Origin of the sequence: Ruminococcus sp. SR1/5, from assembly GCF_000209835.1 — a bacterium.
GTDB lineage: Bacteria > Bacillota > Clostridia > Lachnospirales > Lachnospiraceae > Blautia_A > Blautia_A fusiformis.
In genome coordinates this window covers 1,030,902-1,088,572 of record NC_021014.1, presented here as the reverse complement: position 1 = coordinate 1,088,572, position 57,671 = coordinate 1,030,902, and the positions used below count along the sequence as shown (strand labels likewise).

50 protein-coding genes and 6 pseudogenes (1 of these 56 only partly in view) are annotated in these 57,671 nt (G+C 45.6%); 50 read left to right on the top strand and 6 right to left on the bottom strand.

Going from position 1 to position 57,671, the window contains the following annotated elements; all coding sequences use genetic code 11:
• Together CK1_RS05550 and pgeF are read left to right on the top strand one after the other, a co-directional pair.
• A protein-coding gene (locus CK1_RS05550) for a YraN family protein (protein ID WP_044960433.1) crosses the window boundary here: on the top strand, window positions 1-261 show its 3' portion. It extends 99 nt beyond the left edge of the window; only the last 261 of its 360 coding nucleotides appear in the window; its start codon lies beyond the left edge, outside the window; the stop codon is at window positions 259-261.
• A 51-nt stretch (window positions 262-312) separates the two neighbouring features.
• Window positions 313-1,125 carry a peptidoglycan editing factor PgeF gene (pgeF, locus tag CK1_RS05545; RefSeq protein WP_015525312.1) on the top strand — a complete coding sequence of 271 codons (813 nt, stop codon included), beginning with the start codon at window positions 313-315 and terminating at the stop codon, window positions 1,123-1,125.
• Here the strand turns inward: pgeF and CK1_RS05540 are convergent.
• The gene (locus CK1_RS05540) at window positions 1,112-2,284 is read right to left on the bottom strand and encodes a ribose-phosphate pyrophosphokinase (protein ID WP_015525311.1); all 1,173 of its coding nucleotides are present in this window, start codon (window positions 2,282-2,284) and stop codon (window positions 1,112-1,114) included. The two genes, pgeF and CK1_RS05540, sit on opposite strands and share 14 nt — an antisense overlap.
• Before the next feature lie 144 nt (window positions 2,285-2,428).
• On the opposite strand from CK1_RS05540, the gene CK1_RS05535 reads away from it, so the two are divergent.
• The 4 genes and pseudogenes from CK1_RS05535 to CK1_RS05520 form a co-directional block, all read left to right on the top strand.
• Window positions 2,429-3,814, top strand: coding sequence for a DUF512 domain-containing protein (locus tag CK1_RS05535; protein WP_173739424.1), 1,386 nt, complete (start codon window positions 2,429-2,431; stop codon window positions 3,812-3,814).
• Window positions 3,777-5,102 (top strand): ribosome biogenesis GTPase Der, encoded by a 1,326-nt coding sequence (gene der / locus CK1_RS05530; protein WP_015525309.1) that lies wholly within the window; start codon window positions 3,777-3,779, stop codon window positions 5,100-5,102. Before CK1_RS05535 ends, der begins: the two co-directional genes overlap by 38 nt.
• Window positions 5,103-5,106: 4 nt before the next feature.
• Window positions 5,107-5,754: a glycerol-3-phosphate 1-O-acyltransferase PlsY gene (plsY, locus tag CK1_RS05525; protein WP_015525308.1), complete on the top strand. Its 648-nt coding sequence runs from the start codon at window positions 5,107-5,109 to the stop codon at window positions 5,752-5,754.
• Between the two features lie 12 nt (window positions 5,755-5,766).
• A pseudogene (locus CK1_RS05520) lies at window positions 5,767-6,659 on the top strand (NAD(P)H-dependent glycerol-3-phosphate dehydrogenase); the annotation flags it as partial.
• Between the two features lie 277 nt (window positions 6,660-6,936).
• Here CK1_RS05520 and CK1_RS05515 read toward each other — a convergent pair.
• Window positions 6,937-7,764, bottom strand: a complete 828-nt coding sequence (locus tag CK1_RS05515) for an aldo/keto reductase (protein ID WP_022426672.1) — start codon at window positions 7,762-7,764, stop codon at window positions 6,937-6,939.
• Window positions 7,765-8,110: 346 nt separating this feature from the next.
• Between CK1_RS05515 and CK1_RS05510 the strand changes: the two genes are divergently transcribed.
• The 18 genes and pseudogenes from CK1_RS05510 to CK1_RS05435 all read left to right on the top strand — a co-directional run bounded on the left by CK1_RS05510 (window position 8,111) and on the right by CK1_RS05435 (window position 25,899).
• A complete protein-coding gene (locus tag CK1_RS05510) occupies window positions 8,111-8,503 on the top strand; it encodes a DUF8180 domain-containing protein (RefSeq protein ID WP_015525305.1) in 393 nt (130 codons plus the stop codon).
• A gap of 64 nt (window positions 8,504-8,567) precedes the next feature.
• Window positions 8,568-8,750 (top strand): CooT family nickel-binding protein, encoded by a 183-nt coding sequence (locus tag CK1_RS05505; protein WP_015525304.1) that lies wholly within the window; start codon window positions 8,568-8,570, stop codon window positions 8,748-8,750.
• Between the two features lie 34 nt (window positions 8,751-8,784).
• The gene (locus CK1_RS05500) at window positions 8,785-9,717 is read left to right on the top strand and encodes a methylenetetrahydrofolate reductase (protein WP_015525303.1); all 933 of its coding nucleotides are present in this window, start codon (window positions 8,785-8,787) and stop codon (window positions 9,715-9,717) included.
• Between the two features lie 112 nt (window positions 9,718-9,829).
• A complete protein-coding gene (locus tag CK1_RS18780) occupies window positions 9,830-9,940 on the top strand; it encodes a nucleotide-binding protein (RefSeq protein ID WP_502685092.1) in 111 nt (36 codons plus the stop codon).
• A complete protein-coding gene (locus CK1_RS05495) occupies window positions 9,907-10,599 on the top strand; it encodes an ATP-binding protein (RefSeq protein WP_353611218.1) in 693 nt (230 codons plus the stop codon). Before CK1_RS18780 ends, CK1_RS05495 begins: the two co-directional genes overlap by 34 nt.
• Before the next feature lie 116 nt (window positions 10,600-10,715).
• Window positions 10,716-12,607 (top strand): annotated as a pseudogene (gene cooS / locus CK1_RS05490) (anaerobic carbon-monoxide dehydrogenase catalytic subunit).
• A 44-nt stretch (window positions 12,608-12,651) separates the two neighbouring features.
• A complete protein-coding gene (locus CK1_RS05485; protein WP_015525298.1) occupies window positions 12,652-13,425 on the top strand; it encodes an ATP-binding protein in 774 nt (257 codons plus the stop codon).
• A gap of 17 nt (window positions 13,426-13,442) precedes the next feature.
• Entirely contained in the window at window positions 13,443-15,572 is a 2,130-nt protein-coding gene (acsB, locus tag CK1_RS05480) for an acetyl-CoA decarbonylase/synthase complex subunit alpha/beta (protein ID WP_021650184.1), read from the top strand.
• A gap of 172 nt (window positions 15,573-15,744) precedes the next feature.
• Window positions 15,745-16,686 (top strand): acetyl-CoA decarbonylase/synthase complex subunit delta, encoded by a 942-nt coding sequence (gene acsD / locus CK1_RS05475; RefSeq protein WP_015525297.1) that lies wholly within the window; start codon window positions 15,745-15,747, stop codon window positions 16,684-16,686.
• Window positions 16,687-16,707: 21 nt separating this feature from the next.
• Window positions 16,708-18,054, top strand: coding sequence for an acetyl-CoA decarbonylase/synthase complex subunit gamma (acsC, locus tag CK1_RS05470; RefSeq protein WP_015525296.1), 1,347 nt, complete (start codon window positions 16,708-16,710; stop codon window positions 18,052-18,054).
• A gap of 110 nt (window positions 18,055-18,164) precedes the next feature.
• Window positions 18,165-18,950: a carbon monoxide dehydrogenase/acetyl-CoA synthase methytransferase subunit gene (acsE, locus tag CK1_RS05465; protein WP_015525295.1), complete on the top strand. Its 786-nt coding sequence runs from the start codon at window positions 18,165-18,167 to the stop codon at window positions 18,948-18,950.
• Between the two features lie 148 nt (window positions 18,951-19,098).
• Entirely contained in the window at window positions 19,099-21,039 is a 1,941-nt protein-coding gene (acsV, locus tag CK1_RS05460) for a corrinoid activation/regeneration protein AcsV (RefSeq protein ID WP_015525294.1), read from the top strand.
• 27 nt (window positions 21,040-21,066) lie between these two features.
• Window positions 21,067-21,729 (top strand): DUF3786 domain-containing protein, encoded by a 663-nt coding sequence (locus CK1_RS05455; protein ID WP_015525293.1) that lies wholly within the window; start codon window positions 21,067-21,069, stop codon window positions 21,727-21,729.
• A 98-nt stretch (window positions 21,730-21,827) separates the two neighbouring features.
• Window positions 21,828-23,513, top strand: coding sequence for a formate--tetrahydrofolate ligase (locus tag CK1_RS05450; protein ID WP_015525292.1), 1,686 nt, complete (start codon window positions 21,828-21,830; stop codon window positions 23,511-23,513).
• A gap of 98 nt (window positions 23,514-23,611) precedes the next feature.
• On the top strand, window positions 23,612-23,866 hold the full coding sequence (locus tag CK1_RS18775) for a cyclodeaminase/cyclohydrolase family protein (RefSeq protein ID WP_015525291.1): 255 nt from the start codon (window positions 23,612-23,614) through the stop codon (window positions 23,864-23,866).
• A complete protein-coding gene (locus CK1_RS18770; RefSeq protein WP_015525290.1) occupies window positions 23,850-24,236 on the top strand; it encodes a cyclodeaminase/cyclohydrolase family protein in 387 nt (128 codons plus the stop codon). Before CK1_RS18775 ends, CK1_RS18770 begins: the two co-directional genes overlap by 17 nt.
• 19 nt (window positions 24,237-24,255) lie before the next feature.
• Window positions 24,256-25,107, top strand: a complete 852-nt coding sequence (locus CK1_RS05440) for a bifunctional 5,10-methylenetetrahydrofolate dehydrogenase/5,10-methenyltetrahydrofolate cyclohydrolase (protein WP_015525289.1) — start codon at window positions 24,256-24,258, stop codon at window positions 25,105-25,107.
• Window positions 25,108-25,242: 135 nt separating this feature from the next.
• Window positions 25,243-25,899 (top strand): glucosaminidase domain-containing protein, encoded by a 657-nt coding sequence (locus CK1_RS05435; protein ID WP_330364143.1) that lies wholly within the window; start codon window positions 25,243-25,245, stop codon window positions 25,897-25,899.
• Window positions 25,900-26,336: 437 nt separating this feature from the next.
• Here CK1_RS05435 and CK1_RS05430 read toward each other — a convergent pair.
• Window positions 26,337-27,844, bottom strand: a pseudogene (locus CK1_RS05430) (4Fe-4S dicluster domain-containing protein).
• Between the two features lie 400 nt (window positions 27,845-28,244).
• Between CK1_RS05430 and CK1_RS05425 the strand changes: the two are divergent.
• From CK1_RS05425 to spoIVA, 4 genes are all read left to right on the top strand, one after another.
• Complete coding sequence (locus CK1_RS05425) at window positions 28,245-28,724, top strand: complex I 24 kDa subunit family protein (protein WP_015525285.1); 480 nt, start codon at window positions 28,245-28,247, stop codon at window positions 28,722-28,724.
• Window positions 28,721-30,592: an NADH-quinone oxidoreductase subunit NuoF gene (locus tag CK1_RS05420; RefSeq protein WP_015525284.1), complete on the top strand. Its 1,872-nt coding sequence runs from the start codon at window positions 28,721-28,723 to the stop codon at window positions 30,590-30,592. The genes CK1_RS05425 and CK1_RS05420 overlap by 4 nt, the downstream gene beginning before the upstream one ends.
• 15 nt (window positions 30,593-30,607) lie before the next feature.
• Window positions 30,608-32,305, top strand: a complete 1,698-nt coding sequence (locus CK1_RS05415; protein ID WP_015525283.1) for a [FeFe] hydrogenase, group A — start codon at window positions 30,608-30,610, stop codon at window positions 32,303-32,305.
• Between the two features lie 145 nt (window positions 32,306-32,450).
• On the top strand, window positions 32,451-33,920 hold the full coding sequence (gene spoIVA / locus CK1_RS05410) for a stage IV sporulation protein A (protein WP_015525282.1): 1,470 nt from the start codon (window positions 32,451-32,453) through the stop codon (window positions 33,918-33,920).
• A 36-nt stretch (window positions 33,921-33,956) separates the two neighbouring features.
• Here the strand turns inward: spoIVA and CK1_RS05405 are convergent, their stop codons facing one another.
• Window positions 33,957-34,118: a hypothetical protein gene (locus tag CK1_RS05405; RefSeq protein WP_015525281.1), complete on the bottom strand. Its 162-nt coding sequence runs from the start codon at window positions 34,116-34,118 to the stop codon at window positions 33,957-33,959.
• 140 nt (window positions 34,119-34,258) lie between these two features.
• Between CK1_RS05405 and CK1_RS05400 the strand changes: the two genes are divergently transcribed.
• From CK1_RS05400 to CK1_RS05350, 11 genes are all read left to right on the top strand, one after another.
• Window positions 34,259-34,483, top strand: coding sequence for a hypothetical protein (locus CK1_RS05400; RefSeq protein WP_015525280.1), 225 nt, complete (start codon window positions 34,259-34,261; stop codon window positions 34,481-34,483).
• 244 nt (window positions 34,484-34,727) lie between these two features.
• Window positions 34,728-35,087, top strand: a complete 360-nt coding sequence (locus CK1_RS05395; protein ID WP_015525278.1) for a transglutaminase-like domain-containing protein — start codon at window positions 34,728-34,730, stop codon at window positions 35,085-35,087.
• A 16-nt stretch (window positions 35,088-35,103) separates the two neighbouring features.
• On the top strand, window positions 35,104-35,292 hold the full coding sequence (locus CK1_RS05390; protein ID WP_015525277.1) for a hypothetical protein: 189 nt from the start codon (window positions 35,104-35,106) through the stop codon (window positions 35,290-35,292).
• A gap of 49 nt (window positions 35,293-35,341) precedes the next feature.
• On the top strand, window positions 35,342-35,752 hold the full coding sequence (locus CK1_RS05385) for a hypothetical protein (protein WP_015525276.1): 411 nt from the start codon (window positions 35,342-35,344) through the stop codon (window positions 35,750-35,752).
• 143 nt (window positions 35,753-35,895) lie between these two features.
• A complete protein-coding gene (locus tag CK1_RS05380) occupies window positions 35,896-37,188 on the top strand; it encodes an MBOAT family O-acyltransferase (RefSeq protein WP_330583975.1) in 1,293 nt (430 codons plus the stop codon).
• Window positions 37,189-37,203: 15 nt separating this feature from the next.
• On the top strand, window positions 37,204-37,689 hold the full coding sequence (locus tag CK1_RS05375; protein WP_015525274.1) for an alginate O-acetyltransferase AlgX-related protein: 486 nt from the start codon (window positions 37,204-37,206) through the stop codon (window positions 37,687-37,689).
• Window positions 37,668-38,600: an alginate O-acetyltransferase AlgX-related protein gene (locus tag CK1_RS05370; protein WP_015525273.1), complete on the top strand. Its 933-nt coding sequence runs from the start codon at window positions 37,668-37,670 to the stop codon at window positions 38,598-38,600. The genes CK1_RS05375 and CK1_RS05370 overlap by 22 nt, the downstream gene beginning before the upstream one ends.
• A gap of 35 nt (window positions 38,601-38,635) precedes the next feature.
• The gene (locus CK1_RS05365) at window positions 38,636-39,604 is read left to right on the top strand and encodes an SH3 domain-containing protein (protein ID WP_306288782.1); all 969 of its coding nucleotides are present in this window, start codon (window positions 38,636-38,638) and stop codon (window positions 39,602-39,604) included.
• 77 nt (window positions 39,605-39,681) lie between these two features.
• Window positions 39,682-40,593 (top strand): transglutaminase-like domain-containing protein, encoded by a 912-nt coding sequence (locus CK1_RS05360; RefSeq protein ID WP_306288781.1) that lies wholly within the window; start codon window positions 39,682-39,684, stop codon window positions 40,591-40,593.
• Window positions 40,594-40,739: 146 nt separating this feature from the next.
• Entirely contained in the window at window positions 40,740-41,564 is an 825-nt protein-coding gene (locus tag CK1_RS05355) for a S8 family peptidase (protein WP_015525272.1), read from the top strand.
• 163 nt (window positions 41,565-41,727) lie between these two features.
• On the top strand, window positions 41,728-42,939 hold the full coding sequence (locus CK1_RS05350; protein WP_015525271.1) for an NADP-dependent isocitrate dehydrogenase: 1,212 nt from the start codon (window positions 41,728-41,730) through the stop codon (window positions 42,937-42,939).
• Between the two features lie 120 nt (window positions 42,940-43,059).
• Here the strand turns inward: CK1_RS05350 and CK1_RS05345 are convergent, their stop codons facing one another.
• Window positions 43,060-43,857 carry a sirohydrochlorin cobaltochelatase gene (locus CK1_RS05345; RefSeq protein WP_015525269.1) on the bottom strand — a complete coding sequence of 266 codons (798 nt, stop codon included), beginning with the start codon at window positions 43,855-43,857 and terminating at the stop codon, window positions 43,060-43,062.
• Window positions 43,858-44,058: 201 nt separating this feature from the next.
• Here CK1_RS05345 and hemA point away from each other — a divergent pair, with 201 nt between their 5' ends.
• The 7 genes and pseudogenes from hemA to CK1_RS05310 all read left to right on the top strand — a co-directional run bounded on the left by hemA (window position 44,059) and on the right by CK1_RS05310 (window position 51,687).
• A complete protein-coding gene (hemA, locus tag CK1_RS05340; RefSeq protein ID WP_015525268.1) occupies window positions 44,059-45,288 on the top strand; it encodes a glutamyl-tRNA reductase in 1,230 nt (409 codons plus the stop codon).
• Window positions 45,278-45,769, top strand: coding sequence for a precorrin-2 dehydrogenase/sirohydrochlorin ferrochelatase family protein (locus CK1_RS05335; RefSeq protein WP_015525267.1), 492 nt, complete (start codon window positions 45,278-45,280; stop codon window positions 45,767-45,769). Before hemA ends, CK1_RS05335 begins: the two co-directional genes overlap by 11 nt.
• Window positions 45,756-46,648: pseudogene (gene hemC, locus CK1_RS05330) on the top strand (hydroxymethylbilane synthase). The gene CK1_RS05335 and the pseudogene hemC overlap by 14 nt, the downstream one beginning before the upstream one ends.
• Entirely contained in the window at window positions 46,645-48,150 is a 1,506-nt protein-coding gene (cobA, locus tag CK1_RS05325) for a uroporphyrinogen-III C-methyltransferase (protein WP_015525264.1), read from the top strand. The pseudogene hemC and the gene cobA overlap by 4 nt, the downstream one beginning before the upstream one ends.
• Before the next feature lie 2 nt (window positions 48,151-48,152).
• Window positions 48,153-49,136 (top strand): porphobilinogen synthase, encoded by a 984-nt coding sequence (gene hemB, locus CK1_RS05320; protein ID WP_022426908.1) that lies wholly within the window; start codon window positions 48,153-48,155, stop codon window positions 49,134-49,136.
• Window positions 49,136-50,416, top strand: a complete 1,281-nt coding sequence (gene hemL, locus CK1_RS05315; RefSeq protein WP_015525262.1) for a glutamate-1-semialdehyde 2,1-aminomutase — start codon at window positions 49,136-49,138, stop codon at window positions 50,414-50,416. Before hemB ends, hemL begins: the two co-directional genes overlap by 1 nt.
• A gap of 188 nt (window positions 50,417-50,604) precedes the next feature.
• The gene (locus CK1_RS05310; protein WP_015525261.1) at window positions 50,605-51,687 is read left to right on the top strand and encodes a lactonase family protein; all 1,083 of its coding nucleotides are present in this window, start codon (window positions 50,605-50,607) and stop codon (window positions 51,685-51,687) included.
• Window positions 51,688-51,815: 128 nt separating this feature from the next.
• Here the strand turns inward: CK1_RS05310 and aroC are convergent, their stop codons facing one another.
• Window positions 51,816-52,880, bottom strand: a complete 1,065-nt coding sequence (gene aroC / locus CK1_RS05305) for a chorismate synthase (protein WP_306288780.1) — start codon at window positions 52,878-52,880, stop codon at window positions 51,816-51,818.
• A gap of 255 nt (window positions 52,881-53,135) precedes the next feature.
• On the opposite strand from aroC, the pseudogene CK1_RS05300 reads away from it, so the two are divergent.
• The 4 genes and pseudogenes from CK1_RS05300 to CK1_RS05285 form a co-directional block, all read left to right on the top strand.
• Window positions 53,136-54,076: pseudogene (locus CK1_RS05300) on the top strand (magnesium transporter CorA family protein).
• 30 nt (window positions 54,077-54,106) lie between these two features.
• Entirely contained in the window at window positions 54,107-54,997 is an 891-nt protein-coding gene (locus tag CK1_RS05295) for a cation-translocating P-type ATPase (RefSeq protein WP_015525259.1), read from the top strand.
• Between the two features lie 26 nt (window positions 54,998-55,023).
• Window positions 55,024-56,460: pseudogene (pyk, locus tag CK1_RS05290) on the top strand (pyruvate kinase); the annotation flags it as partial.
• A gap of 52 nt (window positions 56,461-56,512) precedes the next feature.
• Window positions 56,513-57,671 (top strand): diaminopimelate decarboxylase (locus CK1_RS05285; RefSeq protein WP_306288779.1); only part of this gene is annotated, 1,159 nt, incomplete at its 3' end.

Below are 57,671 nucleotides of genomic sequence, written 5' to 3'. Positions count from 1 at the left end.
TGCCGAAGTGGTGAGATCGATCTTGTTGCGCAGGATGGAAGATATCTGGTGTTTATTGAAGTGAAATACAGAAAGAACGGAAAGAGTGGAAGTCCTTTTTCAGCGGTAGGGAGAGAAAAACAGAGGATTATTAGCAAAGTGGCAATGTTTTATCTGATTGCACATGGATACCGGGAGCTGCCTCCCTGCCGTTTTGACGTAGTAGGAATTGATGGAGAGAACATCCACTGGATAAAAAATGCTTTTGATTTTTGCAGTTGAAAGGACTGGTCACATAAGATGAAAATAAAATGGTATAAAGATAAACAGCTAATGAATGTAAATCAGAAGAACAATGTTACCTGGCTTACATATCCTGCTTTTGAGAAATTTTCCGGGATCGTACATGGCTTCAGTACCCGCCTGGGAGGAGTAAGCCAGGGGATTTATGAATCTATGAACTTAAGCTTCACAAGAGGGGATGAAGAGTCTGCGGTGCGGGAAAATTACCGCAGACTTTCTGCTGCTATGGGATTTTCCATGGAAGATATCGTAACCTCTGATCAGACACACACCACCAATGTACGTGTGGTCACGGAAGAAGACAGAGGAAATGGGATCACAAAACCAAGACCTTATACAGATGTGGATGGAATGATCACCAATGTGCCGGGACTGGTGCTGGCAACGTTTTATGCGGACTGTGTACCACTTTTCTTTATAGATCCGGTACATAGAGCTGTGGGATTATCTCATTCCGGCTGGAGAGGTACTGTAGGAAAGATCGGAAAAGTGACGGTGGAGAAGATGACTGAGGAATTTCAGACAAATCCTTCAGAGCTTTATGCAGCCATTGGTCCTTCTATCTGTCAGGATTGCTATGAAGTCAGTGAAGATGTGATCGATCAGTTTAGAGAGGCGTTTGAAGAAAAATACTGGGATGTGCTTTTTTACAGAAAACCAGATGGGAAATACCAGCTGAATCTGTGGGAGGCGAACCGAAGGATCTTTCTGGATGCAGGCATAAAAGAAGAGCGGATCTCAATGCCGGGCATCTGCACCTGCTGTAATCCGCTCTTTCTTTACTCACACAGGGCTTCTCACGGGAAACGTGGAAACCTGGGAGCATTTATTACTGTTCGTTGACTTTTTTCATGAGATCCATGATCTTTTCGTTGCTGGAACGAACCTTCTCGACAGATACATCATGATTGATGATATCGATGATACTTGCAAGATATTTGCTCATATTTGCTTCGATATAGTATGGACGGTCAAGAAGCTCAGGAATACGATAGTTAAGGTTGGTTGTGATGACTCTGTCCAGCCAGCCTTTTTCGTAATATTCATCAAATTTGGCTACGCCATCTGTAAACAGACCGTAGGTTGTGCAGACGAATACACGTCCGGCTTTACGCTCTTTGAGCTGACGGGCAACATCCAGCATACTTTCTCCGGAAGAGATCATATCGTCGATGATGACAACGTCTTTGCCCTCTACAGAATCTCCGAGGAATTCGTGAGCAACGATCGGGTTCTTTCCGTTGACAACGGTGGAGTAATCACGGCGTTTGTAGAACATACCCATATCGACTCCAAGGATATTGGAGAAGTATACAGCACGGGACATGGCACCTTCATCCGGGCTGATGATCATGAGATGATCATTGTCAAGCTTGAAATCAGGGACATTTTTGACCAGTGCTTTCAGGAACTGGTATGTGGGGAAAAAGTTATCAAAGCCCTTCAGCGGAATAGAGTTCTGTACACGTGGGTCATGAGCATCAAAAGTAATGATGTTGGAAACACCCATGGCACTTAACTCGCGAAGTGCAAGTGCACAGTCAAGAGATTCTCTCTTGGTGCGTCTGTGCTGACGTCCCTCGTAAAGGAATGGCATGATAACGTTGATGCGGTGTGCTTTACCGGTGGCTGCGGAGATGATTCTCTTCAGATCCTGGTAATGGTCATCCGGAGACATGTGGTTCTCATGACCGCATACGCTGTAAGTAAGGCTGTAATTGGTCACATCTACCATGATATAAAGGTCTGTTCCGCGGACAGATTCCTTGATGTAACCCTTACCCTCACCGGTTCCGAAACGTGGGCATTCGCAATCTACAAGGAAAGATTTTTCTGCATATCCCTGTGGGATGATGGTGGATTTCTTGGCGGCTACAAGTTCTTTACGGAATTTAACCAGCTTTTTGTCAACCTCCTCGGCCAGTTCGCGGCATCCGGCAAGTGCGGCGATTCGGATCGGGGCAACAGGCATAGACTTTTCCAGCAATTCTATGTTTGGCATAATATTCCTCCTAAGTGTATGTCATTAAAAATTCTCAGTCTATTTATAACATCAGACCCACGTGTCAGTCAAGGTGTTTTCTCAAAGTGTTGATTTTTAAGAGCAAAGTTGTTATTATATACGGGATAGAAAAGGGAGATAATGATGAAATTAAGAAAGCATATGATTTCCAGGGTGCTGCCCGACAGTATTGCCGAGGAGCTGGGGCTGGAGCCGGGAGACAGACTTGTGTCTGTAAACGGACAGCCTGTGGAAGATGTCTTCGATTACCGGTATCTCATGAATGAAGAGCTCGTGGTGCTTCTAGTAGAGAAGCCTGATGGCGAAGAGTGGGAGCTGGAGGTAGAGAAGGAATATGAGGAAGACCTTGGAATAGAATTTGAGAACGGAGGACTGATGGATGACTATCGCTCCTGTTCAAATAAGTGTATGTTCTGTTTTATTGACCAGATGCCTCCAGGTATGCGTGAGACGCTGTATTTTAAGGATGATGATTCCAGGCTTTCCTTTCTTCAGGGAAATTATGTTACGCTTACCAATATGAGCGAGAAGGATATTGAGCGTGTGATCCGCTATCATCTGGAACCGATCAACATTTCGTTCCAGGCAATGAATCCGGAACTCCGGTGTAAAATGCTGCATAACCGTTTTGCAGGAAAGGCTCTGGATAAGGTGGATATGCTGTACAATGCAGGAATCACCATGAATGGACAGATCGTACTGTGTAAGGGTGTCAATGACGGAGACGAGCTGGAATACAGCCTCGAAAAGCTTTCCGCTTATGCGCCGGTCCTTCAGAGTGTTTCTGTTGTACCGGTAGGACTTACCAAATACAGAGAAGGTCTCTATCCTCTGGAACCTTTTAATAAGGAAGATGCTGAAAAAGTCCTGGGGCAGATCGAACGCTGGCAGAAGATCATGATGGAGAAATATGGGATCCATTTTATCCATGCTTCAGACGAATGGTATATTCTGGCAGACAGGGAGCTTCCCTGTGAGGATGAATATGATGGATATCTGCAGCTTGAGAATGGCGTGGGAATGCTCAGACTTCTGGAAACGGAAGTAAAAGAAACGCTGGAGGGGCTTTCCGGTGACGACCGTAAGGTGACAGGCAGGATCGCCACAGGAAAACTGGCAGCGCCTTTTATCGCACGCTATATTAAAGAGATCCAGAAGAAATATCCCAATGTGCAGATTCCGGTCACAACCATCGAGAATCGTTTTTTCGGTGAAAAGATCACGGTGTCCGGTTTGATCACAGGGCAGGATTTGAAAGAGCAGCTTTCCGGTCTTGACCTTGGAGAGAAGCTTCTGATCCCATGCAGCATGCTGAAAGGTGATGAGGAGATTTTTCTGGATGACATGACGCTGGAAGAGCTTTCGGAAGCACTGAACACAGAAATTGTAATCGTAGACACAGGAGGACGTGATCTGGTGGAAGCCGTGATCTACCCTCCGGAACATAAACAAACAAGAAGGAGACAGATTTATGAGCAAACCAGTAGTAGCGATAGTGGGAAGGCCTAATGTAGGCAAATCCACTCTGTTTAACGCTCTGGCAGGTGACAATATTTCCATAGTAAAGGATACACCAGGAGTAACTCGTGACAGGATTTATGCAGATGTCACATGGCTTGACAGGACATTTACTCTGATCGATACAGGCGGAATCGAGCCGGACAGCAGCGATATCATTCTCTCCAGAATGAGAGAACAGGCACAGATCGCCATTGATACGGCAGACGTGATCATTTTTATCACAGATGTTCGCCAGGGTCTTGTGGATTCCGATGCCAAGGTGGCAGATATGCTCCGCCGCAGCGGCAAGCCGGTACGTCTTGTAGTTAACAAGGTAGACAGCCACCAGAAATATATGATGGACGTATATGAGTTTTACAATCTTGGAATCGGAGAACCGATCCCGATTTCCGCAGCTAACAGACAAGGCCTTGGAGATATGCTGGATGAGGTGATCAAAGAGTTCCCGGATAAGAGTGAAGAGGAAGATCAGGATGATATTCCGAAGATCGCCATTGTAGGAAAGCCGAACGTGGGAAAATCTTCTCTGATCAACAAGCTTCTTGGAGAGGAGCGTGTGATCGTATCCAATATTGCAGGAACCACACGTGATGCTATTGACACAAAGGTTACCTGGAACAAAAAAGATTATATTTTTATCGATACTGCAGGACTTCGACGCAAGGGTAAGGTAAAAGAAGAGATCGAGCGCTATAGTGTTATCCGTACTGTGACAGCTGTAGAGCGTGCAGATGTGGTTGTAGTTGTGATCGATGCCTCCGAGGGCGTTACCGAGCAGGATGCTAAGATCGCGGGAATCGCTCATGACAGAGGAAAGGGTATCATCGTAGCGGTAAATAAATGGGATGCCATTGAGAAAAATGACAAGACTATCTACAAGCATACGGAAAAGATCCGTCAGATCCTTTCCTTTATGCCGTATGCACAGATCATCTTTATCTCTGCAAAAACAGGTCAGAGACTTCCAAAGCTTTTCGAAAATATCGATACAGTTATCGAAAATCAGACACTTCGTATCCAGACAGGTGTTCTTAATGAGATCCTTTCTGAGGCAGTCGCTCTTCAGCAGCCGCCGTCTGACAGAGGAAGAAGACTGAAGATCTTCTATATGACACAGGTTGCGGTAAAACCGCCGACATTTGTTATCTTTGTCAATGACAAGGAACTGATGCATTTTTCCTATGTAAGATATCTGGAGAACAAGATCAGGGATGCTTTTGGATTTTCCGGAACTTCCCTGAAATTTATCATCCGCGAGCGCGGGGAAAAGGAATAAAAGTATGGAACGTATTATTTGTCTTGTTATCGGTTATGTATGCGGGCTTTTTCAGACAGGCTATATTATTGGAAAAGTCCACAAGACAGATATCAGAGATCATGGCAGCGGGAATGCGGGTACTACGAATGCCTTCCGGACCTTTGGAAAGAAAGCGGGAGCGATCACCCTGCTGGGAGACTGCCTGAAGTGTGTACTGGCTATTGTGATCGTGAGAATGGTTTATGGAAATTCCATGAATGGTATCCTTCCGCTTCTTACCCTTTATGCAGCATTGGGATGTATCCTCGGCCACAATTTTCCGATTTCTATGGAATTTCGCGGTGGAAAGGGAATTGCTGCTTCTGTAGGCATGATCATTGCTTTTGACTGGCGGATATTTATTGTATGTGCAGTTGTCTTTTTTGCACTGTTCTTTACAACTCATTATGTATCGCTTTGCTCTCTCAGTGCATATGCGGTGGCTTTTATCCTGGTCCTAGTTTTTGGACATATGGGAAAATATGGGATGGATCAGGCGCATACTGTTGAGCTTTATATCGTGATGGCAGTTCTTACAGCAATGGCGTTCTACAGACACAGGGCAAACATTGTAAGACTGTTTCATGGAACAGAGAATAAGGTGTTTTTAAGCAGTAAGAATAAAAAATAAGAGGTAAGATTTATGGCAAAAATCAGCGTACTGGGTTCGGGGAGCTGGGGATTAGCCCTGGCACTCCTGTTGCATAATAATGGCCATGAAGTCCTTCTTTGGTCAGCAAGACCGGAGAATGCCCGGAAACTCCGGGAAAAAAGAGAAAATCCTGACAGGCTTCCGGGGGTACGGCTTCCGGATGAAATCGATGTCCTGACAGATCTGGAGCGTGCGCTTAAGGATGTGGATGTAACAGTTCTGGCAGTAGCTTCCCCGTATATCCGGAGTACTGCACACAAGATGGCATCGTTTGTGTGCAGGGACCAGAAGATCGTCAATGTTGCTAAAGGTATTGAGGAAAAGACACTGAAAACACTCAGCGAGGTGATCGAAGAAGAAATCCCGCAGGGTAATGTAGCTGTACTTTCCGGTCCAAGCCATGCGGAAGAAGTAGGACGCGGACTTCCTACAACCTGTGTGATCAGCGCACATACACAGGAAACTGCGGAATACCTTCAGAGTATTTTTATGAGCCCTGTGTTCCGCGTGTATACAACACCGGATATCCTTGGGGTGGAACTTGGCGGAGCACTGAAAAATGTGATCGCACTGGCAGCAGGTACTGCCGACGGCCTTGGATATGGAGATAATACCAAGGCGGCACTGATCACCAGGGGAATCACGGAAATAGGAAGACTTGGTAAAAAATGGGGGCGCAGATGGAAACCTTTTACGGCCTGTCCGGGATCGGCGACCTGATCGTGACTTGTGCAAGTAAGCATAGCCGTAATCGAAAGGCCGGATATCTGATCGGCCAGGGATATACGATGGAAGAAGCTATGAAAGAAGTGCAGATGGTTGTGGAAGGTGTTTATTCTGCAAGAGCTGCAAGAGAGCTTGCGGAGAAATATGAGGTGGAGATGCCTATCATAACGGAAGTGAACCGCGTACTGTTTGAAGGAAAATCAGCAGCGGAAGCAGTAATGGACCTGATGCTGCGTGATAAAAAAGTGGAAACGCCCATGCTCCCGTGGGGAAATGCGTGAGCGGATCAGTTAAATATTTCCGGGTTTCAGATATGTGAAATGCTAAGCTGGGAATAACAGGATCGCCGTATCAACTGAAAAGAAAAATAAAAAGATATCTGTCAGAAGATCACTTATGCTCTGACAGATATCTTTTTTGCATTATTATGGGAAATTAAAACTGAATATCACGGAGATCTTCTGGAACATGAGAAGTATGCAGATCTTCGTTCAGTGTATCGATGATCGCCATATCTTCATCCTCGATGTTGAAGTCAAAGATATTTCCATTGCTGCGGATTCGTTCCGGGTTGATGGATTTCGGAATGACAGAAATTCCCTTCTGTATTGCCCAGCGAAGCCCGATCTGTGCAGGAGTCCTGGCATATTTGGTCCCCAGAACACACATTACATCATTATCAAAATATGCACCTCTTGCCAGAGGAGCATAAGCCTGTACCTGAATACCGAAAGCCTTGCAGTATTCGATCAGTTCAGCAGGGTAACACAAAGGATGGCACTCGATCTGGTTTACAGCAGGAATAACCCCGGATATCTTACGAAGCTCTTCCAGATGCCGGATATCAAAATTACTGACGCCGATACTTAAAGCACGTCCAGATTCCAGAATGGATTCCAGCTCTTTCCAGGTGCTCAAATAGCAGCCGGGAACCGGCCAGTGTATCAGATAGAGATCTACATAACTGACTTTCAGACGGTCGAGACTACGGGAAAAAGCTCCCTGGACATCGCCGAGACGCTGCGCATTGTTCCAGATTTTGCTGGTGATGAAAAGATCCTTTCTGGGAACTCCGCATTTGGCAATGGCACGTCCAACGCTTTCTTCATTTTTATAAACAGAAGCGGTATCGATCATGCGGTAGCCGGCGGAAATAGCAGAAGTGACTGCTGCTTCGGCCTGTACGTCATCGGGCAACTTGTATACGCCAAGCCCCAGAAGAGGCATTTCTCTGTCGTTGTTCAGAAAAACAGTTTCTTTCAAAATAATTCCTCCTTGTATGTTCTGCTTTCCATGCTTTTGCTATTATAGCACAAAAATATGAAAGAATCACATCAATTATATTACAAAAGTGATAAAGCTTAGAGTTGGACAGACGCGCAGACTGGGTAATAAGTTGTGGTTTGAAGAGACTAACTTCGTTAAAAATGAAACAATCGAGTTAATTTACTGTCAAAGTTTTTGGAAAAATAGGAAAAACAGCATATAATTTTGGCTATATTTTATAATTATTTTCTTGATAATAACAGTGAAAAGATGTATAATAAATTTAATTGATAAATTCTTGTCATGAGAGTGTCCGCCCGGCGGATACAGGAAAGGGGTATTTATGCATTTAATCAAAGATGAGAATGGCAATCTTGTTCAGCATGGACATGCAGACAGCCATGAACATACACATGAGCACACCCATGAGGACGGTGTGACTCACAGCCATACACACAGCCATGCGGAAGGAGATAACCATTGTCATACACACGGTGATGGACACTGCGGTTCCTGCGAGAGCGGTGACTGCAAGAATGAGACTGTAGCACTTCTTACCTACATGCTGCAGCATAATGAGCATCATGCCGCAGAACTTGATCAGATGGCTGACAATCTTAAGAAGCTTAACATGGATGCAGCTGCGAAGACGATCAAAGAGGCAGTTGCAGATTTTCAGAAAGGCAATATGAGACTTGGACTTGCCCTTACACTTGTTAAGGAAGAGTTGAAATAAAAACCGACAGAATAGTTTTGACAGCATAGTGGTTAAATGATGCCACTTATTTGGAGGAATGATTATGTGTCTTGCAACAGTATATAAGGAAGAAGATAATTCTGTGATCTTTAAGAATGTAAGCCGGATCGATGTGGACGGAAATAAATTGATCCTTCGAGATATCATGGGAGATGAGCGCGTGGTAGAAGGCAGTATCCTTATGGTGGATCTTGCAAACAGCATCGTGAAACTGCAGTGTAACTGATATGATTAAAACGTAAGATGTGGAGGGACGATCGATGAAATTATCTGAAGCAATGAGAGAAAAAATGTTGCTTTCCTTTGAACTTTTTCCGCCAAAGACAGAAAAAGGCATGGCAAATCTGCCGGGAACCATTGAACATCTCATGAAGTATAGACCGGAGTATATTTCCTGTACATACGGTGCCGGCGGCGGAAATGTCGGAGCCAACAGGGAAGTATGCCAGATGATCAGGAATGCAGGAACTATTCCTGTAACACACTTCACAGTGATCAAGAACACAAAAGAAGGAATCAGACAGCAGTTGGAACGGTATCTGGCAGATGGCGTTGACCATATGCTGGCGCTTCGCGGAGATATTCCGCTTGGTGAGACAACGACCTGCGGAGACTTCAATTATGCGACAGACCTTGTTAAATTTGTCCGTAATGAATTTGGCGATAAGTTTGAGATCGCAGTAGCCGGTTCACCGGAAGGCCATATCGCATGCAGAAGCTTGGAGGCTGATATTGCTGTTTTGAGACAGAAACAGGACAATGGTGCTGATTATATCATGACTCAGCTCTGCTGGGATATGGAACAGTTTAAATACTGGTTGGACGCTATCCGCGAGGCTGGGGTGACAATGCCTGTAGATGTTGGCGTGATGCCGATCTTGGACCAGGCAGCTACCATTAATATGGCTCTTTCACGTAACGGCTGTGTAATGGACAGTGAGCTTTGCAGGCTGATCTCCAGGAACTGGCTGTTCCCGAATCCGTTTAACGCTAAAGATGCTGATGGTAAACCATTTGACATGTTCTATGAGGACAAGGTTAAACGATTCAAAGAAGAAGGAATCGAATACACCATCAGACAGATCGATGAGTATCGCGCTCTTGGTGTTGACGGTATCCATCTTTATGCATTAAACAAATGGAAAGACGTATCCGAGATCATTGACAGATCCGGACTTCGTACACTTATCTAATCATCAACGAAATAAATAAGAATTCCGGCACGATGCGGAGGTGCCAGAACAGTATCAGGCACCTCCCTTATGCGCCGGCATAACAGATATAAAATCAGGAGGTGCCCGTTTTATGGCACATGTTATTGCAGTCGCCGGAAAAGGCGGCGTTGGAAAAACTACATTATGCGGAATGCTGATCCAGTATCTCTGCGAAAAGAAAAAGGACCTGTACTGGCGGTAGATGCAGATGCCAATTCAAATCTGAACGAGGTTCTTGGCGTAGAAGTAGATACAACTCTTGGCGATGTACGTGAGGAGATCGCACATGCTGAGATGACAGAGAAAAGCCCGATCCCCAAAGGAATGTCCAAGGCAGATTATGCAGAGGTACGTTTCGAGGATGCTCTTGCTGAGGAAGATGATTACGATCTTCTTGTAATGGGAAGAACCCAGGGAAAAGGATGCTATTGCTTTGTAAACGGTCTGCTTCAGGCACAGCTTGCCAAATACCAGAAGAATTATCCATATATTGTTGTGGACAATGAAGCAGGGATGGAACATATCAGCAGAGGAATCCTTCCGAGCATGGAGACAGCAATCCTTGTAAGTGACTGTTCCAGAAGAGGTGTACAGGCAGTTGGCAGGATCGCAGAACTTATTAAGGAATGCGATATGAAGCCTTCCAGAGTGGGTCTTATTATCAACCGCGCGCCAAAAGCAGAACTGAATCCAGGAATCCTTGAGGAGATCCGGAATCAGGGTCTCGATCTGATCGGTGTGGTACCACAGGATGAGGCAGTTTATGAATATGACTGCGATGGTAAACCAACCGTTACTCTTCCTGAGGATAATCCGATGAGAAAAGCAGCTTTTGAAATTTTTGATAAATTAGGTTTATAATGGAATATAAACCTTTTTTTATAAAAGAGAATAACCCATGGGTGGGGATGGGTTCCTGCCCTGGGCTTATTATAAAAAGAAAATAAAAATAGATGTGCTATTAAAGGAGGTCTATAATGAGTGAATTCAAATTAACTACAGTGGAGGAATTTGAAGCCGCTACAGCCCGTCTTCTCGAGACAGGTGCAAAGGTAGGAGCAGATGCATGGCAGATCCGTGCAAAGAACCAGACTCCGCACTGTAAATTCGGTGAGCAGGGTATCTGCTGCCGTATCTGTGCAATGGGACCGTGTCGTATTACACCGAAGGCTCCGAGAGGAATCTGTGGATGTGATGCTCATGGTATCGTAGGAAGAAACTTCCTTAAATTTACAGCCGGTGGTGCAGCTACTCACTCCGATCATGGTCGTGAGATCTGCCATACACTGTACTGTGCAAAAGAGGGCGGAAATTATCAGGTAAAAGATCCTGAGAAACTGCTTCGCATCGCCAAAGAGTGGGGCGTGGAAACAGAAGGCAAGGATATCTATGATCTGGCTCATGAGATGGCTGAGATCGGTCTTATGGAATATGGTAAACCGTTCGGATATCAGAGATTCCTTGACAGAATGCCTGCAGGACAAAAGAAAAACTGATCGAGAACGAAATCGCACCACGTGCTATCGACCGTGAGGTTGCAAGCTCCCTGCATATGTCTCATATGGGATGTTCATCTCTTCCGGAAGCACTTGTAAAACAGTCTATTCGCTGCGGTATGGCTGATGGATGGGGCGGTTCCATGATGGGAACAGAGTTCTCTGATGTATTATTCGGAACTCCGAAGCCACTTGATACAGAGGCTAACCTTGGAGTAATGGTTGAAGAGAACGTAAACATTGTTGTACACGGACATGATCCGAGTCTTTCTGAGATGATCTGTGAGTATGCAGACAGCAAAGAAATGATCGATTATGCAAAATCTGTAGGAGCAAAAGGAATCACCGTTTCCGGTGTGTGCTGTACTTCTAACGAGGTAGCTATGCGTCGTGGTGTTCCGATGGCTGGTAACTTCCTGCAGCAGGAGAACGTAGTACTGACAGGTGCCTGCGAGGCGATCGTAGTTGATGTTCAGTGTATCTTCCCTGCATTAGGACCTCTGAGCAAATGTTTCCATACTAAATTTGTTACAACTTCTCCGATCGCTCAGATGCCGGATTCTGAATTTATCAGATTCAACGCTGAGACAGCAGGAGAAAATGCAAAAGCAATCGTTAAGATGGCTATCGATAACTTCAAGAACAGAAAACCTGAGCTTGTACATATCCCGCAGCTGAAACAGAAAGCTACTGTTGGTTACTCAGTAGAAGCAATCGTCAAAGTTCTTGATGGTGTTACAAACTCTCAGGTTGACGTAACAGGAACAACCAAACCATTACTTGAGTGCATCACTTCCGGTGTTATCCGTGGTGCTGTTGCTATGGTTGGATGTAACAATCCTAAGATCCGTCCTGACTATGCACATATCGAACTGATGAAGAAGTGTATCGCAAATGATATCATTATCATCGCTTCCGGATGTTCCGCACAGGCAGCTGCTAAAGCTGGTCTGATGGACAAATCCGCAAGAGATCTCTGCGGTGCAGGTCTGAAACGTGTCTGTGAGCTGGCTGATATCCCACCAGTACTTCATATGGGATCCTGCGTAGATATCTCCCGTATGATGATCCTGGCTGCTGAACTTGCAAAAGATGCAGGACTTCAGATCAATCAGCTTCCTGTAGTAGGATGTGCTCCTGAGTGGATGTCTGAAAAAGCTGTATCCATCGGTAACTACGTAGTTGGTACTGGTATTGATACATTCCTTGGCGTTGATCCATATGTTTCCGGTTCTTCAGAAATGTGCGAGCTTCTTACAGAGGGAACAAGAAAATGGACAGGTGCTGCTTACACAGTAGAGACAGACATCGAGAAATTAGTTGATCTTATGATCGAGAGAATTGAAGAGAAGAGAACAGCATTAGGAATCTAATCCGTTGCGATCTTTAAAATGTTATAAAAGGTGGAAGACGTAAAATGAAAATAGCAGTAACCGGTAAAGGCGGAGTAGGAAAGACAACTTTCGCAGCAACACTTGCAAGACTATACGCAGATGAGGGAAAAAAAGTCCTTGCGGCGGATGTGGATCCGGATGCGAACCTGGGTCTTGCCCTTGGATTTGACGAGGAAACCTTGGATTCTATTGTTCCAATCTCAAAAATGCGTAAGCTCATAGAAGAACGCACCGGAGCCAACAGCCAGAATCAGTTTTATAAACTGAACCCAAAGGTAGACGATATTCCGGATACTTATGGAAAAACCTGTAATGGCGTAAAGCTGCTTGTCCTTGGAACTGTGGAAACAGGTGGAGGCGGATGCGTCTGTCCTGAACATGTGATGCTTAAAAGAGTGATCAATAACCTTGTGATCCACAGAGATGATGTGGTGATCATGGATATGGAGGCCGGCCTGGAACATCTGGGCCGGGGCACCACGGAGAGCATGGATGAATTTATTGTAGTGATCGAACCAGGGGCAAGAAGTGTACAGACATATAAGAATGTTAAACGTCTTGCAAAGGATCTGGGAGTTTCTCAGGTTAAGGTCGTGGCCAATAAGGTAAGAAATCCGGAGGATGAGGAATTTATCCGGAGTAAGATCCCGGCAGAGGATCTGCTTGGAATGATCCACTACAATACAGAAGTTATAGATGCTGATCGTCAGGGAAAATCTCCCTACGATTTCAGTGAAACTGTAACAGCTGAAATCAGAAAAATCAAAGACAAAATTGATCAGAATTCAATTCTGTAAAAATAGGAGGTATTACAGTGACTTTATTTGATAGAGTATTCGGCGGAAACGATGCTGTATATGGTTTAACAGAGGGTGCTATTGACGGCGCGATCGCTCAGTATGGCGAAGACAAAGCTGTCAGCTTCCCGAATACCGCTTACAGCCTTCCTTGCTACTATGCTGTAACAGGAACAAAAGTTACAACATTAAAAGAATTAAAAGAAGCTCTTGGCGTTGTAAAAACACTTATGACAAGAGAGAAAAGACTGAACGATGCATTCATGTCCGGTGTTGCTACAGCACTCTGCGCAGAGTTCATCGAGGTTCTGAAATATATCGACGGAGCAACTCCTTACGAAGAGCCATGCTATGGACATCTTGGTGATGCTGTTATCCGTGAGCTCGGTGTACCGCTTGTAACAGGCGATATCCCAGGCGTTGCTGTTATCCTTGGTGCTGCTCCTACTACAGAAGAGGGTGTTGCTCTTGTAAAGAGCTATCAGGCACAGGGTATCCTGGTAACACTTGTTGGCGGAATCATTGATCAGGTTGCAGAAGCCGGAATGAAGACAGGTGCCAACGTTCGTGTTATTCCTCTTGGAAAAGATGTTACATCTGTTGTTCATGTAGTTTCCGTTGCGATCCGTGCAGCTCTGATCTTCGGTAACGTAACACCTGGAGATGCAGGAACACTTATGAAATACACAATGGATCGTGTACCGGCATTTGTTAACGCATTCAAACCTCTGGATGATGTGATCGTAGCATGCGGTGCAGGCGCTATCGCACTTGGATTCCCGGTTGTTACAAATGAGACAGAGAATATCTTCCGTGTACCGAAGAGCCTTATCGTTCAGGAGGACGTAAGCAAATTTAACGCTACTTCTCTTGAGGCGCGTGATATTAAGATCAAGATCACAAATATTGATATTCCGGTTGCTTTCGCATCTGCATTCGAGGGTGAGATCATCCGTCGTAAAGATATGCAGGTTGAGTTCGATGGCTCCCGTGTAGACTGTGCAGAGCTTGTACATACCTGCGATGCTTCTGAGATCGAGGATCACAAGATCACAGTAATCGGACCTGAAGTAGATGAGATGGAATTCGGCAGCAAGAACAGCATTGCATATGTTGTTAAAGTTGCAGGTAAGAATATGCAGCCTGACTTTGAGCCGGTTATCGAGCGTAAATTCCACAACTACATCAACTGTATCGAGGGTGTATACCATACAGGACAGCGTGATATGCAGCGTATCCGTATCAGCATTGACGCATTTAATGCAGGATTCAGAATCAAACATATCGGTGAAGTTCTTTATGCATCTGTTAAAAATGAGTTCGATGCAGTTGTTGATAAATGTGAGGTTGTTATCTATACAGATCCTGCTGAGTGTACAAGAATCCGTCATGAGGTTGCGATTCCGATCTTTGACAAACGTGATGAGCGTCTTGATACTCTGACAGATGAGTCTGTTGACGTATATTACAGCTGTATCCTTTGCCAGGCATTCGCACCAAGCCACGTATGTGTAGTAACACCTGAGAGACTTGGTCTTTGCGGTGCGGTTTCATGGCTGGATGCAAAAGCTACACATCAGCTTGACCCAGCTGGTCCTTGCCAGATCATCACAAAAGAGCGTCCAATCGATGAGAATCTTGGTTCTTATGAGGACGTTGATGAGGCAGTTCAGAAATTCTCCCAGGGTGCTCTGGAGCACGTTACACTGTACTCCATCATGCAGGATCCGATGACTTCCTGCGGATGCTTCGAGTGTATCTGTGGTATCGAGCCATTCTCCAACGGTGTTGTTATTGCTAACCGTGAGTATGCAGGCATGACACCACTTGGAATGACATTCCCTGAGATGGCATCCATGACAGGTGGTGGAGTTCAGACACCTGGATTCATGGGACATGGTAAACATTTCATTTCCTCCAAGAAGTTCATGAAGGCTGAGGGCGGTATCGAGCGTATCGTATGGATGCCGAAAGAACTGAAAGAATTCGTAGCTGACAGACTTAATAAGACTGCAAAAGAGCTTTACGGAATCGATAACTTTACAGACATGATCGGTGATGAGACGATCGCAGAAGATCCAGAGACACTGGTTGCATTCCTTACAGAAAAAGGACATCCGGCTCTCGGACTTGATCCGATGATGTAATTTATCCGGGAGAAAGGATGTGCGGACATCCTTTCTCCTGTAAACTGTTAAAAAGTTTGTTGATTTTTTAACAGAAATGTAGTGCTGCATCTTGCCAATAACTGGTGCTATGTAGTATAATATAAGAAGCTCTGTAGTTTTTAATTATTATTTTTAAGGAGGCTAACGAAAAATGCCGTTTAATCAGAAACCACAAAAGTTCAATGCAAAGATTAATGCTGTCACAATCGGAAGCGGAGATAAGACTGTGACAATTGGTGGGGATTGTACATTCCCATTTTATTCCTTTGACGCAGAGTCAGAGAACTGCCCGAAGATCGGTGTAGAGATCTCTGATATGGGTCTTGAGGGCGTATCTGAAGGTATCAAAGCTTACTATGAAGGCGCTACTACAATGGCTGACATTGCTAAGAAAGCTGCAGCTATGGAGGGTGCTGACTTTGTTGCACTTATTCTTGAGGGCGGCGACCCGAACGGTGTTAACAAATCTATCGATGAGCTGATCGCAGTTGTTAAAGAAGTTGCAGATGCAGTTGACTGTCCACTGGTTGTAGAGGGCTGCAAGAATGTTGAGAAGGATGCAGAGCTCCTTCCGAAGGTTGCAGAGGCTCTTCAGGGCAGAAATGCACTGATCCTTTCCGAGAAAGAGGAGAACTACAAAGCAATCGGTGCAGCAGCAGGTCTTGCTTACAATCAGATCGTAGGCGCTGAGTCTGCCGTTGATATCAACCTTGCTAAACAGCTTAACGTTGTTACTACACAGCTTGGTGTAGATGCAAAGAAGATCGTTATGAATATCGGTAGTGCAGCAGTTGGTTATGGATATGAGTACGTAGTATCCACTATGGACCGTATCAAAGGTGCCGCTTTAGGCCAGAATGATAACATGCTGCAGATGCCTATTATTACACCTGTATCCGCTGAGACATGGAATGTTAAAGAGGCAATGGCTTCTGAAGCAGACATGCCGGCATGGGGACCACAGGACGAGCGTGGAATCGACATGGAAGTTGAGACAGCAGCAGCTGATCTTGCAGCTGGTTCTGATGCAGTTATCTTAAGACATCCGGAATCTGTTAAGACAATTTCCAAGCTGATCAAAGCACTTGCGTAATAAATAGGAGGATAAAGAGCTATGGCACTGAATGGTATTCAGATCTTTAAATTGACACCAAAGAAAAACTGTAAGGAATGTGGATGCCCTACATGTATGGCTTTCTCTATGAAAGTTGCACAGGGCGCTATGAAAATTGAGCAGTGTCCTCATATGTCCGAGGATGCATTAGCATCTCTTTCTGAGGCAACTGCACCGCCAATGAAAACTATCAAGATCGGAACAGGCGATGGAGAGTTTACACTTGGTGGAGAGACTGTTCTTTTCAGACATGAGAAGACATTTGTAAGCAAAACAAGATATGCCGTATCACTTTGCACATGCATGAGTGATGAAGAAGTAGAAGCAAAACTTGCAGAGATCCCACACGTTGACTATGATCGTATCGGTGAGAGAATGCATGTAGAGCTTGTGTATGTAAACTGCGATGAGAATGCAGATGCTGCAAAATTTACAGCACTTGTAGAGAAGGCTAAAGGTCTTGGAAGAACACTGATCCTTGGCTGTACAGATCCTGAGATCGCAAAAGCTGCCCTTGAAGTATGTAAGGACGGCAAACCGGTTCTTAACGGAGCAAACGCTTCCAACTACGAGGCAATGAGCAAGGTTGCTACAGATGCAGGCGTAGTTCTCGGTGTATCCGGTAAGGACATCAATGAATTATATGATACTACAGCAGCTATTGAGAAACTTGGCAACAAGAATCTCGTACTTGATACAACAGGAGCTGACATCAAAGAGACCTTTGCAAATACTGTACAGGTTCGTCGTGCAGCTCTTAAGAATCAGGACAGAACATTTGGTTATCCTTCTATCGTTAACCTTGTTAAACTTGCGAAGGGTGACAAACATTTACAGGCAGCACTTGCTTCCATGTTTACTATGAAATATGGTTCTATCATCGTTATGGAGCAGATGACATATGCAGAGGCACTTCCGCTGTTCGGTCTTCGTCAGAACGTATTTACAGACCCGCAGAAGCCAATGAAGGTAGAACCGGGCATTTATCCTCTGAACGGAGCAGACGAGAATTCTCTCGTTGTAACAACAGTAGACTTTGCTCTTACATATTTCGTAGTATCTGGCGAGCTGGAGCGTTCCGGTGTTCCGCTTAACCTGGTGATCAATGATGCAGGCGGACTTTCCGTACTTACATCCTGGGCAGCAGGTAAATTCTCCGGAAACAGCATCTCCGAGTATATCAAAGAGAATGTTGAGCCGAAGGTTAAATGCAGAAGACTGGTTATTCCTGGTAAAGTAGCAGTTCTTAAGGGCGATCTTGAGGCTAAGCTTCCTGGATGGGAGATCATCGTAGGACCAAGAGAAGCAGTACAGCTTGTGAAATTCTTAAAAGACCTTGATGCATAAACTTAAGGTTTAAGAAATCAGCTGTCCGGCAATATCGCCGGCAGTTATAAACGGCTGTGCAGATTTGCTGCACAGCCATATCCTACTAATATGTAAAGGAGAACACGAGTATGGCAAAATTTGTAACAATTGGGGAGAGACTTTCAACAACAGCACCGGCAGTAAATAAAGCATTTACTGAGAGAGATCCTGAGCCGATCATCAAAAGAGCAAAACAGCAGCTTGATGCAGGCGCTACATATCTTGACGTAAATATCGGACCTGCTGAGAACGATGGCGAGGACCTTATGAAATGGGCAGTACAGCTCCTTCAGTCTGAGTTTGACAATGTTCCGCTTGCTCTGGATACTACAAACCAGAAAGCTATTGAGGCTGGTATTTCCGTATACAACAGAAGCAAAGGTAAACCGATCGTAAACTCTGCAGATGCTGGAGACAGAATTTCCAATATCGACCTTGCAGCAGCTAACGATGCGATCTGTATCGCACTTTGCTCTTCCGGTATGGTTGCATCAGACAATGACGAGCGTATGATGCACTGCCAGAACATGCTTGAGAGAGGTCTTGGCCTTGGTATGGAAGCAGAGGATCTCTGGTTTGATCCGCTTTTCCTTGTTGTAAAAGGAATGCAGGACAAACAGATGGAAGTTCTTGAGGCAATCAAGATGTTCTCCGAGATGGGTCTGAACTCCACTGGCGGTCTTTCCAACAACAGTAACGGTATGCCAAAACATATCCGTCCGATCATGGACTCTGCTCTTGTAGCTATGGCTATGATGAATGGTCTTACATCTGCAATCGTTAACCCTAACGACCTTCGTCTTATGGAGACAATCAAATCCTGTGACGTATTCAAGGGTAACACACTTTACGCAGATTCTTACCTTGAGATCTAATTTGGCGTGTGAACAAAACAGGAGCGCTGTTTCAGAGGCTGGGGGCTTCGGCCTTCAGCCTCTTTTTTACTAATATAGTTTAGTCTAACTCCCAACGCCACAGGTGGAAGACGAATAACTTTTACGAGGCGAGAAAGGTGGTTGCCGAATGTTTAAGGTGACTTTTGCTTTTGAAAATGGCAGTACGGTAGAAGCATTTGCCAATGCGGGGGATAATTTACTGGAGGTTGCTCGTAGTGCCAATGTGGCTATCGATGCACCATGTTCCGGAAACGGAGCCTGTGGAAAATGTCGGGTACAGTTAAAAAGCGGAGAACTGGACTCAAAGAAAACTCTTCATATTTCGGATGAAGAATATGGCGCAGGCTGGCGTCTGGCCTGTATGAGCAAGATCAGTGCAGATGTGGAGGTTCTTGTTCCGGATATTGCATCCGCATATAAGAGCCGAATGAAAGTGGCTGATTTGAGCTCAAAAGAAGAAATCGCTATTTTTGAAAATGCCAAGCATGAAGTTGAGATGGCTGGCATAGAACTTACAAACAGTCTTGATGTTGTGGAACTTCAGATGGATATTCCATCACTGGATGATACCATGCCGGATAATGAAAGACTGACCCGTGCACTTCAGAAGTTTATGAACCTGAAGCGTGTCAGAATTCCGTATGCGGTGCTTAAGAAGCTTCCAGATGTACTTCGTGAGAGTAAATTTTCTGTGAAGTGCGTGGTTCGTACAGCACCAAATGACATGTATGTTTATGATATTTTTGACAGTAAGAAAGATGTTGTGATCGGTGGTCTTGCTGTAGATATCGGTACCACAACCGTTTCGGCAGTCCTGATCAATATGGAAACTGGAGAGATCCTGGCCAAGAGTTCTTCCGGAAACGGACAGATCCGTTTTGGTGCGGATGTTATCAACCGTATCATCGAATCTCAGAAACCTGGCGGAAAGAAGAAACTTCAGGATGCGGTGATCAAAGAGACCATTAACCCGATGATCCATGAGATGTGCAGAAGCATTCATTTTCCGGAGAAACAGATCTACCGGATGTGTGTTGCTTCTAATACAACCATGAATCATCTGTTTGCAGGGATCAATGCGGATCCACTTCGTATGGAACCGTATATTCCTACGTTTTTCAAAACAAATTCCTTGTTTGCATCGGATGTGGGAATTGAGATCAATCCGGATGCACATATTATCATGGCTCCGAATATCGGAAGCTATGTAGGTGGAGATATCACTGCCGGTACACTGGTAAGTATGATCTGGAACAGACCGGAATTTTCTCTGTTTATCGACCTTGGTACTAACGGAGAGCTTGTATTCGGTAATTCCGATTTTATGATGAGCTGTGCATGTTCCGCAGGTCCTGCCTTTGAGGGTGGAGATATCAGCTGCGGTATGCGTGCTACAGACGGTGCTATTGAGGCATGTACCATTGATAAAGAAACTATGGAGCCGACATATAAGGTTGTAGGTGAACCTGGAACCAAACCGGTAGGACTTTGCGGTTCCGGTATCATTGATGTGATCAGTGAACTTTTTATGACAGGAATCATCAATCCGAAGGGAAAATTTGTCCGTGAAGGCAAAAGAATCCGTCACGATCATTATGGTATGGGAAGCTATGTGATCGCGTTTGAAGAGGAAGCCGGTTCTGCCAAGGATGTTGAGATCACAGAAGTAGATATTGATAACTTTATTCGTGCCAAAGGCGCTATTTTCTCAGCAATCCGTACCATGTTGAATTCTCTTGACTTCGATGTTTCCATGATCGACGATGTATATGTTGCCGGTGGAATCGGAAGCGGAATCAATATGGCCAATGCAGTGCATATCGGAATGTTCCCGGATATTCCTCTTGAGAAGTTCCATTACATTGGAAACTCTTCTCTTACAGGTGCTTATCTGATGCTTCATTCCACATCAGCAGAGAAGAAAACCTATGAACTGGCTTCCAATATGACTTACCTGGAGCTTTCTACAGTTCCTACCTATATGGATGAGTTTGTAGGTGCATGCTTTATTCCGCATACGGACACAAATCTGTTTCCGTCTGTTATGGAAGAACAGCAGAAGAGATAAAGCAGACTAAAACAGCAGAGGTAAAACATGGCTTTTAGTATAAATGACTTGAATTATGAAAAAGACAGCAAAGAAAGAATGCCCTGGGAGCATTATACAGAGGAGTTCGCTAAGGCAGACCCGGCAGAAATTGCCGGACGTCTTTCACTTCCTTATGACGAAGAGAAGAAAGAATTGACTCTGAAATTCCTGGGAAGCGTTTATTATATTTCCTGGCCGGATTTTCAGGTAACTCATAAGGAAGATGATGCGGGATTTTATCCTCTTGAGGAAATGCATTATGCAAAGATCCTTGCTATCCGTTTTCTGCTGAACGGGAATGTATCTCAGGGAAGCGGAAGGTTTAAAACATACAGGGAAATGCCCTGGGGAGAGGTTTATCTCCGTCAGTTTGATGGCAGGTGCATCAAACGCCTGGCTTTCACATACGGAAACAGACTTAAGTATTTCAAGGAGATCATGGAACACATCCATGCGGTTCCCGTGGATCATGGAGATATTGCATACCAGGTGGAGATCTTTCCAGGATATGTAGTTCAGATGATCCTCTGGGAGGGGGATGATGAATTTCCGCCGTCCTCACAGATCTTGTTTTCTGATAATTTTCCGGTTTCCTTTGCGGCTGAGGATATGGCCGTTATGGGAGACGTTATCATTGGGTCTTTAAAGGCATTTCTGAAATGTCTTTAAAAATGAAAAATAGTTAAGAACAGGATGGGACCTGTTTTTATAGAGATGCAGTTTTAAGGGATTAAAAACTGTAAAAATACCTAAAGGGAGGTAACATTATGGGATTTAAAAGTGACATCGAAATTGCACAGGAGTGCGAAATGCTTCCAATTACACAGATTGCAGAGAAGGCAGGTATTGACGACAAATATCTGGAGCAGTACGGTAAGTACAAAGCAAAAATTGATTACAATCTGTTAAAAGAGAGTGACAAGAAAGATGGTAAGCTGATCCTCGTAACAGCTATCAACCCGACACCTGCAGGAGAGGGAAAAACAACAACAACCGTTGGTCTTGCAGATGCAATGCAGAAAATGGGCAAAAAAGTAATGGTAGCTCTTCGTGAGCCATCCCTCGGACCGGTATTCGGTGTAAAAGGTGGTGCAGCAGGCGGCGGTTATGCACAGGTAGTTCCGATGGAGGATATCAACCTTCACTTTACCGGTGACTTCCATGCGATCGGTGCGGCAAACAACCTTCTTGCAGCAATGATCGACAACCATATCTTCCAGGGTAATGACCTGAACATTGACCCGAGAAAGATCACATGGAGACGTTGCGTGGACATGAACGACCGTCAGCTTCGTAATGTAGTAGATGGTCTTGGCGGAAGAACAAACGGTATGCCTCGTGAAGACGGATACGACATCACAGTTGCATCTGAGATCATGGCAGTTCTTTGCCTCGCAAGTGACATCAAAGACCTGAAAGAGAGACTTTCCAGAATCATCATCGGATATACCTATGGTAAAGTTTCCGAGCAGAAACCGGTAACAGCTGGTGATCTTCATGCAGAGGGTGCTATGACAGCACTTCTGAAAGATGCCCTGAAACCAAACCTTGTACAGACACTGGAGCATGTTCCTGCAATCGTACACGGCGGACCATTCGCAAACATCGCTCATGGATGTAACTCCGTAACAGCTACAAAGATGGCTATGAAACTTGCAGATTATGCTATCACAGAGGCTGGATTCGGTGCTGACCTTGGTGCAGAGAAATTCCTTGACATCAAGTGTCGTATGGCAGGCCTTCATCCAAGCGCAGTTGTTATCGTAGCTACTGTTCGTGCACTGAAATACAACGGTGGTGTTCCGAAGGCAGATCTGAACAACGAGAACCTTGAGGCTCTTGAGAAAGGTCTTCCAAACCTTCTGAAACATGTAAGCAATATCAAGAATGTATACAAACTTCCATGTGTAGTTGCTATCAATGCATTCCCGACCGATACCAAGGCAGAGCTTGACCTGGTTGAGGCAAAATGTAAAGAGCTTGGCGTTAACGTTGCACTTTCCGAGGTATGGGCAAAAGGCGGCGAAGGCGGCATGAAGCTTGCTGAGGAAGTAATCCGTCTTGTTGAGGAGCCGAATGACTTCACATATGCTTATGAGCTTGAGGGATCCATCGAGGATAAACTGAATAACATCGTACAGAAAGTTTACGGTGGTAAGAAAGTTGTTCTTACAGCAAATGCTCAGAAACAGGCAAAACAGCTGGAAGCACTTGGATTTGGCAACTGCCCGATCTGTGTTGCTAAGACACAGTACAGTCTGACTGATGATCAGACAAAACTTGGTGCACCGACAGACTTTGAGGTAACAGTACGTAACCTGAAGATTTCCGCAGGTGCAGGATTCATCGTTGCTCTGACAGGTGAGATCATGACTATGCCAGGTCTCCCGAAAGTTCCGGCAGCAACCAAGATCGATGTAGATGAGACAGGTAAGATCACAGGTCTCTTCTAATCGGAACATAAGATCAAAAACAACCGGAGGGGGCTTTTTATAAAGCCCCCAATGGGCTCTAAAGAGTGCTAAAATAAGAATATAAGGAGGAGAGTCCTATGGGATTTTCTACCAGTACATGTACTGAATTTGTCGAGGTATTAAGCTCCAAGGCACCGGTTCCAGGCGGCGGCGGTGCATCTGCCCTTGTAGCTGCTGTTGGTACAGCTCTTGGGAACATGGTTGGAAGCCTTACTGTCGGTAAGAAAAAATATGCAGATGTAGAAGATGAAATGTGGGAGCTGAAAAAGAAATGTGATCAGCTTCAGAAAGATTTCCTTCATCTGATCGAGAGAGATGCGGAAGTTTTTTGAGCCTCTTTCCAAGGCTTACGGAATGCCGAGAGAGACAGAAGAAGAGAAGGCTGAGAAGGCTCGAGTAATGGAAGCTGCCCTCAAGGAAGCATGCTCTGTTCCTATGGAGATCATGGAGAAATGCTGCGAGGCTATTGAACTTATCGTTGAGTTCGGAGCAAAAGGTTCTAAGCTTGCAATCAGTGATGCTGGTGTAGGTGCTGCATTCTGCAAAGCAGCTCTTAAGGGAGCAAGCCTGAATGTGTACATTAACACAAAATCTATGGCTGACCGTGCGTATGCAGAGGAATTAAACAAAAAGCAGACGCTATGCTTGAGAAATATACAAAGATCGCAGACGAGACATTTGACAGTGTTCTCGGAAGACTGAAATAGGAGGAACCAGACAAATGGCAAAGCAGTTATTAGGTAAAGAAGTAACAGCGGCTCTCAATGAAAAGATCAAAGCGAACGTTGCAGAGCTTCAGGCAAAAGGTGTAGATCCTACACTTTGCATTATCCGTGTTGGTGAGAATCCAAGCGATATTTCCTATGAGAGAGGTGCTACAAAGCGCTGTGAGACTCTTGGTGTTGCATGTGAGAAAATCCTTCTTCCGGAGGATGTTTCCCAGGATGAGCTTCTTGCAACCATCGATAAAGTAAACAAAGATGATAAGATCCATGGAGTTCTTCTGTTCCGTCCGCTGCCAAAACATCTGGATCAGGCAGTGATCGAGAATGCACTTGCAGCAGAGAAGGATGTTGACTGTATGACAGATCTTTCCATGTCTGGTGTATTTACAGGCAAGAAGATCGGATTCCCGCCATGTACACCGCAGGCATGCATGGAGATCCTTGATCACTATGGAATCGACTGCACAGGCAAAAAAGCGGTTGTTATCGGAAGAAGTCTTGTAGTTGGTAAACCGGCTGCCATGATGCTTGTTAAGAAAAATGCGACAGTAACGATCTGCCATACAAGAACCGTTGATATGCCGTCTGTTGCAAAAGAGGCGGATATCGTCATCGTTGCAGCTGGTCGTGCTGGTGTTGTCGGCGCTGATTATGTCAGAGAGGGACAGACTATTATCGATGTTGGTATCAATGTCAATGCAGAGGGCAAGCTTTGTGGTGATGTTGATTATGCGGCAGTTGAGCCAATCGTTGATGCGATCACACCGGTTCCTGGCGGAGTAGGAAGTGTTACAACTTCTGTTCTTGTAGGTCATGTGGTTGAAGCTGCAATGAGAAAAGCGCAGTAATAACAGTAATAAAGGGTTGATCATTTATATATGTACAGATTCCGAAATAGTTTTTGTTTACGGATGATGGTACTTGCAGGCGTTCTGGTGTTCGGAACGCCTGCAGGTGTTTTGGCAGAGGAAGCGGATCATTCTATGGAGGGTCAGATTTCGAAGCCTCAGTCATCTGGAGAGAGTGATACAGAGGGTTTTGTGGATGATTCCACAGATAATACTTATGGATATTATACGATCATGGGGTGTACCACAGTGGATGCGGAGGATATGGTAGTGCAGTATGAGGCGCAGAATGTGGAGTATCCTTCCGGCATCCTGACGGAGGGTGGTGCACCGGATATTGATACGTTTTGCACGATTGTGATAGAGGAAGCGGATGCGGAGGGCGTCCGTGGAGAGGTTGTTTTTGAGCAGGCGATGCTTGAGACCGGATGGCTTCAGTTTGGTGGGGATGCCAGTGCAGGGCAGTTTAATTTTTCCGGACTTGGGACTACCGGTGGTGGTGTTGCCGGTAATTCTTTTCCTGATGTAAGGACGGGGATCCGGGCGCAGGTGCAGCATCTGAAGGCTTATGCTTCTTCGGAGGAGTTGAACCAGGCTTGTGTGGATAATCGGTTCCAGTATGTTTCCCGTGAGAGTGCGCCTTATGTGGAGTGGCTTGGGATCCAGGAGAATCCTTATGGTGGCGGATGGGCCGCCGGGAGAAGTTATGGATATAAGCTTAGGAGTCTTCTGGCGGAGTTGAAGGGGGAGGAGTATACCTGGCCGGAGAGTACGGAGACGGTGGAGAAGTAGTGGTGGTGGCGAACGGGACGGCCCGGAAGGGAGTGCGGTTCTGTCCGCGGCCGGGCTTCGTCGGCGGCTGGATCTAAGGCGCCGGGATTCTGCTAAAACCATTTTCCAAAAGCCAGAACTCGCGGCTTTTTGCCGCTCAGACAGCTGGCTTTTGAAAAATAACGCAGAAGTCCCGCCGCCTAAGATCCAGCACACCTCCTGCAGAGTCGTCCGCAGACAGAACCGCACTCCCTTCTGGGCCTGTGCGTTGGTTGGGGTAAGTTGTCTGGCTAAACGATAGGATGTGGATGAGGGACGGAGGCGGGCTTTGCCCTGTCCTAGTTGATAAAATAATGGAGATGTAACCTTGAAGATTAAAGATCTAGGTTGCATCTCCATTTTTTATTCAATCAAATTGAAATATTTTGGGAATTATATAGTGGAATATTTTGAGGTATTTAGTTCAACTCCAGGTTTTCCAGTTCCTGTGAGGGGAGTTTTGGTTCTGAGCTGTCTACGTATTTTTTGAGTGCTTTGGAGGTTTTTGCGAAGCCGGCATTGGTTCCTGCACCGCCGATGCAGCCTCCGGGGCAGGCCATTCCTTCGATCATGCAGTTTTTGAGTTTTCCGGCCTTTGCCAGAGTGAGGACTTTTTTACATTCGGCAAGGCTTTCTGCGTGTTCGATGTGGACTGGTACATCGGGATAGTATTCCTTCAGACAGTTTTCGATGGCTCCGGCTACGCCGCCGGCGATGGCGTAGCCTCGTCCTGCTGCGGTTGCGGCCTGGGTTTCTTCCGGGAGCTCTTCGCAGGTGGATGGGGTGATGCTTTTGGCGTCGAACAGGCCCCAGAGTTCTTCGAAGGTGATAACGAAATCCACATCACTTCTTACGGAATGTCGCATGGCTTCCAGTTTTTTGGAGGCGCATGGTCCGATGAAGACTACTTTTGCGCTGGGGTGTTCTTTTTTACAATGCGGGCAGTTGCCACCATCGGGGTCAGTTCCTGCGAGATGTTGTCGATCATAGCCGGGAAGTATTTTTTTGCCATGACTGACCAGGATGGGCAGCAGGAGGTGAGGAGGAACGGGAGGTGGCCGGTTGCTACTTCTTTGGCGTAGTGGTGTGCTTCAGAGATGCAGCCGATGTCTGCGCCCAGTGCTACCTCATAAATGTTTGAGAAGCCCAGCTGTTTGAGAGCGGAGCGGAATTGGCCCGGGGTGACGTCTTCGCCGAACTGATTGATGTAGGCGGGGGCGATTTCTGCAATGATCTCAGTTCCTTCTCGAAGGGCGTGGGACAGCTGGAAGATCTGGGATTTGTCGGAGATAGCTCCGAATGGACAGCTGACCATGCACATGCCGCAGGATACGCATTTATCCTGGTTGATGGAGGCGCGTCCCTGTTCATCGCTCTCGATGGCTTTTACACCGCAGGCACGTTCGCAGGGGCGTTCTTTATGGGCGATGGCATCGTAAGGACAGACAGCTTTGCATCTTCCGCAATGGATACATTTGTCCTGGTCGATGAAGGATTTTCCGTTTACCATGGAAATGGCGCCTTTGGGGCAGGTGAGTAAACAGGGATGTGCGACACAGCCGCGGCACATGTTGCTGACTTCGTATTTGTTGGATTCGCATGCGGAACATGCGGAAGGGATCACCTGCATAAGAGGTGGTTCATAATATTTCTCGTCAATGTTGCTGGCCTTCACGCCATCGGTAAGGTGGACGGAACGATTTTCCGGGCGGAGGGAAAGTCCCATGGCCAGACGGACACGTTCGCTTGCAACAGCTCTTTCACGATAGATGCTTTCGCGGTATTTCGCGCGTTCCTCTACAATATTGTAGGGAATGGATTCGATATCATGGATCATTGATTCGTCCGTGGATTCAAATCCGATCTTAGCAATTTCGGTAAAAATCTTTCGCCGGATCTGTTTTACTGGTGTGTCAAGATTTCGCATAGATGTTCTCCTTTACAAAATAAATTAATTAAATGTTTTCCACGCACTTTTTATCTATCTTAAAGTAATTGAGAAATAAAATCAATAACCGGCTTTAATGTTTTGGGGCAGAAACAAAGAGCAGATTTGTATCTTTATTATCAAGACTGTTAAAAATTGAACATATTTTATGGAAAATAGATACAAAATCAGTAAGTCACTGTAAACATTTCGATATATTCTGAAAAAAGCAAAAAAACCGCTTGTGAAAAATGACCATATAAGTTATAATTAAAGGCATGAAATAGTGCAAAATAATGATTTGCATAAATGCGCGGCACTGACAGAGTGTTAAAGCATTAACCTGTAGTGGAACAGGTTGATCAAGTGGAAAATCTATGAGAAACAAGGAGGGAACCGAATGTTAGACCAGACGTATTACAGAAAAACGGACGAGATCATCGAGCACTACGGCCGGAAAGCTGCATCACTGATTCCGATCATGCAGGATATCCAGGCTGAGTACCGTTATCTTCCGGGAGAGCTTCTTACTTATGTTGCGGAACAGATTGGTGTAAAAGAAGCGAAGGCGTACAGTGTAGCTACTTTCTATGAAAACTTTTCCTTTGAGCCGAAGGGCAAGTACATCATCAAGGTATGTGACGGTACTGCCTGTCATGTACGTAAGTCCATGCCTGTAAAGGAAGCAATGCTGAAGGAACTTGGACTGAGTCATAAGAAGCATACTACAGATGATATGATGTTTACCGTTGAGACAGTTTCCTGTCTTGGTGCCTGCGGACTTGCACCGACACTGACTGTAAATGATGAAGTTCACCCGAAGATGACTCCTGAGAAGGCTGTTGAGCTTTTAAATGAATTGAGAGGTGAGAGCGTATGAGTATAACCAGTATGGAAGATCTGAAAAACAAACAGGCTGAGGTTAAGAAGAATCTTGATGGCTATACCTGCCGTGTTCTCGTCTGTTCCGGTACCGGATGTATTGCTTCCGGTGCTCAGAAGATTTATGAAGAAATGTCAAGACTCTGTGAGGGAATCGAGGGTGTTGCGGTTGAGATGCAGAAGGATGTTCCTCATGTAGGAATCGTTAAGACCGGATGCCAGGGCTTATGTGAACTTGGTCCTCTTATGAGAATTGAGCCCTATGATTATCAGTATGTACATGTTCAGGTAGACGACTGTCGCGAGATCGTAGAGAAGACCGTGATCTGCGGACTGCCTGTTGAGCGTCTGTTTTATCGTCATAATGATGAGGCCTGTCCACATCCCAGTGACATTCCGTTCCTGAACCAGCAGACAAGGATCGTTCTTGAGAACTGTGGCAAGATCGATGCAGAGTCCATTGATGAATATATTTCCGTAGGCGGCTTTTCCGCTATGGCGAAGGCGTTCTTTGAAATGACCCCACAGGGTGTTATCGACGAGATCTCGAAATCTGGTCTCCGCGGCCGTGGCGGTGCAGGTTTCCCTGCAGGCAAGAAATGGTCACAGGTTGCACGCCAGTCGGAAAAAGTCCGTTATGTAGTATGTAACGGTGATGAAGGTGACCCGGGAGCATTTATGGATGGTTCCGTAATGGAAGGTGATCCTTACAAGATGATCGAGGGTATGGTGATCGCTGCCTATGCAGTAGGTGCAGAAGATGGTTATATTTATGTGCGTGCCGAGTATCCTCTTTCTGTACAGAGACTTCGAATGGCTATTGAACAGGCAGAGTCCTATGGCCTTCTTGGTGATAATATCCTTGGTTCCGGTATTAATTTCCACTTACATATCAATCGCGGTGCCGGAGCGTTCGTATGTGGTGAAGGTTCTGCCCTGACTGCTTCTATCGAAGGCAACAGAGGTATGCCTCGAGTAAAACCTCCGAGAACGGTTGAGCAGGGCCTGTGGGGTAAACCTACGGTTCTGAATAACGTAGAGACTTATGCCAACGTACCGAAGATTATCCTTCAGGGAGCAGACTGGTTCCACACCATCGGTACAGAGGGAAGCCCTGGAACCAAGACTTTCTCACTTACCGGTTCCATTGAGAACACCGGTCTTATCGAGGTTCCAATGGGAACAAGCCTCCGTCATATCATTTATGACATCGGTGGTGGTCTTAAGAGTGGTGCTGCATTTAAGGGTGTACAGATCGGTGGTCCTTCCGGTGGATGTCTGATCGACGATCAGATCGATCATCCGCTTGATTTTGATTCTGTTAAGAAGCTGGATGCCATCATGGGTTCCGGTGGACTTGTTGTTATGGATGAGAATACCTGTATGGTAGAGGTTGCGCGTTTCTTCATGAGCTTTACACAGCGTGAGAGCTGTGGTAAATGTGTTCCCTGCCGTGAGGGTACCAAACGTATGCTTGAGATCCTGGAGAGAATCGTTGCAGGTAAGGGTGAGCTTTCCGATCTGGATGAGCTGGAAGAACTTGCAAACATGGTTCAGAGTATGGCTCTGTGCGGACTCGGTAAGAGTGCACCGCTTCCGGTCATCAGTACTCTGAAGCGTTTCCGTGACGAATATGTAGAGCATATCGTAGATAAAAAATGTCGTGCGAAGGTCTGCACGGCGCTCCGTCAATTCCATATCAATCCTGAGTTCTGTATCGGCTGCGGCAAGTGTGCAAAGAACTGTCCGACTGGTGCGATTTCAGGAAAGATCAAGCATCCACATGTAATCAACAATGACGTATGTATCAAATGCGGATCCTGTAAGGATAACTGTAACTTTGATGCGATTTATGTGGAAGCATAGAAGGGAGGATATCTTATGGGTACAATGACAATTGACGGAAGAAAAGTAGAATTTACTGACGAAAAAAATGTCCTGACAGTCATCAGGAATGCCGGTATCAATATCCCCACACTGTGCTATCATTCAGAGGTTTCCACCTTTGGTGCCTGTCGTCTCTGTACAGTTGAGGATGACAGAGGCAAAACATTTGCCTCCTGTTCCGAGCAGCCGAGAGACGGAATGGTTATCTATACCAACTCCGGTCGTATTAAGAAATATCGTAAACTGATCGTGGAGCTGCTTCTTGCAGCACATTGCCGTGACTGTACAACCTGTGTAAAGAGCGGCGAATGTATCCTGCAGGAGCTGGCACATCGCCTTGGCGTGCGGGATATCCGTTTTGAAAATACAAGAGAACAGCACGAGATCGATGACAGTTCACCGTCCATCATCCGTGATCCGAACAAATGTATCCTCTGCGGCAACTGTGTACGTGCCTGCGAGGAACTTCAGGGAATCGGAGCTCTTGGATTCGCATTCCGTGGAACAGAGGCCATGGTTATGCCTGCATTCAATAAAAAGATTGCTGAGACACAGTGTGTAAACTGTGGTCAGTGCCGTGTTTACTGTCCGACAGGAGCCATCTCCATTCGTACACATATGGATGAGGTTTGGGATGCACTTGCGGACAAGGATACCCGTGTGGTTGCCCAGATCGCGCCGGCAGTCCGTGTAGCAGTTGGTGATCACTACGGCCTCACAAAGGGCAGGAGCGTTATGGGCAAGATCGTCAACGCACTCCACAGAATGGGCTTTGATGAAGTATACGATACCACATTCAGTGCCGATCTTACTATTATGGAAGAGACCAAGGAGTTCTTAAACAGAGTAGAGAAGGGTGAGAACCTTCCGCTTCTGACCTCCTGCTGTCCTGCATGGGTGAAGTTCATCACAGATCAGTATAAGGAATATGTTCCGAACATTTCTACCTGCCGTTCCCCACAGGGAATGATGTCTGCGGTTATCAAGGAATACTTCCGTGATCCGGAGCATGCAGCAGGCAAGAAGACCGTTATGGTTTCCATTATGCCATGTACAGCCAAGAAGGCAGAGGCAATCCGCCCCAACAGCTTTACCGATGGCGAGCAGGATACCGATATCGTTATCACAACCACAGAGCTTCTCCGCATGATCGATAACTTTGGTCTTGATTTTGCAACACTGGATCCGGAAGCATGCGATATGCCGTTTGGATTTGGTTCCGGCGGTGGCGTTATCTTCGGTGTTACCGGTGGTGTTACCGAGGCAGTTCTTCGAAGACTGAGCCCGGATCACAGCAAGGAAGCCATGCATGAGATTGCAGAGTGCGGTGTTCGTGGTGAAGAGGGAATCAAGGAATTTACCGTACCGTACAAGGGAATGGATATCAATGTATGCGTAGCCAGTGGCCTTGCAAATGCAAGAACCGTTATGGAACGTGTAAAGAACGGCGAGGCAAACTATCATCTGATCGAGGTTATGGCATGCCGCCGTGGATGTATCATGGGTGGAGGTCAGCCGACCAGATCCGGTGACAGAACCAAGGCAGCCAGAGCAAGAGGTTTGTACAATGCAGACAATACCATGATCATCAAGAAATCCGATGAGAACCCACTGGTTCTGGAGCTTTATGAGGGACTCCTCAAAGGCAAAGAGCATCATCTGCTTCACAATGAGTTCTATATCAAAGACTGATATGAGGAATACAAAGGGCTGCTGTTCCCGGTGAACAGCAGCATATAAGAAGCCTTCCGGGCATATACTGTGGTATGCGGGAACTGTCTTTTTTAAGACGTTTCCCGGAACTTACAGGCCAGTATATGCAGGGAGGCTTTTTTATATGGAAAACTTTCAGGTTTACCGTGATATCCAGGCGCGGACGGGCGGGGATATCTACATAGGGGTTGTGGGACCGGTCCGTACAGGAAAATCCACATTCATCCGGAGATTTATGGAGCTGATAGCACTGCCATCGATCAGCGAGGGAAAAAGAGCAGAACTTCAGGATGAACTGCCATTAAGCGGTGCCGGAAAAATGATCACCACCGTAGAACCCAAATTTATTCCAAAAGAAGCAGTGGAAGTATCCATAGGGGAAAACCAGAAAATCCGGGTAAAACTCATTGACTGTGTAGGCTTTCTGGTAAAAGATGCATCCGGAAATGTGGAAGAAGGCAGGGAGCGGATGGTCAAAACTCCCTGGCAGGAAAAAGCAATCCCGTTCCATGATGCAGCCCGCATTGGAACGGAAAAAGTGATCAGCCAGCATTCCACCATTGGGATTGTAGTCACAACAGACGGAAGTTTCGGGGAGATTCCCAGAGAAAATTTTATTCCGGCAGAGGAACAGACCATAAAAGAACTGAAAGTCCAGGGAAAACCCTTTCTGATCCTGGTAAACTCCCAGACTCCCTACAGTGAGGAAACCGGAAAAACTGTAAAACATCTGGAAGAGAAATTTGGAGTATCCGTTCTGGCAGTCAACTGTGAACAGCTTCGAAAAGAGGATGTGACCAGAATCCTGGAGAAGATCCTTTATGAATTCCCGGTCAGTGAGATAGAGCTTTTTGTTCCCAGATGGGTGGAGATGCTTTCTCCGGAACATGAGGTAAAGGCGGCTCTGTTAAATGAGATTCGGGAAAAGATGACCAGACTTACTCATGTGCGTGATGTAAGCAGAGAATCAGTATATCTGGAAAGTCCATATGTGGAAGATACATTGCTTGAGCAGGTCAGTCTTTCCGATGGAAAAGTCCGTATCCGGATCGCAGTAAAAGACATTTATTATTATCAGATGCTCAGTGAAATGAGCGGGATATCCATGGAAAGCGAATATGAACTGATCCAGACCATAAAAGAGCTTGCCTGTATGAAGGAACAATTTGTAAAAGTCCAGGCTGCCCTGGAAGCGGTAAAAGGAACAGGGTATGGGGTTGTGGTGCCTGAGCTTTCCGAGATCACTATTGAGGAACCTGAGGTGATCCGTCAGGGAAATAAATTCGGAGTAAAGATCCGGTCAAAAAGTCCGTCCATTCATATGATCCGGGCGGGAATCGAAACGGAGATCGCTCCGATCGTTGGTACAGAACAGCAGGCGGAGGACCTGATAAAGTATATCAGAGAAAGCCCGGAGCGAGGGGAAAGTATCTGGGAGACCAATATTTTCGGAAAATCCATCCAGCAGCTGGTGGAAGACGGAATCCGGAACAAGCTGGCCATGATCAGCGAAGAAAGTCAGGTGAAGCTTCAGGATACTATGAAGAAGATCGTAAATGACAGCAAAGGCGGACTGGTGTGTATCATCATATGAATGGAGAATAGAATTGCAAAGCAAAAAGGACGTTCTTCAGCAGACGTCCTTTTTTTGATGTTGTTTTTTCCATTCTGCGATAAACTGAAGCTGTTCCTGGTCAGATAGTTCCTGGGAAGCGGCGTCATTTCCTGCAGCGGCACAGCAGAAAAGAACAAAGATCTGGAGTCCGAAGAATACAAGAAAAAAGAGAAGCATAGAAAAACCTCCTTTATTTTTCAGATATGTTAAGTATTGGAGGAGATAATGTATTTTATACATTATATTGCAAGAAAATCAGAGCAATGCTATAATTATCACTGGGTATGAAGATTTTTAAAACAGGAGGAAAAGAAACCATGAAAAAAAGAAGATTCGCACAGCTTGTTCTTATGATCACAATGCTGTTTTGCCTGACATTTGGCACAGTGTGTGCGCAGGCGGCAACAACAGCAACCACAACAACCGCAAAAGCAGCTGTTAAAAATGGCTGGAAAAAAGAGGGCGGTCAGTATTATTACTACATCAAAGGTAAAAAAGTTACTAACAAATTAAAAAGATCAATGGTGCGATATATTATTTAGGCTCGAATGGTGCAAGAAAGACCGGATGGTATACAGTAAAATCCGGAAATACCTACAAAACCATGCAGTTTGCTTCCAACGGAAAATACACTGGGAAATCCAAAAAAGCAAATGCAGAACTGATCAAGATGACAGATTCAGTGCTTCGCAGCCAGAAGATTTCTGCAAGTCTGACTACAACTGCGCAGAAAAAACGGCTCTTCAGAAATTGTTTAACTGTTCCAAAAAATACGGATATATGAGAATGAAGGGCTTTGACGGAAAACCTTTGCAGTTTACAAAAGGTAAAAGCCAGATGTTTGCATATCTGACCATGGGAATGAAAAAAGGAAACTGCTACGGTGTTGCATCAGCCTTTGCAGTACAGGCTAAACGTGCAACAGGACTTCCGGTCCGTGTATGCTGGGGAAAAAGTAATGTATTTAATAAAAATAAATGGCAGCCACATGGATGGACAGAGATCAAGATCGGAAATACCTGGTATACATTTGATGCAAATGCAGCAGGAAACAAATCCAGAAAAGATGTTAAATATTATATGCAGAAATCTTCATCCATGAAAAAATACTATAAAACTGAAGGAAGAGAAGATATCGTTCTCTAAAGAATAGGAGCAGATCATGAAAAAGTGGACAAAGAAGATCCTGGTAGCAGTACTTTGTCTGATGATGCTCCAGATGCCGGCAGCTGAACCACTTATTGCGGTTCAGACTGTACAGGCAGCATCTACAGCCAAGGCAGCCAAGGTAAAAAACGGTCTCAAAAAAGAGGGCGGACAATACTACTATTATGTGAAGGGAAAAAAGTAAAGAATACATGGAAAACCGTGACTGTCGCTAATAAGACTACCGGCAAAAAATGACATACAGATACTATTTTTCCAACACCGGAAAGGCTTATAAAGGTGGAACATTCTTCGGGGAGAACTATCTCCTTGTAAAAAAGATCGGCGGGAAATACTATGGATTTAACCGGTATGCACAGATGGTAAAAGGCGTTTATTATTCCGCATATGGACAGTCCAGAGCCGGATTTTATGCTTTTAATACAAAAACCGGTGTATACGATGCCAGAACATCTTCAAGATTAAGGAAAGCATTTGTAAGAGAAAAGAGTTCTGCAGCACTGCGGAAAGCCCTTGGCAGACCTCTTCGTACCAGAAAGACAGATGGCTGTTATGGTGACGGACAGGAATATCTGTTGGAATACACAAGATTCTGGGTCAATACATACAAAGACAAAAAGGGAAGGAAATCGTACTGGACGTGATCAGCAAATAAGATTCGCCAGACCGATAAATAAATATAATTATGGTTTTCAGTTCAATGGTATTTCTGTGTGTATTTCTTCCGGCTGCTTTTTGTCTGCATCTCCTTTTACCTGGGATGCGGGCCAAAAATTTTTTGCTTGTAGTGGCAAGTCTGGTCTTTTATGCATACGGAGAACCGATTTATGTAATATTACTGGTTGCTTCATCGGCGGGCAACTATATTTTAGCGCGCCTGACAGGGGAATGTCCGAAGATCCGTAAGCTCACAATGACATTGGCTGTGGTGATAAATCTCGGTCTTCTTGTGATCTTTAAATATTCCGGATTTCTGGTGGAGACATTTAATTCTGTTACCGGTGCCGGAATTCCGGTTCCGCATGTCCGGATGCCGATCGGAATATCGTTTTTTACTTTTCAGGCACTTTCCTACGTGATCGATGTTTATCGGGGAGATGCTTCGGTTCAGAAGAATTTCGGAAAGGTGCTTCTGTATATCTCATTTTTCCCACAGCTGATCGCGGGACCTATCGTCAAGTATCATGATGTGGAGGCGGAGATCAATAATCGTAAGCAGACACCGGAGGAAATCGGAAAAGGAATCCGGCGTTTCATTGCAGGTTTGAGTAAAAAGATTCTTATCGCCAACACAATGGGACTTGTGGCGGATAATCTCTTTGGTGCGGCAGCAACCGGAATCACTGGTCCGGGTGCTTGGCTGGGCGCAGTTTCCTATATGCTGCAGATCTATTTTGATTTCAGCGGCTACAGTGATATGGCGCTGGGACTCGGAATGATGTTTGGATTTCATTTCCATGAGAATTTTGATTATCCTTATATTTCTGCCAGTATCCGTGAATTCTGGAGAAGATGGCATATGTCTCTTTCAGGATGGTTTAAGGAATATCTGTATATTCCGTTAGGGGGAAACCGCAGAGGGAAATTCCGTACAGTGGTCAATAAAATGATCGTTTTTGTGTGTACAGGTATCTGGCATGGTGCCTCCTTTAATTTTCTGTTCTGGGGAATTTATCATGGCTTTTTCCTGATGCTGGAAGAGTATATCCCATTTATCGGGAAAAAGGGCGGAAAACTCAAGAGCTTTTTTCAGCATGTCTATGCACTTCTGGTAGTTTGTGTTGGCTTTGTGTTTTTCCGTGCGGACACTATGAAGCAGGGATGCTTCTGGATCAGAGAAATGTTTACGGATTTTGGATGGAAGGCTTCCGCAATGAGCCTTACACTGCAGCAGCTGACACCGGTATATCTTGTAACGCTGGCAGCGGCACTGGTCGCAGCAGTTCCGGTAAACAGCATGCTGAAAAAGTATAAATGGTATGAAGGCTTTACCTATGTATTAAGTCTGGCTGGTTTTGCGCTTTGTGTATTGAGCCTTGCCGGCGGAACCTATAATCCGTTCATCTATTTTCGATTTTAAGAGGAGGCAGAAAACATGAAAAAATTGCAGGTGCTTTATATTACTGCATTTTTTGCAGCTTGTCTTGTGCCATCTCTGGGGATGGCGGTGACAAAGCAGGAAGCATCGTCTGAAAACCGAAGACTGGCTGAGTTTCCTGAACTGAAAAAAGAAAACGAGATCAATACCCGTTGGCTGCCGGAAGCAGGCGAATATTTTCAGGAACATTTTGCGTTTCGAAATGAGCTGGTAACGGCAAATGCCCTTCTGAACGGGAAGATTTTCGGAGTATCTACTGCAGATGGTGTGATCCAGGGAACCGATAACTGGCTTTATTATAAGGATTCGCTGGAGGATTATCTTGGAGAGGAGCTTCTTTCCGAGAGAAGCCTTTTTAATATTGCACATACACTGGCCATGATGCAGGAGACATTGAATGAAAAAGGCGTGCAGTTTCTTTTTACTGTGGCACCTAATAAAACTCACTCTATGGAGAGAACATGCCGTACTATGACAGCCTGAAGGTATCATCGGACAAAAACCTTGTTAATCTTCAGAAATATCTCAGGCAGGAGCAGGTTTCTTACGGAGATCTGTATGAGACTCTTTCAGAAGAGAAAGAAGTTCTTTATCACAAAAGAGATTCACACTGGAACAACAAGGGTGCTGCAGTTGCGGCGGAAACATTGCTGTCTTCTCTGAAAAAGGAGCATGTTTCCTATAAGGAGGAACCCTATACTATAAAAACAGATTTCACAGGAGATCTGGATGAGATGCTGTATCCTCTTGCAACGACACCGGAAGAGGAAGTTTATTATGACAGACAGACAACATTTGCCTATGTGGGAGAAGTGGTAAGTAATTTTGATCCGAAGATCACAACGGTAAATCCTGTGAAGGAAGGAAGTCTGGTCATGTTCCGTGATTCTTTTGGTAATGCACTGCTTCCGTTTATGGCAGATGCTTATTCCAGTGCGTATTTTTCCAGAGGAGTACCTTACCAGATGAGTGAAGTGGATGAGAAGAATGCAGATACTGTGATCGTGGAACGGGCAGAGCGTTTTCTCCCGGAAATGGCACAGTCACCGCCGATCATGGAAGGACCGGAGTGTCAGGTGAATGTTACGGAAGAAGATACGGTTCCTGCCGGTGCCGGAGCAGTTCAGTGCGAGATCCAGGGAAATCTGGAAAAGATCACAGGTTGTATTGAAGAAAAATATCTGGATATAGACAGCAGGATTTATATAAGATTGAACCATGATAAGATTTATGAAGCATTTCCGATGGATGTTTCCACAGAAGATGGAAAAACGGACAGCAGCGGTTTTTGCTTATATCTGGACCGTTCACTTCTTGCAGCAGACGGAAATCAGATCGAAATTCTTACAGGCAACAAAGATTCAGCCCGTATAATAGGCGGACTGACACTATAAAGGAGGATATAAGAAATGAGAAAAAAACAGTACAGGTGCTTTTAGGGGCAGCATTGATCGCAGCGATGTGTCTGGGGGCACCGACAGCTGCTTTTGCAGGCGAGACAACGACAAAGGAGGAAACCGCAGAGAAAACTGGCGATAAAGATTCCGCAGAAGAAAAAGAGACCGCAGAGGATTTTCAGATCGGAGAGCTTACAGTAAAAAATCAGAGCGGACTTGAGGTGAAATCCGCAGAGCTTCAGGATGCAAAAGAGGATGACAGCAAAAAGAAAGACTCCAAGGATGCGGCAGGTCAGGATCTAGTGATCACCATGAAAGATGGTACAGAGCATACCTTCCGGAATGTGACACCGGATGACTGGAAAGAACCTGTTTTTTATAATGAGTATGAGATCCTTTATATTTCCTACACGGATGAAAAAGGAAAATCTCAGGAAGCGCTGGAAGATGCGAAGGAGACTGAGCTGGAAGAAGCTGCCACTACCTATGCAAAATCCAATGTAAATATCCGTGAAAAAGCGGATACAAAATCAAAATCCCTGAAAGTAACATCTCTTGGAACCGAGTTCAAGGTAACCGGTGTATGCCCTGGATGGCTGAAGGTTGAAGGAGATGGTGTTAAGGGATATGCGGCACATACATACTTCACTTCCAATAAAGATGAGATCGACAAGCTGGTAGCAGAGCAGAAAGCAGCTGAAGAGAAAAAAGCGGCAGAGGCAAAAGCGGCATCAGACGCACAGGCGGCAGCAGAAGCGCAGGCAGCGGCGGACGCACAGGCAGCGGCAGACGCGCAGGCAGCAGCGGACGCACAGGCAGCGGCAGAGGCACAGGCAGCGGCAGACGCACAGGCAGCGGCAGAGGCACAGGCAGCAGCAGAGGCAGCAGCATCAGAACCTACCGAGGTTAGCCGTCAGGCCTATGATGACTGTGACGGAAGTGGCCATGGCTACTATGAGATCACCTATTCTGACGGAAGTGTGAGATACGAAGAGTATTGATCAGAATGAACGATAAGGAAAGATATGTATGAAAAGATTAAAATTGTTTTTTATGGCGATGGTCATGCTTTTTTGCGGTGCAGATCTGCACGGTTTCCGTAACCTGTGAGACGCAGGCAGCAACTACTACGGCAACTGTAAAGAAGAAAACCGGTCTCTACAGAGAAAAAGGAAAATATTACTACTACACCAAGGGCCGAAAGATCAGAAACCAATGGAAGACCGTAAAGGGAAAACGGTATTATTTCGGGCCTAAATATTATGCGTTAACTTACCATAACAAGATCGGTTCCAGGATCTATGTGTTTGATACTGCAGGACGCCTTTTGAACGGAAAGACGTCACGTATCGTAAATGTAGGAAAATATTCCTATTACGTAAATAAGTATGGAAATCCTTCAAAGGGTTGGCTGTGTCTTCCGGACAAAAATCTTTACTATGCGGATTCCTGGGGACGTTTTTACAAAAACCGTACGCTGGAGGGAATCCGGTTCAACGGGAAGGGACAGGCTGTAAAAAATGATATGCGCAGCCTGAAGCTGCATTGTATAGGTGTGGTCCAAAATATTACAAGAAGTGGAATGTCCAAAAGCCAGAAGCTGCAGGCGTGCTGGAGTTATGTGATAAATAATACCTATTATTCATCTGCCTATTATCCGGATTTAAATCAGAATGACTGGTGGAGAATGACTGCGTGGAGAACGCTTGCTACAGGAAAGGGAAATTGTTATGGCTATGCCTGTGCATTTGCCGCACTGGCAAGAGAGATCGGATATGATCCATATGTGGTATGTGGTCGTGTTCCGGGAACCAGAGATGGAGCCGGAGATGGCTTTACAAGACATAGCTGGGTGATCATAAACGGACTTCATTATGACCCGGAAGGACAGGCTAAGGGCTGGCATACCGGTGTTTATGGAAGCTACAGCTACGGAATGGACAATCAGATCCAGAAAACAGTTAATTTCCGTACAGGAAGAGGAAACTAAATAAAATATACAGCAAAGATCCCGGGGATTCAGATGTAAGATCCCGGGGTCTTTTTATATAAAACGAGTAGCGGGAAAGATGTCCGCAGAATAAGCTAAAGAAAGGTCAGCTGTCCGACGGGAGAGCTTTGGAAAGGTATAAAAGGATGTATACAGGAAAAGGGATAGGCGTGGCGGTTCTGGACACCGGTATTTTTCCTCATATAGATTTTGGCAGCCGTATTTCCGTGTTTCGTGATTTTACAGGAGTCAGACGCAGCCCATATGATGATAACGGACATGGGACTCATGTCAGCGGGATCCTTGCAGGGGACGGAACTGCATCAGGTGGAAAATATAAAGGGGCTGCACCTGGCTGCAGTATCGCTGCTCTGAAGGTTCTGGATCGTTTCGGGAACGGAAGCAGGGAGGATGTGATGCGGGCATTTCGGTGGATCATGGAGTTTGGAAGCATTTATCATATCCGTATCGTTAATATTTCAGTGGGAACAACATCCCGGGATCATAAGGAACAGACAGATCTTCTTGAAGGAGTGGAAAAACTTTGGGATCTGGGATTTGTGGTGGTAGCTGCAGCAGGAAATCAGGGACCGGGGGCCGGCACGGTAACAGCACCGGGAAGCAGCCGGAAGATCATTACCGTAGGCTCCAGTGATATGCTGAATGGCAGAAAGGCAGTTTCCGGAAGAGGCCCTACTTTTGACTGTGTGTGCAAACCGGATCTGGTAGCGCCGGGAAGCCAGGTCATTGCCTGTGCACCGGGACTGCCGTACTCATATGGGCTCAAAAGCGGAACCTCCATGTCGACGCCTCTGGTGTCAGGAGGGATCGCCTGCCTTCTGGAAAAAGATCCCCGGCTTTCTAATGTAGAGGTAAAGATGTTGTTAAGAGAAAATGCAGAAGATATGGGACTTCCCAGAAATCAGCAGGGATGGGGGAAATTTAACTGTGAAAAACTGTTGGCAGGCTGAATTATTATACAATTCTTATAAACATAGTGTGGTAAAGCACAAAAGCGTTGACGGAACCGGAAAATATGAGTACAATGTACAGTAAAAGTGCTGAAGAAAGATTCTAAAGGAAAGAGTACCTGGAATCCGAACAGGAGAATAAACCTCAAAAGGAGAAAATAATATGGAAAAAATCAAAATGCAGACACCTTTAGTTGAGATGGATGGAGACGAGATGACACGTATCCTGTGGCAGATCATCAAGGATGAACTTCTCACACCGTATCTGGAACTGAATACAGAATATTATGATCTTGGTCTTGAGCACAGAAATGAGACAGATGATCAGGTTACCATTGATGCAGCAGAAGCAACCAAGAAATACGGAGTAGCCGTAAAATGTGCCACGATCACGCCAAACGCAGCCAGAATGGAAGAGTATGACCTGAAAAAAATGTACAAGAGTCCAAACGGAACGATCCGTGCTATTCTTGATGGAACTGTATTCCGTGCGCCGATCGTTGTAAAGGGAATCGAGCCATGTGTAAAGAATTGGGTGAAACCGATCACACTTGCACGTCATGCATATGGAGATATCTATAAGAATACAGAATTTTATATTGACAAGCCGGGAGATGCATATCTTGTATTTGAGGGCGAAGACGGAGAAGAGCGTAAGGAGCTGATCCAGCATTTTGATGGAGCAGGTGTTCTCCGTGGCATGCATAATCTTGATGATTCCGTAAAGAGCTTTGCGAGAAGCTGCTTTAATTATGCACTGGACACAAAGCAGGATGTATGGTTCGGAAGCAAGGATACCATTTCCAAAACATACGATGGAAGATTTAAAGAGATTTTCCAGCAGATCTTTGATGCAGAGTTTAAGGATAAATTTGAGGAAGCCGGCCTGACCTATTTTTACAGTCTGATCGATGATATCGTAGCCCGTGTTATGAAGGCAGAAGGCGGTTTTATCTGGGCATGCAAGAACTATGACGGAGATGTTATGAGCGACATGGTATCTTCCGCATTTGGCTCTCTTGCCATGATGACCTCTGTACTGGTATCCCCGAAGGGATATTTTGAGTATGAGGCTGCCCACGGAACAGTTCAGAGACACTATTATCGTCATCTTGAGGGAAAAGAAACATCCACAAACTCTGTTGCAACGATCTTTGCATGGACAGGAGCTCTCCGCAAGAGAGGCGAGCTGGACGGAAATGAAGCACTTGCTGATTTTGCAGGAAAACTGGAAAAAGCAACACTGGATACCATTGAAAGCGGAAAGATGACCAAGGATCTTGCACTGATCACTTCCCTGAAAGAGGTACAGGTATTGAACAGCAAAGAGTTTATCCTTGCTGTAAAGACAAAACTGGATGAACTGATGGCATAAATAATAGGAATTTCAGAATTTCAAGTAATTTCATAAAAATAAAAAATTGCACCGGAAGATCCAGGGATGGATCACGGTGCAGTTTTTTATGAGGGATATATATGGATCATCTGATCTCTGTCAGACCGAAACGTTCATGGCCTGCTGTACATGTTCCACAAGGATCTGCCGGACCTGGGGATATTCTCCAAGTCCCTTCAGTACAGGGGTGACTTCATATCCTTCGGAAGAAAGACGGTTCATCCAGGAGTCCGGATCTGCACCGGCCAGATCGTTCTGTGCATGGTCGCCGGCTACGATCATGAAAGGCGCTAGCACGATCTTTTTCGGATGAAAGCTGTCGGCAGCCCGGAGAAGGGAGTCCAGGGCCGGATAGGCTTCTACAGTTCCAAGAAAAATATTTTTATGTCCGGTATCTTTAAAACGGTAATCCAAAGCAGCATAAACCGTGTTTGCGTAGTGTTCTGTTCCATGTCCCATCAGTACAAGTGCAGTGTCCGGATCCATGTCCCGGAATTCATCTGCAACTACCCGGACGATCGCCTGGTTATCTTCTTCTGTTGTGAGAAGAGGATTTCCGAAAACAATACTGGAAAAACGGTCACGAAAAGAAAGCGCATCGGCTTTCATCTGATCATTTTCGATACCGTTGATCACATGAGTCGGCTGTACGATCACATCGGTGATACCATCCAGAAGCATCTGTTCCAGAGCCTCCTTTACCGTGTGGATCGTAAGACCGTCCCGCTTTTTCAGTTTGGCAATGATCATTTTGCTTGTCCATGCACGGTAGGTGGGACAGGCCGGGAATGCATCGGCAATATCGTGTTCGATGGCCTCGATGGTAAGCTTACGGGTGTTTTCATAGCTTGTGCCGAAACTTACTACTAGGATCGCTTTTTTTGAAGTTGAGTTCATACGGGGATTTCCTCCATCCTGATAATTATGGTGATTATGATAAACTCTTTATATTTCTCCGCTGGAATATAAAGATGATCCGCAATTTCTACCATAAGATATTATAAAAGGGAGGGCTGACATTGTCAATCGTAGTTGACTTTCCTTACGGAAATGTTTATCATAATAAAAGATTGTGGAAACAAAGGAGAAACGTAGGACATGAGTATATTCATGATTGGAATCGATCATAATATGGCACCTGTAGATGTCAGAGCGCAGTTTGCTTTTACCCGTAAAAATACCGGAGAGGCGCTGCGCAGGCTGAAAGAAGAAGCTGGGATCTGCGGGTGTATTATTCTGTCGACCTGTAACCGGCTGGAACTGTGGGTAAGTACTGCAGATGAGGAGAAGCCGGACCTGTATCAGTGGCTCTGCTCGTTGAAAGGTGTGCAGGGAGAACAATACCAGAAGTATTTTACCAGCAGAGAAAACGAAGAGGCGGTGGAGCACCTTTTTTATCTTACCAGCGGACTGAAATCCCAGATCCTGGGGGAAGATCAGATTCTGACCCAGGTAAAAGATGCGTTGAGTATGTCAAGGGATGAGTTTACCACAGACAGTGTTCTGGAGGTGCTTTTCCGTATGGCGGTAACTGCAGGCAAGAAGATCAAAACGGAAGTGCCGTTTTCCCATGGAAATCCTTCTGTGATCCATCAGGCCATCCGTTTTCTGGAAGAGGGCGGTTATCATGTTCGCAATAAAGTCTGTATGGTGATCGGAAACGGTGAGATGGGGAAGATGGCTGCCCAGACACTGCGTGAAGCAGGAGCGGATGTGACGGTTACGATCCGTCAGTACAGAAGTGGTGTTGTGAGCATTCCTGTTGGATGCAGCAGGATCAATTATGGTGAGAGAATGGATTATCTGCCGGAGTGTGACCTGGTGGTCAGCGCAACAGCAAGCCCCAATTATACACTGACTGAAGAATTGTTTGAGGATGTACGTGTGGAACGACCTATGATCCTTATCGATCTGGCAGTTCCAAGAGATATTGATCCGGAGATCCGAAAAAAAGATAACATCACACTTTATGATATGGACAGCTTCCGAACCGGCGAGACACCGAAGGAACTTGCAGATAACCTGGAAGCAGCAGGAGCCATTGTGAAGGCCCAGATGAACGAATTTTTCCAGTGGCTGGAAGGTCGTGATATCATCCCGCGCATCCAGGAGATCAAAGCGGATGCTGTGGAAGATCTGAACCTGAGGATCGAAAAAATCTTCCGGAAAACTCCTATGGAGGATTCAGACAGAGAAAAACTGAAAAAAGCAGTGGATACTGCAGCCGGAAAGGTTGTGAACAAGCTGATCTTCGGGCTTCGGGACAGCCTGAACCAGGATGCTTTTCTGGAATGTGTGGAAGGACTGGAGAAACTTTATGAAGAATAAACCTTATTTCCCCATGTTTATAGACCTGTCCGATAAAAATATCGTTGTGGCAGGTGGTGGTAATATTGCTACCAGAAGAATAAAGACTCTTCTGAAATTTACAAGAAATATCACGGTAGTGGCTACAAAAGTGACCCAGGAGCTTATGGATCTTGGAAAAGCAGGAACTGTAACTTTATATATCCGTCCCGTGAAACGTTCAGACTTTGCCAACGCATATATGGTGATCGCAGCCACCAATGACTGGAAGCTGAATGATGAGATCCACCGTGTCTGTAAGGAGGAGGGCATTTATGTTAATGTAGCCTCCGACCGGGAAGCCTGTGATTTTTATTTTCCGGGCGTATATATGCGGGATGAAATGGTAGTTGGAGTTACAGCCAGCGGACTGGATCACAAAAAAGCAAAGCGTGTAAGGGAAGAGATTCAGAATGCGCTGGAAAAAGTATTGGGAGAGCAGGATGAAGATGAAGAGAGATAAGATCGTGATCGGCAGCAGAGAGAGTAAGCTTGCAGTGCTGCAGAGCGAAATGGTCCGTGACTACATAAAAGGAAAAATCCGGATCTGGAAGTGGAAATCCTCACTATGAAAACTACCGGGGATATCATTCTGGACCGTACACTGGATAAGGTTGGCGGAAAAGGGCTTTTTGTAAAGGAGCTGGATAAAGCACTGATAGATGGAAGAAGTATTCTTTCTGTACACAGCCTGAAAGATATGCCTATGGAGGTTCCGGAGGAGCTGCCGCTTCTGGCTTTTTCCAAAAGAGAAGATCCGAGAGACGTACTGGTTCTTCCTGAGGGAGCTTCTGAACTTGATAAAAGCAAGCCCCTTGGATGCTCCAGCTTAAGGAGAACCTTACAGCTTAAAAAACTGTATCCGGATATGGATGTCAGAAGTATCCGCGGAAATCTTCAGACAAGACTCCGGAAGCTGGATGAAGGACAGTACAGTGCATTGATCCTGGCTGCTGCCGGCCTTAAGAGACTCGGACTGGGATCCAGGATCAACCGGTATTTTACAGCAGATGAGATCATTCCGGCTGCTGGTCAGGGAATCCTTGCTGTACAGGGAAGAAAAGGGGAAGCTTATGATTTCCTGGAGGGCTACTGTGATAAGGATGCCTGGACCGCGGGAAGTGCGGAGCGTGCTTTTGTAAAGCTCCTGGATGGAGGATGCTCTTCTCCGGTGGCTGCCCATGCGGAAATTCTCGGGGATGAGATCTATCTCAGAGGGCTTTATTATAATGAAAAAGACGGTTCCTATGTAACAGGAACACTGCGTGGCAATAAGGCAGATGCGGAAAGCTTAGGCAGGGAACTGGCAGAAACTCTTCGGAAAAAAGGAGAAAACAGATGAAAACAGGAAAAGTATGGCTGGTAGGAGCGGGTCCTGGCGATATCGGCCTTTTTACATTAAAAGGCCTCAAAGTGCTGGAACAGGCAGATGTGGTCGTCTATGACAGTCTGGTAGGTCAGGGAGTTCTGTCAAGAATCCCGGAAAATGCCAGGCTGATCAATGTAGGCAAACGTGCCAGTCACCATATCATGCGTCAGGAAAATATCAATCAGGTACTTCTTGAGGAGGCACAGCGGGGTCTTCGTGTGGTGCGCCTGAAAGGCGGAGATCCATTCCTCTTTGGAAGAGGAGGAGAGGAGCTGGAGCTTCTTCGGGAGAATGGGATCCCTTATGAGGTTGTTCCGGGTGTTACTTCCTCCATTGCAGTACCGGCATATAACGGGGTTCCGGTAACACACAGGGATTTCTGTTCTTCAGTCCACATCATTACAGGACATAAGAGGGCCGGAGAAGAATATGATATAGACTTCCGGGCACTTGTTGATACAAAGGGAACGCTTGTATTTCTGATGGGCGTGTCCGCACTTCCGGATATCTGCGAGGGTCTGATAGGTGCAGGAATGGAAAAGGACATGCCTGCGGCGATCCTGCAGAAGGGAACTACAGCAGGTCAGAAACGGATCGTAGCAACAGTTTCTACCCTGGAAGAAGAGGTGAAACGCCAGGGGATTGAGACACCGGCGATCATTGTGGTGGGTAAGGTATGTACACTGGCAGAGAAGTTTGGCTGGTATGAAGAACTGCCGCTTTCAGGATGGAAGGTCCTTGTCACAAGACCGAAGGAGCTTGTTTCCAGAACTGCGGACATGCTTCGTGAAAAAGGCGCGGAGGTTCTGGAGCTTCCGGCGATCCGTACTGTCCCCATGGAAGACCAGAGCCGTCTCTATAAAGCGCTGGATCACCTGGAGGAATATCAGTGGCTTGTATTTACCAGCCCTACAGGTGTAAGGGTATTTTTTGAAGAACTGATCCGCCATGGAAAAGATATCCGTGCCATGGGAAATGCCCGTCTGGCCGTGATCGGGGAAGGAACAAAAAAGGCCCTGAAGGAAAGAGGTCTGCTGGCAGATTTTGTGCCGTCGGTATATGACGGGGATACTCTTGGAAAGGAACTTTCAGAGCTTCTTTCCGGTGGAGAAAAGATACTTATCCCGCGGGCAGAAAAGGGTAATGAAAAGCTCACCGCATTTCTTGCACAGGCAGGCGCTGTGGTCGAGGATGTTCCGACTTATCAGACTCTTTACGAAAAGAGCCAGCTCATCGATGAGAAGAAGGAATTTGAAACAGGACAGATCAGCTGTGCGGTGTTTACAAGTGCCTCCACTGTGAAGGGATTTGTAGAGGGAACAAAAGGACTGGATTATTCAAAGGTTAAGGCGGCCTGCATCGGCAGACAGACGAAGGCGGCTGCTGAGAGCTTTGGAATGAAAGCATATATGTCAGAAAAAGCCACCATTGACAGTCTTGTCAAGCTGGTGGTGGATATGAAAAGGAGCGAATGATCATGGAACTGACAAAAAGACCAAGAAGATTAAGAGGTAGCGAAAACCTTCGTAAGATGGTACGTGAGACAAGAATGGATAAATCTTCTCTTATGTATCCTATGTTCGTAATGGAAGGAGAAAATAAGGAAGAAGAAATTCCGTCCATGACCGGGCAGTACCGTTACAGCCTGGACCGTCTTCCGTATAAACTGGAACAGCTTTCCAAAGCCGGTGTAGGCAGTGTGATGTTTTTTGGTATTCCTGACCATAAGGATGAAGTGGGCAGCGGTGCCTATGATCCGGAGGGGATCGTTCAGAGAGCTCTTCGCATTGCAAAAGAGAAATTTCCGGAGCTTTATTATGTAACAGATGTATGTATGTGTGAGTACACTTCCCATGGCCATTGCGGCGTTCTCTGCGGTCATGATGTGGACAATGACAAGACGCTGGAGCTTCTTGCAAAAACAGCACTTTCCCACGTGGAGGCAGGTGCAGATATGGTTGCTCCGTCTGATATGATGGATGGTCGTGTTGCAGCAATCCGTCAGTGTCTGGACAAGGCCGGACATTATACAACACCGATCATGTCCTATGCAGTAAAATATGCTTCTGCATTTTATGGCCCGTTCCGTGAGGCAGCAGATTCTGCTCCGTCTTTTGGGGACAGAAAAAGCTACCAGATGGATCCTCACAACAGCAGAGAAGGGCTGAAAGAGGCACTTGCAGATGTGGAAGAGGGTGCAGATATCATCATGGTAAAACCGGCTCTTGCATACCAGGACATGATCTGGCAGGTAAAGGAGATCACAAACGTTCCGGTTGCCGCATACAGTGTCAGTGGTGAGTATGCAATGGTAAAAGCAGCAGCTGCAAACGGCTGGATCGACGAAGAAAGGATCGTGGGTGAGATGGCTACAGGAGCATTCCGGTCCGGTGCGCAGATCTATCTTACCTATTATGCGGAGCTTCTGGCAAGACTTATGGATGAAGGGAGGATCGGCTGATGACAAGATCAGAACAGTTATTTGAGCGTGCGGTAAAAAGAATCCCGGGAGGCGTAAACAGCCCGGTAAGATCTTACGGAGCCATCGGTGAGGCACCTCGTTTTATTGAAAAAGCAGATAAATGCTACATCTATGATGTAGATGGAAACCGTTATGTGGATTACATTGATTCCTGGGGCCCGATGATCCTGGGACATAATTTCCCGGAGATCCGCGAGAGTGTGATCAAGGCCTGCGAAAATGGCCTGAGCTTTGGCTGTGCTACAGGAATCGAAGTAGAGATCGCAGAATTTATCTGTGAACATATTCCACATGTAGATATGATCCGTATGGTAAACTCAGGAACAGAAGCTGTTATGAGTGCCATCCGTGCAGCAAGAGGTTTTACCGGAAAAGACAAGATCATCAAATTTGCAGGTTGCTATCACGGACACAGTGACTGCCTTCTGGTAAGTGCCGGCTCCGGTGTCATGGCAAGTGGTATTCCGGATAGCGCCGGTGTTCCGAAGGGCTGTACACAGGATACCATGACGGCTACCTACAATGATGCCGCCAGTGTGGAAGCACTTCTCAAACAGGAAGAGGGAAATGTGGCAGCCGTGATCGTGGAGGCAGTAGGAGCAAACATGGGTGTGGTTCCTCCGAAACCAGGCTTCTTAAAGCGGCTTCGTGAGCTTTGCGATGAGCATAATTGTCTGCTGATCTTTGATGAAGTGATCACAGGCTTCCGACTTGCCTTTGGCGGAGCAGCAGAGTATTTTGGTATCCGTCCGGATCTTGTCACCTACGGGAAAATAATCGGCGCAGGAATGCCGGTAGGCGCTTATGGCGGACGTAAGGAGATCATGGATCTGATCTCACCGTGTGGTCCTGTATACCAGGCAGGTACCTTAAGCGGAAACCCGGTTGCCATGGCTGCAGGTTTCACACAGCTGAAATATCTCTATGAGCATCAGGAAATCTACAAAGATCTGGCTGCCAAAGGTGAGAAGCTTTACGGCGGCTTGAAGAAGATCGTGGAGGAAAAAGGTCTTCCATATCAGGTAAACTATGATTCTTCTCTGGCAAGTATTTTCTTTACAGACCAGGAGGTAAAAGACTATGTTTCTGCAAAAACATCCAACCTGGAGCTTTTTGCAAAATATTTCAAGGGAATGCTGAAACGAGGCATTCATCTTGCACCTTCCCAGTTTGAGGCGATGTTCCTTTCCACAGCGCATACAGATGAAGTAATTGATGAAACTCTGGAAGCAATGAGAGGCGCTTTGGGAGATCTGTAAAGAGGCGTAATGGATGCGCAGGAGCCGATTCATTTGCGTGGATTATGTGTGAACGCCATAGTGAACGGTAGCTTTGCATAAAAAATTGCACAAAAGATAACAGGATGGTAACTTGTTCTTGCAGAAGCTTTGTGATAAAATAAACACAAAAATACGTAACCAATGTAAAAAGCAGGAGGCCAGAACTTATGGGAAAAAAGAAGTACGTGGCTTACGTGGGAACATATACCCATGGAACCAGTAAGGGAATTCAGGTATACGATGTAGATGTAGAAAAAGGAACACTCACAGAACGAAGCGAAGTGGAAGTTAGCAATGCTTCTCATCTGGCAGTATCAAAAAACGGTAAATATCTGTATTCCATTGAGGATGAGGGTGTAGCTGTATTTGAAAGAGACAAGAACGGTGATCTTACCCGCCTCAACAGTGTGGATATCAACGGAATGCGAGGCTGCTATCTTGCAACAGATGTGGACGGAAGATATCTTTATGTGGCAGGGTACCATGATGGTAAGGTAACGGTTGTACATACACATAAAGACGGCCGTCTGGGAAGTGTTATGGACGGCGTTTTCCACAAGGGACTTGGAAGCGTGGCAGAGCGTAACTTCCGTCCGCATGTTAATTGTGTACGTCCGACACCGGATAATAAGTATCTCTGTGCGGTAGATAATGGTATCGATCAGGTTAAGATCTATCGTATCAATAAGAAGAAAGACAAACTGGAGCTGGTTGACATTCTTCGCTGCCCGAGAGAGAGCGGCCCTCGTATCATCCGCTTCAGTGATGACGGAAGATTTGCATATCTTCTTTTTGAGCTCAGCAATGAGGTGAAGGTATACAGCTATGACGGAAGCGGTAAGAACCCGGAGTTTCAGCTGCTTCAGAGCATTACCACTCTTGGAAAAGAGGATTCCAATGATGCGCTCCATAACGCAGCTTCCGGTATGTCTCTTTCTGCGGACGGTAAATATCTTTTCTGTACAACAGCAGGGGAAAATACTGTGACTATGTATGCAGTAGACCAGGAAACAGGCCTTCTGACCAAGAAATTTACACTTCCGATCAGTGGTGATTACCCGAAGGATCTTATGATCTTCCCGGATAACAAGCATATTGCTATTGCCAATCATGCCAGCAACAGTATTACCGTTTTCACTGTGGATTATGAAAAGAATATCATCATGATGAACGAAAAACCGAGAAAGATCGAGACACCGAACTGTATCCATATCTGGCCGGTACCGGATACATGGGAGCAGTTGGATTAAGAACAGGATTGATCAAAGTAAGTCTTGCACAGGCAGACAAAAACAGGCTCAGGGACGAGTAGGAACTTTCCCTGAGTCTGTTTTTTTGCGCATTTATATTTTTTTATCTGACAGGTCAAAATGTGAAATTACCGCTGATAAAATTCGTGGATACGATCCATCCGTGCACTCATATTGTTAAAAAGTGCATCTGTAATGGTAAGTGCTGCCATAGCTTCCACAACGACTACTGCACGCGGTACGATCACCGGATCATGCCGGCCCTTGATCTCAAGCTCCAGGTTTTCTCCGGTGTTGGTCACAGTAGACTGAGACTGACTGATGGAAGGAGTTGGTTTGATATGTGCACGGAGAATGATATCGCTGCCATCACTCATACCGCCCATAATACCACCTGCGTGGTTGGAAGTTTTGGAAATAATGCCGTCTTTTTGTACAAAACCGTCGTTGTCTTCGGAACCGGTAAGACGTGTCACGTTGATGCCGTCACCGATCTCAACAGCTTTTACAGCACCAATGGACATGATCGCATGAGCGAGGGTAGCATCCAGCTTGTCAAAAACCGTATCGCCCAGACCGGCAGGAACGTTTTTGATGCGGCATTCGATCACACCGCCGGCACTGTCCTGACTGTTCAGACATTGTTCGAGATAGGCAGATGCCTTTGCGGCTGCGTCGGCATCTGGCATGCAGAGTGCATTATTTCGGATCTCTTCTTCTGAGAAGGACCGGATCTCTACAGGACCGATGGATCTTGCGTAGGTAGTAAATGTAATGCCAAGTTCGTTTAACAGCTTGATGGCAATGGCACCGGCTGCCACACGTCCGGCGGTTTCTCTTCCGGAGGAGCGTCCACCTCCACGGTAATCACGGAATCCGTATTTCTGGTCAAAGGTAAAGTCTGCGTGACCGGGACGATAGGAGTATGCGATATTTCCGTAATCTCTGGAACGCTGATCTGTATTGCGGATCAGAAGAGAAATTGGAGTACCGGTAGTCTTTCCTTCAAAAACTCCGGAAAGGATCTCCACCAGATCTCCTTCCTTACGGGCAGTTGTATAACGGCTCTGACCGGGCTTTCTCCGGTCAAGAAAAACCTGGATATCTTCTTCGCAGAGAGAAAGACCTGCGGGACAGCCGTCGAGAACGGCACCGATAGCCTTGCCGTGAGATTCTCCCCAGGTGGTAACCACGAATTTTTTCCGAATGATGACTGACTCATTTGTATAACTTCCTTTCGTTGGAATTCTGGAATCATTATATAGGAAGCCGGAAAAAATGTAAAGAACGTGGAAGGCAGAATGAATTTTTATGTAAAGATCATGTGAAATTATTTAAAAGCTCTTTTAAAAAGAAAAGGTATGAATTGACAAAGCTATTTTGACTATTTATAATAAAAAAGAATTTTGCCCTGGCAAAAGAAAAGCAAGAGAAGGGAAGTGGGAATCGTGGTAAGGATTTACAAGACAATAGACGGAGCCATCCACCAGATACAGGAACCGGAGGAAGGCTGCTGGATTGCGCTGACGAATCCGACGGCAACAGAGATTTTTGAATTTTCCGAGAAGTTTGATATAGAGGTTGACGATTTACGATCCCCTTTGGATGAGGAAGAACGGTCACGTATCGAAGTTGAGGATAATTATACACTGATCCTGGTTGATGTTCCTATGATCGAGGAACGTAATGACAAGGACTGGTATGGGACAATACCGCTTGGCATCATTGTGACGGGGTCTATGATCTTTACCATCTGTCTGGAGGACACACCGGTTCTTACCAGATTTATGGAGGGAAGAGTCCGGAGCTTTTTACCTATATGAAGACCCGTTTTATCTTTCAGATCCTTTACAGAAATGCGAGCATGTACCTGCGTTATCTGCGTATCATTGACAAAAAAAGTGAGCAGGTGGAAGAAAAACTGCATCTTTCCACAAGAAATGAAGAGCTGATCGAGCTTCTGGAGCTGCAGAAATCCCTGACTTATTTTATCACATCACTCCGGTCCAATGAGGTTGTGCTGGAGAAGCTTCTGAAGATAGACAGCATCAAGAAATATCCGGAGGACACCGATCTTCTGGAGGATGTCATCACTGAGAATAAGCAGGCGATCGAAATGGCCAATGTGTACAGCGGTATCCTGAACGGAACTATGGATGCTTTTGCATCGATCATCTCCAATAATATGAATATCGTTATGAAGGTACTGGCAATCATTACTATTGTCATGAGTATTCCGACTATTGTGTTCAGTGCTTACGGAATGAATGTGGCTGGTTCCGGTATGCCCTTATCAAGGAGTCCATTGGGATTTCTGATCATTATCCTGATTTCTGTGGCAATCAGTGTTGTGGCAGCGATCATTCTTTCCAAGAAGCGATTTTTCTGATTTTCAAAAGTTTTCTGAAAGGAGATTTTAATGAAATTTATTGACAAACTGGAACGTAAATTCGGAAGATTCGGGGTTCCGAATCTGACTGTTTACATCATCGGATGTTATGTGTTGGGGTATTTTCTGGCTATGTTTGCTCCGGGAGTTTTGAACATGCTGAGTCTTGATATGTCCATGGTCATGAAGGGACAGATCTGGAGACTGGTGACATGGGTGATCTATCCGCCGTCCAGTGTGGGAGGAACTGGCAATCTTGTGATGTTCCTTCTCGCAATCTTTTTTTTCTATTATCCGATCGGTACTTCACTGGAACATACCTGGGGAACTTTTCGGTACACATTGTATATTTTTTCAGGTGTTTTGTTTACTGTGATCGCAGCAGTGCTTTTACATGTATTTACAGGTGGTTATGTGGTTATGAACGGGATCGCCTATTCTCTTGGCGGAAATATTTTTACCACATATTATATCAGTCTTTCTATTTTCCTTGCCTATGCAGTCACATATCCGGATCTTCAGCTGCTTCTTATGTTTGTGATCCCGATCAGGATGAAATGGATGGCCTTTGTATACGGACTGTTCATTGCGTGGGATATCGTATCTTATCTTCGAGTCGGGCTTTGGGTAGGTGTAGTACCGATCGTAGCATCACTTTTAAATTTTGTGATCTTTTATTTCAGTACCCGTGATATGAACCGATACAATCCGAAGGAGATCCACAGGAGGCAGCAGTTTAAGAAGGCTGTGGCTCCTTCCAGAACAGGGTCCGGTCCGGATGGGATCGCCAAGCATAAATGTGCGATCTGCGGACGTACCGAAAAGGATGACCCAAACCTGGAGTTTCGTTTCTGCTCAAAGTGCAACGGAAATTATGAATATTGTCAGGATCATTTATTTACACATAAACACGTACAGTAAAACGCACAAACGAAGGAGAACATTATTATGAAAAAACTAAGATTATCTGTACACTTGGACCTGCCAGTAATAACAGGGAAACTCTGAAGGCTCTTATGGAGAATGGAATGGATATTGCCAGATTCAACTTTTCTCACGGAGACCACGAGGAGCAGAAGGGCCGTGTGGATATGATCAAGGAGCTTCGTGAGGAGCTTGATATGCCTATTGCCATGCTTCTTGACACAAAGGGACCGGAGATCCGTACCAGACTTTTAAAGGACGGACAGAAGGTTAAGCTGGAAGCGGGAAAACAGTTTGTACTTGGAATTGGCGATTTTGAAGGCGACAGCACAAAGGTTGCTATCACATATGAGACACTTTACAAGGATGTAAAACCGGGAAACAGGATCCTCATTGATGATGGTCTGATCGAGTTGGAGGTTAAGGCGATCAAGGAAACCGATATTGTCTGTGATATCTTAAACGGTGGTGAGCTGGGAGAGAAGAAGGGTGTAAATGTTCCCTATGTAAAAGTAAATCTTCCGGGAATCACAGAGCAGGATAAGAAGGACATTATCTTTGGTATCGAGCAGAAATTTGATTTCATCGCGGCATCTTTTGTCCGTTCCGCAGAGGTGATCCGTGAGATCCGTAAGCTTCTGAATGATAATGGTGGAAAGGATATCGGTATTATCGCGAAGATCGAGAATGCAGAGGGTGTTGAGAATATTGATTCCATCATTGAAGCATCTGACGGTATCATGGTTGCCAGAGGAGATCTCGGTGTGGAAATTCCTGCAAGCCAGGTACCTCACATCCAGAAGGAAATCATCCGTAAGTGTAACGAACATTATACACCGGTTATCACAGCAACACAGATGCTTGATTCCATGATCCGTAATCCGCGTCCTACACGTGCAGAGGTAGCTGATGTTGCCAATGCGATCTACGACGGAACCGATGCGATCATGCTTTCCGGAGAGACAGCAGCTGGTAAATATCCGGTTGATGCTCTTAAGATGATGGCAGATATCGCAGAGATGACAGAGCCGCATCTGGATTATAAAGTGTTTATTGAACATCGTTCCATGGATGGAAGAGAGAAGATCTCCAGTGCAGTGGCACTTGCAACGGTGCGTACTGCAAAGAACCTGAAGGCGAACGCTATCGTAACACCGACAATGAGTGGAAATACAGCCAGACTGATCTCCAATTTCCGCCCGAAGGTTCCAATCTATGCGATTACACCAAACTCAACCATCCAGCATAAACTTCAGCTGATTTGGGGTGTAACACCTCTGAAAGGATATCAGAGAGATACCACGGACCATATCATGTCTCAGGCCATGAATGTTGTCCGCAGCCGTCATCTGATACATAAAGGAGACCTTGTTGTATTTACAGCAGGAGACCCTGCGACCAACATGACAAACGGTCGTGGTGCAGTGACAAATATGATGCACGTGATTGAGGCAGAATAAGACTGAGTTTTCTTCGGGAACAGCAGTCGGAAAAACAGGAGATGCAGTTATTATGAAAAAAGAACCATTTGTGACACTTGAGAAACTTAACGAAATTACTGAAAAGTTTCCGACACCCTTCCATCTCTATGATGAGAAGGGGATCCGTGAGAATGCAAAAGCCCTGAAAGAGGCCTTTGCATGGAACAAAGGATTCAAGGAATTTTTTGCGGTAAAGGCAACACCGAATCCATATCTGATCAATATTCTGCAGGAGTATGGCTGTGGCTGCGACTGCTCCTCAGAAACAGAGCTTATGATGGCCAAGGCAGTAGGCTGCAAAAAGGGCGATATCATGTTTTCTTCCAATGACACACCGGAGAAAGAGTTCAGATATGCAGATGAGATCGGTGGGATCATCAACCTTGATGACATCACACATATTGAGAGCGTAGAGAAAGCTCTCGGAAAAATCCCGGAAGTGATCAGCTGCCGTTACAATCCAGGTGGAGTATTTAAGATCAGTAACGGTATCATGGATAATCCCGGAGATGCAAAATACGGAATGACTACCGAGCAGATCTTTGACGCATTCCGTATCCTGAAATCCAAAGGTGCCAAAGAGTTCGGAATCCATGCATTCCTTGCAAGCAACACAGTGACCAATGATTATTATCCAATGCTTGCAAAGGTTATGTTTGAGCTTGCCGTGAAGCTTCAGAAGGAGACAGGTGCACACATTAAATTCATCAACCTTTCCGGTGGTATCGGAATTCCTTATAAACCGGATCAGGAGCCAAATGATATCCGTGTGATCGGTGAGGGTGTCCGCAAGGTTTATGAAGAAGTACTTGTTCCGGAAGGAATGGGTGATGTTGCGATCTATACAGAGCTTGGCCGTTTCATGATGGGACCGTATGGCTGCCTTGTCACAAAAGCAATCCATGAGAAGCATACACATAAAGAGTATATCGGCGTAGATGCCTGTGCAGTAAATCTGATGCGTCCGGCTATGTATGGTGCTTATCATCACATTACGGTTATGGGTAAGGAGAAAGAGCCGTGCGATCATAAATATGATGTGACAGGTTCCCTCTGTGAGAATAATGATAAATTTGCCATTGACCGTATGCTTCCGAAAATCGACAAGGGAGATCTTCTTGTGATCCATGATACAGGTGCTCATGGTTTTGCAATGGGTTATAACTACAATGGTAAACTGAAATCTGCAG

Excerpts from the sequence above, each read along its gene's own strand:
- CK1_RS18780 (WP_502685092.1), top strand. The coding sequence starts at position 9,830 with ATGGCACATGTTATTGCAGTCGCCGGAAAAGGCGGCGTTGGAAAAACT.
- cobA (WP_015525264.1), top strand. The coding sequence starts at position 46,645 with ATGAAAACAGGAAAAGTATGGCTGGTAGGAGCGGGTCCTGGCGATATC.
- CK1_RS05355 (WP_015525272.1), top strand. The coding sequence starts at position 40,740 with ATGTATACAGGAAAAGGGATAGGCGTGGCGGTTCTGGACACCGGTATT.
- hemB (WP_022426908.1), top strand. The coding sequence starts at position 48,153 with ATGGAACTGACAAAAAGACCAAGAAGATTAAGAGGTAGCGAAAACCTT.
- CK1_RS05425 (WP_015525285.1), top strand. The coding sequence starts at position 28,245 with ATGTTAGACCAGACGTATTACAGAAAAACGGACGAGATCATCGAGCAC.
- CK1_RS05510 (WP_015525305.1), top strand. The coding sequence starts at position 8,111 with ATGCATTTAATCAAAGATGAGAATGGCAATCTTGTTCAGCATGGACAT.
- acsD (WP_015525297.1), top strand. The coding sequence starts at position 15,745 with ATGCCGTTTAATCAGAAACCACAAAAGTTCAATGCAAAGATTAATGCT.
- CK1_RS05455 (WP_015525293.1), top strand. The coding sequence starts at position 21,067 with ATGGCTTTTAGTATAAATGACTTGAATTATGAAAAAGACAGCAAAGAA.
- der (WP_015525309.1), top strand. The coding sequence starts at position 3,777 with ATGAGCAAACCAGTAGTAGCGATAGTGGGAAGGCCTAATGTAGGCAAA.
- CK1_RS05400 (WP_015525280.1), top strand. The coding sequence starts at position 34,259 with ATGAAAAAAAGAAGATTCGCACAGCTTGTTCTTATGATCACAATGCTG.
- CK1_RS05435 (WP_330364143.1), top strand. The coding sequence starts at position 25,243 with ATGGAGGGTCAGATTTCGAAGCCTCAGTCATCTGGAGAGAGTGATACA.
- CK1_RS18770 (WP_015525290.1), top strand. The coding sequence starts at position 23,850 with ATGCGGAAGTTTTTTGAGCCTCTTTCCAAGGCTTACGGAATGCCGAGA.
- CK1_RS05395 (WP_015525278.1), top strand. The coding sequence starts at position 34,728 with ATGAAGGGCTTTGACGGAAAACCTTTGCAGTTTACAAAAGGTAAAAGC.
- hemA (WP_015525268.1), top strand. The coding sequence starts at position 44,059 with ATGAGTATATTCATGATTGGAATCGATCATAATATGGCACCTGTAGAT.
- CK1_RS05540 (WP_015525311.1), bottom strand. The coding sequence starts at position 2,284 with ATGCCAAACATAGAATTGCTGGAAAAGTCTATGCCTGTTGCCCCGATC.
- pgeF (WP_015525312.1), top strand. The coding sequence starts at position 313 with ATGAATGTAAATCAGAAGAACAATGTTACCTGGCTTACATATCCTGCT.
- spoIVA (WP_015525282.1), top strand. The coding sequence starts at position 32,451 with ATGGAAAACTTTCAGGTTTACCGTGATATCCAGGCGCGGACGGGCGGG.
- acsV (WP_015525294.1), top strand. The coding sequence starts at position 19,099 with ATGTTTAAGGTGACTTTTGCTTTTGAAAATGGCAGTACGGTAGAAGCA.
- CK1_RS05485 (WP_015525298.1), top strand. The coding sequence starts at position 12,652 with ATGAAAATAGCAGTAACCGGTAAAGGCGGAGTAGGAAAGACAACTTTC.
- CK1_RS05420 (WP_015525284.1), top strand. The coding sequence starts at position 28,721 with ATGAGTATAACCAGTATGGAAGATCTGAAAAACAAACAGGCTGAGGTT.
- CK1_RS05440 (WP_015525289.1), top strand. The coding sequence starts at position 24,256 with ATGGCAAAGCAGTTATTAGGTAAAGAAGTAACAGCGGCTCTCAATGAA.
- CK1_RS05310 (WP_015525261.1), top strand. The coding sequence starts at position 50,605 with ATGGGAAAAAAGAAGTACGTGGCTTACGTGGGAACATATACCCATGGA.
- CK1_RS05535 (WP_173739424.1), top strand. The coding sequence starts at position 2,429 with ATGAAATTAAGAAAGCATATGATTTCCAGGGTGCTGCCCGACAGTATT.
- plsY (WP_015525308.1), top strand. The coding sequence starts at position 5,107 with ATGGAACGTATTATTTGTCTTGTTATCGGTTATGTATGCGGGCTTTTT.
- CK1_RS05350 (WP_015525271.1), top strand. The coding sequence starts at position 41,728 with ATGGAAAAAATCAAAATGCAGACACCTTTAGTTGAGATGGATGGAGAC.
- CK1_RS05345 (WP_015525269.1), bottom strand. The coding sequence starts at position 43,857 with ATGAACTCAACTTCAAAAAAAGCGATCCTAGTAGTAAGTTTCGGCACA.
- hemL (WP_015525262.1), top strand. The coding sequence starts at position 49,136 with ATGACAAGATCAGAACAGTTATTTGAGCGTGCGGTAAAAAGAATCCCG.
- CK1_RS18775 (WP_015525291.1), top strand. The coding sequence starts at position 23,612 with ATGGGATTTTCTACCAGTACATGTACTGAATTTGTCGAGGTATTAAGC.
- CK1_RS05335 (WP_015525267.1), top strand. The coding sequence starts at position 45,278 with ATGAAGAATAAACCTTATTTCCCCATGTTTATAGACCTGTCCGATAAA.
- CK1_RS05390 (WP_015525277.1), top strand. The coding sequence starts at position 35,104 with ATGAAAAAGTGGACAAAGAAGATCCTGGTAGCAGTACTTTGTCTGATG.
- CK1_RS05370 (WP_015525273.1), top strand. The coding sequence starts at position 37,668 with ATGCCGTACTATGACAGCCTGAAGGTATCATCGGACAAAAACCTTGTT.
- CK1_RS05405 (WP_015525281.1), bottom strand. The coding sequence starts at position 34,118 with ATGCTTCTCTTTTTTCTTGTATTCTTCGGACTCCAGATCTTTGTTCTT.
- CK1_RS05375 (WP_015525274.1), top strand. The coding sequence starts at position 37,204 with ATGAAAAAATTGCAGGTGCTTTATATTACTGCATTTTTTGCAGCTTGT.
- CK1_RS05505 (WP_015525304.1), top strand. The coding sequence starts at position 8,568 with ATGTGTCTTGCAACAGTATATAAGGAAGAAGATAATTCTGTGATCTTT.
- CK1_RS05450 (WP_015525292.1), top strand. The coding sequence starts at position 21,828 with ATGGGATTTAAAAGTGACATCGAAATTGCACAGGAGTGCGAAATGCTT.
- CK1_RS05415 (WP_015525283.1), top strand. The coding sequence starts at position 30,608 with ATGGGTACAATGACAATTGACGGAAGAAAAGTAGAATTTACTGACGAA.
- CK1_RS05385 (WP_015525276.1), top strand. The coding sequence starts at position 35,342 with ATGACATACAGATACTATTTTTCCAACACCGGAAAGGCTTATAAAGGT.
- CK1_RS05295 (WP_015525259.1), top strand. The coding sequence starts at position 54,107 with ATGAAATTTATTGACAAACTGGAACGTAAATTCGGAAGATTCGGGGTT.
- CK1_RS05500 (WP_015525303.1), top strand. The coding sequence starts at position 8,785 with ATGAAATTATCTGAAGCAATGAGAGAAAAAATGTTGCTTTCCTTTGAA.
- acsC (WP_015525296.1), top strand. The coding sequence starts at position 16,708 with ATGGCACTGAATGGTATTCAGATCTTTAAATTGACACCAAAGAAAAAC.
- acsE (WP_015525295.1), top strand. The coding sequence starts at position 18,165 with ATGGCAAAATTTGTAACAATTGGGGAGAGACTTTCAACAACAGCACCG.